38 protein-coding genes, 1 tRNA gene, 1 pseudogene and 1 riboswitch are annotated in these 46,838 nt (G+C 48.8%); of the genes and pseudogenes, 25 read left to right on the top strand and 15 right to left on the bottom strand.

Going from position 1 to position 46,838, the window contains the following annotated elements:
* Nucleotides 1–257: 257 nt before the first annotated feature.
* Nucleotides 258–1,199 carry a GDP-L-fucose synthase gene (locus QZ311_RS09835; RefSeq protein WP_297067180.1) on the top strand — a complete coding sequence of 314 codons (942 nt, stop codon included), beginning with the start codon at nucleotides 258–260 and terminating at the stop codon, nucleotides 1,197–1,199.
* Nucleotides 1,200–1,221: 22 nt separating this feature from the next.
* Nucleotides 1,222–2,538 carry a nucleotide sugar dehydrogenase gene (locus QZ311_RS09830; protein ID WP_297067178.1) on the top strand — a complete coding sequence of 439 codons (1,317 nt, stop codon included), beginning with the start codon at nucleotides 1,222–1,224 and terminating at the stop codon, nucleotides 2,536–2,538.
* 72 nt (nucleotides 2,539–2,610) lie between these two features.
* Here QZ311_RS09830 and QZ311_RS09825 read toward each other — a convergent pair.
* From QZ311_RS09825 to miaB, 4 genes are all read right to left on the bottom strand, one after another.
* Nucleotides 2,611–2,698: transfer RNA gene (locus tag QZ311_RS09825), tRNA-Ser, on the bottom strand.
* A gap of 237 nt (nucleotides 2,699–2,935) precedes the next feature.
* Nucleotides 2,936–3,463: a 30S ribosomal protein S16 gene (locus QZ311_RS09820; RefSeq protein WP_297067176.1), complete on the bottom strand. Its 528-nt coding sequence runs from the start codon at nucleotides 3,461–3,463 to the stop codon at nucleotides 2,936–2,938.
* 363 nt (nucleotides 3,464–3,826) lie between these two features.
* Complete coding sequence (locus QZ311_RS09815; protein ID WP_297067174.1) at nucleotides 3,827–4,432, bottom strand: YqgE/AlgH family protein; 606 nt, start codon at nucleotides 4,430–4,432, stop codon at nucleotides 3,827–3,829.
* A 225-nt stretch (nucleotides 4,433–4,657) separates the two neighbouring features.
* The gene (gene miaB, locus QZ311_RS09810) at nucleotides 4,658–5,998 is read right to left on the bottom strand and encodes a tRNA (N6-isopentenyl adenosine(37)-C2)-methylthiotransferase MiaB (RefSeq protein ID WP_297067173.1); all 1,341 of its coding nucleotides are present in this window, start codon (nucleotides 5,996–5,998) and stop codon (nucleotides 4,658–4,660) included.
* A 75-nt stretch (nucleotides 5,999–6,073) separates the two neighbouring features.
* Between miaB and QZ311_RS09805 the strand changes: the two genes are divergently transcribed.
* On the top strand, nucleotides 6,074–6,568 hold the full coding sequence (locus QZ311_RS09805; RefSeq protein WP_297067171.1) for a hypothetical protein: 495 nt from the start codon (nucleotides 6,074–6,076) through the stop codon (nucleotides 6,566–6,568).
* Between the two features lie 116 nt (nucleotides 6,569–6,684).
* Nucleotides 6,685–8,184 carry a succinate CoA transferase gene (locus QZ311_RS09800; RefSeq protein WP_297067169.1) on the top strand — a complete coding sequence of 500 codons (1,500 nt, stop codon included), beginning with the start codon at nucleotides 6,685–6,687 and terminating at the stop codon, nucleotides 8,182–8,184.
* 154 nt (nucleotides 8,185–8,338) lie between these two features.
* On the opposite strand, the gene QZ311_RS09795 is transcribed toward QZ311_RS09800, so the two are convergent.
* Nucleotides 8,339–9,325, bottom strand: a complete 987-nt coding sequence (locus tag QZ311_RS09795) for a hypothetical protein (RefSeq protein ID WP_297067167.1) — start codon at nucleotides 9,323–9,325, stop codon at nucleotides 8,339–8,341.
* 202 nt (nucleotides 9,326–9,527) lie between these two features.
* On the opposite strand from QZ311_RS09795, the gene QZ311_RS09790 reads away from it, so the two are divergent.
* From QZ311_RS09790 to QZ311_RS09765, 6 genes are all read left to right on the top strand, one after another.
* Nucleotides 9,528–10,679 (top strand): N-acetylmuramoyl-L-alanine amidase, encoded by a 1,152-nt coding sequence (locus tag QZ311_RS09790; protein WP_297067165.1) that lies wholly within the window; start codon nucleotides 9,528–9,530, stop codon nucleotides 10,677–10,679.
* A 92-nt stretch (nucleotides 10,680–10,771) separates the two neighbouring features.
* Nucleotides 10,772–11,695, top strand: coding sequence for an MlaD family protein (locus QZ311_RS09785; protein WP_297067163.1), 924 nt, complete (start codon nucleotides 10,772–10,774; stop codon nucleotides 11,693–11,695).
* Between the two features lie 181 nt (nucleotides 11,696–11,876).
* The gene (locus QZ311_RS09780) at nucleotides 11,877–12,440 is read left to right on the top strand and encodes a hypothetical protein (RefSeq protein ID WP_297067161.1); all 564 of its coding nucleotides are present in this window, start codon (nucleotides 11,877–11,879) and stop codon (nucleotides 12,438–12,440) included.
* Between the two features lie 97 nt (nucleotides 12,441–12,537).
* Complete coding sequence (locus QZ311_RS09775) at nucleotides 12,538–13,416, top strand: GLPGLI family protein (RefSeq protein WP_297067159.1); 879 nt, start codon at nucleotides 12,538–12,540, stop codon at nucleotides 13,414–13,416.
* A 118-nt stretch (nucleotides 13,417–13,534) separates the two neighbouring features.
* On the top strand, nucleotides 13,535–14,842 hold the full coding sequence (locus tag QZ311_RS09770; protein WP_297067157.1) for a DUF262 domain-containing protein: 1,308 nt from the start codon (nucleotides 13,535–13,537) through the stop codon (nucleotides 14,840–14,842).
* A gap of 1 nt (nucleotide 14,843) precedes the next feature.
* On the top strand, nucleotides 14,844–16,730 hold the full coding sequence (locus QZ311_RS09765; RefSeq protein WP_297067184.1) for a DUF262 domain-containing HNH endonuclease family protein: 1,887 nt from the start codon (nucleotides 14,844–14,846) through the stop codon (nucleotides 16,728–16,730).
* A gap of 144 nt (nucleotides 16,731–16,874) precedes the next feature.
* On the opposite strand, the gene QZ311_RS09760 is transcribed toward QZ311_RS09765, so the two are convergent.
* Entirely contained in the window at nucleotides 16,875–18,494 is a 1,620-nt protein-coding gene (locus tag QZ311_RS09760; protein ID WP_297067156.1) for an ATP-binding cassette domain-containing protein, read from the bottom strand.
* Nucleotides 18,495–18,719: 225 nt separating this feature from the next.
* Here QZ311_RS09760 and QZ311_RS09755 point away from each other — a divergent pair, with 225 nt between their 5' ends.
* Genes QZ311_RS09755 through galK form a run of 3 tightly spaced genes read left to right on the top strand, consistent with a single transcriptional unit; the run spans nucleotide 18,720 to nucleotide 21,877 of the window.
* Complete coding sequence (locus QZ311_RS09755) at nucleotides 18,720–19,763, top strand: aldose epimerase family protein (RefSeq protein ID WP_297067154.1); 1,044 nt, start codon at nucleotides 18,720–18,722, stop codon at nucleotides 19,761–19,763.
* A gap of 28 nt (nucleotides 19,764–19,791) precedes the next feature.
* Complete coding sequence (locus tag QZ311_RS09750; protein ID WP_297067152.1) at nucleotides 19,792–20,697, top strand: sugar phosphate nucleotidyltransferase; 906 nt, start codon at nucleotides 19,792–19,794, stop codon at nucleotides 20,695–20,697.
* Nucleotides 20,698–20,734: 37 nt separating this feature from the next.
* A complete protein-coding gene (galK, locus tag QZ311_RS09745) occupies nucleotides 20,735–21,877 on the top strand; it encodes a galactokinase (RefSeq protein ID WP_297067150.1) in 1,143 nt (380 codons plus the stop codon).
* A 161-nt stretch (nucleotides 21,878–22,038) separates the two neighbouring features.
* On the opposite strand, the gene aspT is transcribed toward galK, so the two are convergent.
* Nucleotides 22,039–23,745 (bottom strand): aspartate-alanine antiporter, encoded by a 1,707-nt coding sequence (gene aspT / locus QZ311_RS09740; protein WP_297067149.1) that lies wholly within the window; start codon nucleotides 23,743–23,745, stop codon nucleotides 22,039–22,041.
* Nucleotides 23,746–24,238: 493 nt separating this feature from the next.
* On the opposite strand from aspT, the gene QZ311_RS09735 reads away from it, so the two are divergent.
* Nucleotides 24,239–27,166 (top strand): sugar-binding domain-containing protein, encoded by a 2,928-nt coding sequence (locus QZ311_RS09735; protein WP_297067146.1) that lies wholly within the window; start codon nucleotides 24,239–24,241, stop codon nucleotides 27,164–27,166.
* Nucleotides 27,167–27,547: 381 nt separating this feature from the next.
* Nucleotides 27,548–30,019, top strand: a complete 2,472-nt coding sequence (locus tag QZ311_RS09730) for a transglycosylase domain-containing protein (protein ID WP_297067144.1) — start codon at nucleotides 27,548–27,550, stop codon at nucleotides 30,017–30,019.
* Nucleotides 30,020–30,058: 39 nt separating this feature from the next.
* A riboswitch (cobalamin riboswitch) is annotated at nucleotides 30,059–30,279 on the top strand.
* A gap of 463 nt (nucleotides 30,280–30,742) precedes the next feature.
* On the opposite strand, the gene QZ311_RS09725 is transcribed toward QZ311_RS09730, so the two are convergent.
* Together QZ311_RS09725 and QZ311_RS09720 are read right to left on the bottom strand one after the other, a co-directional pair.
* Nucleotides 30,743–31,285 (bottom strand): GNAT family N-acetyltransferase, encoded by a 543-nt coding sequence (locus tag QZ311_RS09725; RefSeq protein WP_297067143.1) that lies wholly within the window; start codon nucleotides 31,283–31,285, stop codon nucleotides 30,743–30,745.
* An 80-nt stretch (nucleotides 31,286–31,365) separates the two neighbouring features.
* The gene (locus QZ311_RS09720; RefSeq protein ID WP_297067141.1) at nucleotides 31,366–31,992 is read right to left on the bottom strand and encodes a porin family protein; all 627 of its coding nucleotides are present in this window, start codon (nucleotides 31,990–31,992) and stop codon (nucleotides 31,366–31,368) included.
* Between the two features lie 230 nt (nucleotides 31,993–32,222).
* On the opposite strand from QZ311_RS09720, the gene QZ311_RS09715 reads away from it, so the two are divergent.
* On the top strand, nucleotides 32,223–33,422 hold the full coding sequence (locus tag QZ311_RS09715) for a C1 family peptidase (protein ID WP_297067139.1): 1,200 nt from the start codon (nucleotides 32,223–32,225) through the stop codon (nucleotides 33,420–33,422).
* Between the two features lie 103 nt (nucleotides 33,423–33,525).
* Here QZ311_RS09715 and QZ311_RS09710 read toward each other — a convergent pair whose 3' ends face one another.
* Nucleotides 33,526–34,473, bottom strand: coding sequence for a DMT family transporter (locus tag QZ311_RS09710; protein ID WP_297067137.1), 948 nt, complete (start codon nucleotides 34,471–34,473; stop codon nucleotides 33,526–33,528).
* Nucleotides 34,474–34,633: 160 nt separating this feature from the next.
* On the opposite strand from QZ311_RS09710, the gene QZ311_RS09705 reads away from it, so the two are divergent.
* Entirely contained in the window at nucleotides 34,634–35,716 is a 1,083-nt protein-coding gene (locus QZ311_RS09705) for a hypothetical protein (RefSeq protein ID WP_297067136.1), read from the top strand.
* Between the two features lie 641 nt (nucleotides 35,717–36,357).
* On the opposite strand, the gene QZ311_RS09700 is transcribed toward QZ311_RS09705, so the two are convergent.
* Entirely contained in the window at nucleotides 36,358–36,948 is a 591-nt protein-coding gene (locus tag QZ311_RS09700) for a Maf family nucleotide pyrophosphatase (RefSeq protein WP_297067134.1), read from the bottom strand.
* A gap of 274 nt (nucleotides 36,949–37,222) precedes the next feature.
* Here QZ311_RS09700 and QZ311_RS09695 point away from each other — a divergent pair, with 274 nt between their 5' ends.
* The 3 genes from QZ311_RS09695 to QZ311_RS09685 all read left to right on the top strand — a co-directional run bounded on the left by QZ311_RS09695 (nucleotide 37,223) and on the right by QZ311_RS09685 (nucleotide 40,540).
* Nucleotides 37,223–37,789, top strand: a complete 567-nt coding sequence (locus tag QZ311_RS09695) for a flavin reductase (RefSeq protein WP_297067133.1) — start codon at nucleotides 37,223–37,225, stop codon at nucleotides 37,787–37,789.
* A 306-nt stretch (nucleotides 37,790–38,095) separates the two neighbouring features.
* Nucleotides 38,096–39,682, top strand: a complete 1,587-nt coding sequence (locus tag QZ311_RS09690; RefSeq protein WP_297067132.1) for a sigma-70 family RNA polymerase sigma factor — start codon at nucleotides 38,096–38,098, stop codon at nucleotides 39,680–39,682.
* 84 nt (nucleotides 39,683–39,766) lie between these two features.
* The gene (locus QZ311_RS09685) at nucleotides 39,767–40,540 is read left to right on the top strand and encodes a class I SAM-dependent methyltransferase (protein WP_297067130.1); all 774 of its coding nucleotides are present in this window, start codon (nucleotides 39,767–39,769) and stop codon (nucleotides 40,538–40,540) included.
* Nucleotide 40,541: 1 nt separating this feature from the next.
* On the opposite strand, the gene QZ311_RS09680 is transcribed toward QZ311_RS09685, so the two are convergent.
* Both QZ311_RS09680 and QZ311_RS09675 read right to left on the bottom strand, forming a co-directional pair.
* Nucleotides 40,542–41,048 carry a pyridoxamine 5'-phosphate oxidase family protein gene (locus QZ311_RS09680; RefSeq protein ID WP_297067182.1) on the bottom strand — a complete coding sequence of 169 codons (507 nt, stop codon included), beginning with the start codon at nucleotides 41,046–41,048 and terminating at the stop codon, nucleotides 40,542–40,544.
* A 5-nt stretch (nucleotides 41,049–41,053) separates the two neighbouring features.
* Nucleotides 41,054–41,374 (bottom strand): multidrug efflux SMR transporter, encoded by a 321-nt coding sequence (locus tag QZ311_RS09675; protein WP_297067128.1) that lies wholly within the window; start codon nucleotides 41,372–41,374, stop codon nucleotides 41,054–41,056.
* Between the two features lie 318 nt (nucleotides 41,375–41,692).
* On the opposite strand from QZ311_RS09675, the gene QZ311_RS09670 reads away from it, so the two are divergent.
* Nucleotides 41,693–42,586, top strand: a complete 894-nt coding sequence (locus QZ311_RS09670; protein WP_297067127.1) for a hypothetical protein — start codon at nucleotides 41,693–41,695, stop codon at nucleotides 42,584–42,586.
* 44 nt (nucleotides 42,587–42,630) lie between these two features.
* On the opposite strand, the gene QZ311_RS09665 is transcribed toward QZ311_RS09670, so the two are convergent.
* The gene (locus QZ311_RS09665) at nucleotides 42,631–43,137 is read right to left on the bottom strand and encodes a hypothetical protein (RefSeq protein WP_297067125.1); all 507 of its coding nucleotides are present in this window, start codon (nucleotides 43,135–43,137) and stop codon (nucleotides 42,631–42,633) included.
* 226 nt (nucleotides 43,138–43,363) lie between these two features.
* On the opposite strand from QZ311_RS09665, the gene QZ311_RS09660 reads away from it, so the two are divergent.
* The 4 genes from QZ311_RS09660 to QZ311_RS09645 are packed head-to-tail and all read left to right on the top strand — an operon-like array spanning nucleotide 43,364 to nucleotide 46,273.
* Nucleotides 43,364–44,248 carry a TraB/GumN family protein gene (locus tag QZ311_RS09660; protein ID WP_297067123.1) on the top strand — a complete coding sequence of 295 codons (885 nt, stop codon included), beginning with the start codon at nucleotides 43,364–43,366 and terminating at the stop codon, nucleotides 44,246–44,248.
* The gene (locus QZ311_RS09655; RefSeq protein WP_297067120.1) at nucleotides 44,245–45,093 is read left to right on the top strand and encodes an ABC transporter ATP-binding protein; all 849 of its coding nucleotides are present in this window, start codon (nucleotides 44,245–44,247) and stop codon (nucleotides 45,091–45,093) included. Before QZ311_RS09660 ends, QZ311_RS09655 begins: the two co-directional genes overlap by 4 nt.
* Before the next feature lie 4 nt (nucleotides 45,094–45,097).
* A complete protein-coding gene (locus QZ311_RS09650; protein ID WP_297067119.1) occupies nucleotides 45,098–45,880 on the top strand; it encodes a hypothetical protein in 783 nt (260 codons plus the stop codon).
* A gap of 33 nt (nucleotides 45,881–45,913) precedes the next feature.
* Nucleotides 45,914–46,273: a GntR family transcriptional regulator gene (locus tag QZ311_RS09645; RefSeq protein WP_297067118.1), complete on the top strand. Its 360-nt coding sequence runs from the start codon at nucleotides 45,914–45,916 to the stop codon at nucleotides 46,271–46,273.
* Between the two features lie 137 nt (nucleotides 46,274–46,410).
* Here QZ311_RS09645 and QZ311_RS09640 read toward each other — a convergent pair.
* Nucleotides 46,411–46,838 (bottom strand): annotated as a pseudogene (locus QZ311_RS09640) (hypothetical protein); the annotation flags it as partial.

Genomic DNA, 46,838 nt, shown 5'->3' with positions numbered 1-46,838 from the left:
GAACAGGTGAAACTCAACCTCGCAGAATACCTCGAGAAAGGAATCGTGAAGTAAAACCTACGCTGAAATTGAGGGGTACATAAATTCAGAAATAACATAAATAACAGATTGATTATTGGAGGGCTTAATTCCTGAAATTAAGATAATACTGGAAGGATTAGAACCTGCCCGATATGAATTATCATTAAAATAATCTGTTATTTATGTTATTTCTGAATTTCTGTACCTTACCCACATAATATTCAAACCAGACAGTAATGGAAAAAAATTCCAAGATTTATGTCGCGGGTCATCGCGGGATGGTCGGATCGGCCATCGTCCGTGAGCTCCGGCGTCAGGGATACACCAACATCATAACACGCACACACGCCGAGCTCGACCTCATCAGCCAGCAGGCGGTCAACGACTTCTTCGCGGCAGAGAAACCGGAATACGTGTTCCTCGCAGCCGCAAAGGTCGGGGGGATAGAGGCCAACTCCTCGGCGCTCGCCGACTTCATGTACGACAACATGATGCTCGAGATGAACGTTATCCACGCCGCATGGCAGAACGGATGCAAAAAACTCGAATTCCTCGGCTCGTCGTGCATCTACCCTCGCATGGCCCCGCAGCCAATGCCCGAGTCATGCCTGCTCACATCCGAACTCGAGAAGACCAACGAGGCCTACGCGCTCGCAAAAATCTCAGGCCTGAAATACTGCGAGTTCCTCAACCGACAGTACGGTACGGACTACATCTCCGTCATGCCAACAAACCTCTACGGCCCGAACGACAACTACCACCCCACGCACTCCCACGTCCTCCCCGCACTAATCCGACGCTTCCATGAAGCGAAACTCGCGGGCGAACCGGTCGTGACATGCTGGGGCGACGGCTCGCCGCTGCGCGAGTTCCTCTACGTCGACGACCTCGCCCAACTGTGCGTGTTCCTCATGAACAACTACTCAGGCAACGAGACCGTCAACGCCGGCACAGGCAAGGAGCTCACCATCCGTGAACTCGCCGAACTCGTCGCCCGGACCGTCGGCTACGAAGGACGCATCGAATGGGACACCACCAAGCCAAACGGCACACCCCGCAAGCTCCTCGACGTCTCCAAGGCCACACGACTCGGCTGGACAGCCTCAACATCACTCGCCGAAGGCATACGCCTCGCCTACGACGACTTCCTCTCAAACCCAATGCGAGCCGAAAGATAAATAATAATTTCATCTTTTATTCATGAATGGATACAAGATTGCCGTTGCGGGCACAGGCTATGTAGGCCTCAGTCTTGCAACACTTTTAGCTCAGCACAACCATGTGGTGGCAGTCGATGTCATTGCTGAAAAAGTAGATAAAATCAATAATCGCGTGTCTCCTATTCAGGATGATTACATCGAACGTTATCTCGCTGAGAAGGAGCTTGACCTGACCGCAACACTCGATGGAGCAGAAGCCTACCGCAACGCAGACTTCGTTGTCATAGCCGCACCGACCAACTATGATTCTGTCAACAACTATTTCGACACCCATCACATAGAAGACGTCATCGACCTCGTGCTATCGGTCAATCCGGAAGCCGTAATGGTCATCAAGTCGACTATTCCAGTCGGATACTGCCGAAGCCTCTATGTCAGATATGCGGCCAAGGGTGTCAAGAAATTAAATCTGCTGTTCTTCCCTGAGTTCCTGCGCGAGTCAAAAGCCCTCTACGACAACCTCTACCCTTCGCGAATCATCGCAGGAATCCCCAAGCTCATAGACCAGCCGCGGTTTGCCGAAGAGAACGAAGCTATCGAAAAGGTAGCCGATATCGAAAAACTCGACAAAGCCGCACACATATTTGCCAAACTGTTGCAACAGGGTGCGTTAAAGCCTGACATCCCCACCATCTATATGGGATTGAAGGAAGCGGAGGCGGTCAAGCTTTTCGCCAATACCTACCTCGCCCTGCGTGTGAGCTACTTCAACGAGCTTGACACGTATGCCGAGGTTAAAGGTCTGGATTCAAAGGCCATTATCGACGGAATCGGGCTCGATCCGCGCATCGGATCCCACTACAACAACCCGTCGTTCGGCTACGGAGGCTACTGTCTCCCAAAGGACACAAAACAGCTTCTCGCCAACTATGCCAATGTGCCGCAAAACATGATGAGCGCCATAGTCGAAAGCAACCGTACCCGCAAAGACTTCATCGCCGACCAAGTATTGAAACTTGCAGGATGGTATGGCTATTCGGAAACAAATTCATATTCAGGCAAGGAAACAAATCCATGTACCATCGGTGTATATCGCCTGACAATGAAGTCGAACTCCGACAACTTCCGCCAGTCTTCCATCCAAGGTGTGATGAAGCGCATTAAGGCCAAGGGAGCAAAAGTCATCATCTATGAACCAACCCTTGAGGACGGCTCTACATTTTTTGGCTCGATGATTGTCAACGATTTGGCTACATTCAAACAGATGTCACAGTCAATCCTTGCAAACCGCTATGATTCCTGCCTTGACGACGTGATGGACAAAGTTTACACAAGAGACATATTCCGTTGCGACTAACTTACTAAACTGAAATCTTCCAACAAAAAAATCGCTGAAAGTCAGATTTTGACTTTCAGCGATTTTTTTTAGCGGAGTGAGCGAGATTCGAACTCGCGATACGCTTTTGACGTATACACGCTTTCCAGGCGTGCCTCTTCAGCCACTCGAGCATCACTCCATAGCTGTTATTCTCAACCAACGGCAACCGCAATATTCGGAAACTATTTTGCGGAGGTTTGCAGGACTTCCTACAATAATGCCGTAGCTTTTTAACGAGTGCAAAGATAGCTATTAAATTCGGATTATGCAAATTTTATCCGTTTCAAAAGCACGCTTCAAAACAAACAAAACCCACGGAGTAAAACACCGTGGGTTTATGCTGTCACAGACTCTGAGTCTGCAATTTTGCCGATAATTATTCAGCTGCGGGAGCTTCCTCTGCAGGAGCTTCTGCGGCCTCAGCTTCAGCAGCAGCGGCAGCGGCTTCAGCCTTCTTCTTTGCCACTTCCTCAGCCTTGGCTTTGTTCTTAGCCACTTCAGCTTCGAAGCGGTTCTTGGCGTCAAGCTCCATCTTGTCTGCCATAGAGGCACGGAGTTTGTCGACACTCTGCTGCTTCTGAGCCTTCCATGCATCGAAACGACGCTGAGCTTCAGCCTCGTCGAAAGCACCCTTCTTCACGCCACCCTGAAGGTGCTTCATGAGAAGTACGCCCTCGTTTGAGAGGATAGTGCGGACAGTGTCGGTGGGCTGTGCGCCAACATTCACCCAATACAAAGCACGCTCGAAGTTCAAAGTTACTGTAGCAGGATTAGTGTTCGGATTATATGAACCTATCCTTTCAATAAATTTACCATCTCGTGGTGCCCTGCTATCGGCGATTACAATAGGATAGAACGCATAGTTCTTACGACCATGACGTTGCAGTCTGATTTTAGTTGCCATTAATTAATTGTGATTTGTATTGATTTGATTTTGGGTGCAAAGTTAGACATTTTGACTCAATCGGCCAAACAGTCGGCAAGCATCAACACTCCGACCATATCATGTTTAACTATTTTTAATATTTAAGGAATCCAAAGTTCCACGCCGGATAGCGGCAACCCATGACTTAGATGCTCTTAAAAAACGGGATGGTCCGAAGCCTCTTATTGATGACGACTATTTACAATTGGGAGCTGACATTTGCCGGAGACGAGACCTTGTCTGCGACTCCAAGGAGTGGACCATCCCGCAGGTGCATCTGTCACAGATGTCACTATTGTTGTGTCTGAGGCGACCGTGCTTTTGGCTCGGCCGTTTTTCATGTCAGTTCGAATGCGGATTACGCGGGTGATAGAGCCAGCCCCTGTATTTGTCGCCCATCGAACGCACCACACTGTGCCAGTAGGAATCCTCTTCTCCGTCAAGCAGCCGGGCAAGCGAAGGGATTTCTGTCACAGCCCATACATTTTTCATGAGCTCACCGTCAAGCTGATCCATGTCCCATCCGCTATAACCGAGGAAAAAACGGATATGTCCGCCAACGGCATAACCGTCATTGATTATCGAAAGGACCGTATCGAAATCACCACCTATATATAATCCCGGTATGATTTCCCGCGAATCAGGAATCAGGCCTCCGAGAGTGTGCATGAAATAAAGTCTGTCACACGACATCGGGCCGCCACAATAGACCGGGATAGGGTCTGGAGCTGTCACCGATGGCAATATATCCTGAAGAGTGTAGGTCGTGCGGTTATTAAGGACTATCCCCATCGCCGTCCCTCGCGGTTCATAGTCAACGAGACAGATGACAGCGTGATGGAAATATCTTTCACGAAGAAAAGGTTCGGCGACAAGAAGCGAACCGGGACGCGGAATACACCTCGTGTCTATATCTATATTAAATATTAATGATTCAAAATCAATCATGTCTACAATTCGCCTCCTGTATTTATTTGATGGATATTTAATTTGTTGCTGATTGTGCGTGTAAGCCGTCGGATTTTCCACACCATGAACTTATGCCCCTCTAATTTAGTGCATTTTAACAGGAAAATCCAAGAAAAAGTGTTAAAATTAGCGAGTTGTACCCACAATCGGGACATTTACGTCTCAATTGTGGGTACAACTGAATGTCTTAATGGCTAAAACGGTTCACGCAAGTTCCCCGATGAGGGTCGCCGACGATGAATCCACCACCCTGACCCTTACGGTATCGCCGATGCGATAGTCGCCACGTGGGAACACAAGTGTCTTGTTCTGCTGATTACGCCCGACAAACTGTTCCTTCGAACGTTTTGACACACCTTCGACGAGCACATCGAAAGTCTTACCGACATCCCTCGCGTTGCTTTCACGAGACAGCTCGTTCTGCAGCGCTATCATCCGGTTAAGGCGGTCGATTTTCACATCCTCAGCCACATTGTCGGGCATTGTGCGCGCAGCGAGTGTCCCCGGGCGCTCGGAGTATTTGAACATAAACGACGAGTCGAACCCAACCTCGCGCATAAGCGAAAGCGTCTCCTGAAAATCCTCTTCAGTCTCGTCATGGAAACCGGTGAAAAGGTCGGTCGAAATGCCGCAGTCGGGTATCGCGCGACGGATGGCCGCGATGCGTCCGAGATACCATTCGCGCGTATATTTTCTGTTCATAGCCTTGAGCACCTTGTCTGAGCCGGACTGGACGGGCAGATGGATATGATTGCAGAGATTTCCGTAGGCCGCTATCACGGCTATGGTCTCGTCGCTCATATCCTTCGGATGCGATGTCGTGAAGCGGATACGCATATCCGGCGCAGCCTCAGCCACCATTGTAAGGAGAGCCGGGAAATCAATCTCACGTCCGTCAGGCGCAACGTAGCGGTAACTGTTGACGTTCTGTCCCAGCAGAGTAGCCTCCTTGAATCCGCGGGCACGGAGGTCGGCAAGTTCCGCAAGGATGCTTTCGGCACTGCGCGAGCGCTCACGTCCGCGTGTGTAGGGCACGATGCAATAGGAACAGAAATTGTTGCATCCGCGCATGATGCTGATGAAACCTGACACGGGATTGCCTGTGATTCGGGCCGGAATGATGTCGCGATAAGTCTCGGTGGTGCTCAGCTCCACGTTGACGGCCTTCTCGCCGGCCTCGACTGAAGCAAAGAGATTCGGGAGGTCGAGATACGAGTCCGGGCCAGCCACGAGATCGACACCGTGACGGCTCACAAGCTCCTCACGGACGCGCTCGGCCATGCAGCCTATCACACCGATAATCAACCTTGGAGCATCCTTTGGCCGTTTGCGTCGCAGCGAGGCGAGATAAGCGAGGCGCGAAATGATTTTCTGCTCCGCGTTGTCGCGGATCGAACAGGTATTGATAAGAACTGCGTCAGCCTCCTCGACCGTAGGCACAATGTCATAGCCCACCGTCTCCATGACGGAAGCAACGACTTCACTGTCGGCCACATTCATCTGGCAGCCGTAGGTTTCTATGTTTAATTTGCGTGATATGCTCATAATTAATCTGTAGATTCTTTGGCTATAAGCTTAAGATTCCGTAATTTTGTCTGCAAAATTACGAAAAACCGCGTAATGGAGAAAATTATATTATTACTGTTTTTTATCGGCGCCAGCTCTCTCTTCGAATATCTCAAGAAACGGAGACAAGAGAGAGCGGAGTCCTCACGCCCGTCCGGCCGGTCAGGACAGACGGCCGTCAACGCCAATCCGTTTGCGCAGTTTTTCAACGCGGGAGCAATGGCAGCCGCCAACCAACAGCACGGAAGTCTGCCTTATGTCAGTCCGGACCAAGCTCCTGAACCGCCACACGACATTCCGGCTCACAAATCCACGACAAAAAATCGTAAGACCCAACAGCCGTTTCTCCCCGGCGAGCTTCACCAATCGCCGTCCGAAATGCAGCCGATGCCCGAAATCGCCATCACGGACCTTGACGAAATCAATGACACCACAGTCCCGTCCCTTGACAATCCGGACGACGAGACAACACGCCACTATGCCCGCTGGCGGCAAGCCATAATCGACAGTGCGATCATAACACCGAAATTCCGGACACAGGACGACTGAACCTCCCCACCCCTGCTCTCCCCACACCATTGGACAAAGCTATAGAATTACATAGAATCAATACATAAATAAACTCGCTCCTCTACCTTTTACATTCAGAAAAAGAGAAAAAAATTATGAAATTCCCCATCCTGACTCCCGAAGAGGCAGCTGAATTGTTCTTCAACGATGCCAAATGCGGATTTTCCGGTTTTACCGCTCCCGGTTCGCCAAAAGTTGTCACACAGGCCATAGCCGCGAAGGCTGAAAAGCTTCACGCTCAAGGCGAACCCTTCAAAATCAACATCATCACCGGAGCTTCGACAAGCGACAACTGTGATGGTGTCCTCGCCCGCGCAAACGCAATCGGCAAGCGCACTCCCTATCAGAACCATCCTGACCTGCGCAAGCGAATCAACTCACACGATGCCCACTACTTCGACCTCCACCTCTCTGAAGCCGCCCAGAAACTCCGCTACGGATTCTTCGGCGACAAACTCGACCTCGCAATCATCGAAGTAAGCGACATTCAGGACGACGGCACAGTAGTCGTAGGAACAGGCGTCGGCAACGTTCCCACCATCGCCAAGATGGCCGACAAGATTATCATCGAACTCAACGAGAAGCTCCGCCACGCTCTCTACGGTCTCCACGACATCTATCTTCCCCTCGATCCCCCTCACCGCACCGAAATCCCCATCTTCAAGCCGAGCGACCGCATCGGTTCGCCCGTCCTCAAGCTCGACCCCGAAAAGATTGTCGGCGTAGTCATGAGCGACCACTACGAGGGAGTAAAAGCCTTCACACCTCTCGACGATACCACAAAGCAAATCGGTGCGAACGTCTGCAAGTTCCTCATGTCCGAACTCCACGCAGGCCGCATCCCGGCTTCTTTCCTCCCCCTCCAGTCAGGTGTGGGCAACGTGGCAAACGCCGTCCTCTACGGTCTCGCAGACGCCAAGGAAATTCCGCCGTTCGAAATGTACACCGAAGTGATGCAGGACGCCGTAATCGACCTCATGAAAAAGGGTCGCTGCAAATTCGGTTCGTCATGCTCACTCACTGTCAGCAACGAAGTTGAGGACGAGGTCATCGACAACATCGAATTCTTCAAGGAACATCTCGTGCTCCGTCCGTCGGAAATCTCTAACAACCCCGAAGTCATCCGCCGACTCGGTGTCATCGCGATGAACACCGCCCTCGAAGCCGACATCTTCGGCAACATCAACTCCACCCACGTGACCGGAACGCGCATGATGAACGGCATCGGCGGCTCAGGCGACTTCACCCGCAACGCCTACATCTCGATCTTCTCCTGCCCCTCAATCACCAAGGAAGGAAAGATTTCAAACATCGTCCCCATGGTTTCGCACGTCGACCACACCGAACACTCTGTCGACATCATCGTAACCGACCAAGGCATCGCCGACCTCCGCGGACTCGACCCGGTGGAACGCGCCCACGTAATCATCGACAACTGTGCCCACCCCATCTACCGCGAACTGCTCCGCGACTACCTCAAGCTGAGCACCCACGGAGGCCAGACACCCCACACTCTCCACGCGTCGCTTGCCTTCCACACAGAATTCCTCGCGTCGGGCGACATGCGCAACGTCGACTGGTCGAAATTCGCATAACGCAACCATCGTATCCCATACGAACCATATTAAAAATACTATCCTCCGTGCGACAGATGCATGTCGCACGGAGGATAGTCTCTTTTATTTATTGATGATTTTAAACGTTTTTTTATCGGATAGCAATAAATCTTTTATCTTATAAATCGCTCTTTCACTTATATTTCGACTCGGCGAGAGCATCGGGCGACTCATAGAACGATGGCGACAGTAGCACCGAAAGAGCCACCGCACGGTTATCGAGGAGCGAAGCGACGATGCGATGGCCGATAAAACGCCCTGCCCCTCCCGGGACTTCCGACCCGATAGCCGAAGTGAAAGGCGCTGGGGAGGTCAGCGAAGATGCAAGCTGACGGTCACTGCTGAAAAGATATTTACGCCCCACGATTGCCTCCCACAGTTTATGCTCGTTTTTGTTAAGCCAGTCCATCTGCCGGTCGTCATAGCCCAGCGCCGTCTGCTCGCTGATTCCTGCAAGCTGCATCACCGACTCGACCAGCGCACCTTCATAGAGAAGCCTTGACAACACGGTCGGATAGTCAGCCGCCGGGGCATAAAGAAAATCGCGGTGCAACAATGCCTCGACAATGTCAGGGACGACACGCGTCGGAATCTTGCGCACACGCATATAGTCAGGGAAATATCCATATAGCGGATAATCCTCTCCAAGATAGTGGTTCAGACCGACATAAAGGAATGTATCGACCGTGAAAACCGACTGCCTGAAGGGTGAGATGACCGCATAAACCGACGGAAACGACTTGTCAGGGAAAAGTCTGGCATAGCGCGCCTTCACCCCCCCGAGCTGCGATTCAAGCCTGCGGGTATCACCCCACAGTGAATCGACGGCCGATTCATGGACACGCACCGACGGGTTGGCCATATAGGCGGCATAGGACGAGTCGTTCAGACTGCCATAGCCCGACACTTGAAACAGAGCTTCGGCCGGAGCTGCAAGCCCATCGGCCAAAGGCCGGCCATCGCGAAACGCATGGTCAAGGCGCACGACCTTAACTGATGTACCCGAGCCATCGGCCGACGAACATCCCGTCAGCACCGCCATGCCTGCAAGTCCGAGGAACACAAACAGGCAGAACGGGATAAAGAGATATAAAGAGGTGGAAATACGCAGTCTTTTCATAAAAATCCGGTTTTGAATCAAAATATGCCAAATGATGCCTGATATAATAATATTTAACACATTACTTATTGAACAAAATGTATGTCTATGATTGTTCAAAAGTAGCTATTTTTTGGCATTTACTCACAAAATTCAGTCCAATAAGAGGCATTTAGGGATAGTTTTGCTAACTTTGCCCAAAATTTGGCTAAGATTTTCACTTATGTCACTGACACGCATCATACGACTATTTATCATCATTATGCTTATGCCTGTCGTCTCCCGAGCTGAGTCCGACAGGGAATTTGTCGTAATGATTGACCCGGGCCACGGAGGGAAGGACGCCGGGGCACTTGGCCGACGGACCAACGAAAAGACAATCAACCTCGCGGTGGCCAAGAAGCTACGCAAGCTCATCGAAGAAGACATGAAGAATGTCAGAGTCGAAATGACGCGCGACGGCGACTTTTTCGTTCCGCTAAAAAGCCGCTCCGAGATGGCCAACCGTAAACACGCCGACATATTCGTGTCGATCCACGCAAACTCCATCGACAAAAGATCTCCGCTCCACAACACCATCCACGGAGCGGCCGTCTATACACTCGGTCTGCGCAAAAGCGACACAAACCTCAGCCTCGCCATGCGCGAGAACGGGGTTATAAAGCTCGAACCCGACTACACCACCACCTATGAGGGTTTCGATCCGTCATCGGCCGAAAGCTACATAGCCTTCGAAATGATGCAGCTCTCCAACATGGACCAGAGCATCGCTCTGGCCGAGGCGGTGCAGAACGAACTCGTACGCACAGCCGGACGCAAGAACAACGGTGTGCGCCAAGAACCGTTCTGGGTGCTTGTCGGGACAACCATGCCGGCGATTCTCGTCGAGCTTGATTTCATCTGTAACCCCTCGATGGAAAAATACATGGCCTCCGAAAGCGGACAGCAGAAACTCGCCCTCGCAATCTACCGCGGCATCGAACGCTACCGCAAAAACACGGTGAAGACAGTCGACAAGGCAAGCCCGACCACCGGCGATGTCCGCAGAGCCGAGCGCCAGACAGCCCGACGTGAACGCGAAACCGTGCAAACAGTTGCCGATACCGAAAGGAAGACCCGGACAGAAATATCGCCGACAAAAGGACAGATTATATATAAAATCCAGTTCCTCACCTCTCCAACCAAACTCCGGAACAAGGATTCAAGACTCAAAGGTCTGTCGCCTGTCGACTTCTACAAAGACGGAAAATCATTCAAATACACCTATGGGACATATCGGACACAACCCGACGCGGCTTCCGACCTGAAAAGAATCAAGAAACTTTTCCCCGATGCTTTCATCATCAGAACCCGCGACGGCAAACGTATCAAATAGCTGTCAGCATAAACCATAAAACAAACAACAGTCAAGTAACCAAACTCACATCCCGATCAGCCACAAGGCCATAGATCCACACCACACCGATTATGAAAAAACTACTATCTAAGGAAATGATCATCGGAGCAAGCGTATTGCTATCGCTGCTAATCCTCTTCTTCGGCATTGACTATCTGAAGGGAATCAACGTGTTCAAGTCGGCCAACTACTACTACGCATCCTACACCAATGTGGCCGGTCTGACACAATCAGCCCCCGTGACGCTCAACGGCTACAAAATCGGCCTTGTCCGCGAAATAAATTATGAATACGACAACCCCGGCCATGTGCTCGTGGAAATCAGCCTCGACAAGCAACTGAAAGTCCCCGTAGGCTCAAAGGCCGCCATTGTCACCGATATGCTCGGCACTTCAAGCATCGAACTGCGCATGGCCCCCGGCACTCAATACTATGAGGTCGGTGCGAAACTCGAAGGCGAGACCACAGGCGGAATGGTCGACAAACTCAGTTCGGAACTGATGCCGTCGATCATGACAATCGCGCCTCACATCGATTCGCTTGTCGTGGCCCTGACTGCTGTCACCACCGACCCGGCGCTCATCAGCTCAATCAAGCGCCTCGACAATATCATGGCCAACCTTGAGGTGTCGACCAACAATCTCAACGCAGCCATGAAGGGTGTCCCCATGCTCATCAACAATGCCAACGGAACTATGTCGAACGTCAAGGAGATTTCGGCAAATCTCACACAGATTTCATCGGCTCTCGCAGTGCTTTCGGAAGACCTGAAAGATATGCCCCTCGACTCGACCATGCGCAACATCAACCGCATCACTTCCCACCTCGACCTCGCTACCGAACAGCTCAACTCGACCAACTCGACTCTCGGCCTGCTGCTCAACGACCCGTCGCTCTATCACAACCTCAACAACTGCGCGGCCGATATCGACACTCTACTTCTCGACATCAAGAAGCAGCCCAAGCGCTACATCCCGCCGATTAAGATTTTCTAATCTAACAGATATACATCAGACAGCATCGAAAAGCGTCCGGCCTGCACAGGTCAGGACGCTTTTTTTATGCCGTCGGTCGGTCTGAGTTTGCATTATCGCATCTTTCCGTGTGGATTAAGGCTGTAATTTTGCGGTGTCCTACATCCCTACTCCCAATCGTAAAACCTGATAATCCATAACTATGATACACACCCAATCTATGCCGGATTTCGTGGCGACAGGCCTGAGATACAGCCGTAAATCCGACAAAAAAGGCAGACCGGTCTGGGATCTGCCCGTCACTAAAGCCTATTACCGTAAACTCGGCGAAAAAGTCATAACTGTCTACAGAAATGCCGGTTATACTTCCAAGGCACTCATCTATCAGATGATGGAATATCTCACGAATTATATGCGCAGCGGTTATATTCCCACGCTCAAGTGTCACAGCGAACCTATCGTCATCCTCTTCCAGTCGCTGCGTCTCGATGTCGATGCCGCCATCGAGCGTTCAGCCCGTGCACGCCAGCGGGCTGCTGCGCGCAAGGCACAAAAAGAGGCCGAGCGTCAGGCTACTGAAACAGTATCTGACGAAAAAGCAGCCACCGACACCGCCACAACTGACCGTAAGCCGGAATCACATCAAGCCACCACACCCACCATCAATCCTGCCGATGGTAATGGAGTCACGCCCCGCCTGCCACTCACGCCATCGCATCAGACCGTAAATCACACATCGTCCATTGATTACATAGCGTCGGATTAGGATATAACGAACAATTTAGCTATCTTTGCTCTCTCCTATCCCCGCCTGATATTTTTCCACATGGGGAAATACGCAAAACCCATACCTCAATATGACAATGAAAACACCACGGCTCATCGCAATGCTCCTCATCCTCCTTACGGCTCTCGTAGGATATGCGAAAAAGAAAAAAGACTGTCCGCGCGCCCGTATTAAAGTCAGCTATCTCTGTCACGAAGAGCATCTCAAAACCGATGCCAAAGTCTACACGGCCGAGTATCAGATGATACTGCTGGCCAATGGGACGGATTCGAAATTCTACAATGCAAAATGTGAATATATCGACTCGCTCCGCTCTACGCCATCAGGCCAAAGAATGTATCGCGAGATATTTAGCAACATGTCAAGAAAGTATGCTGAAACCGGAGTTCTCGACGACAGCGCTATGCCTGAATGCAAGATGTTTGTCTTCAAATCTTGGAATGATTCGGTCACGTCACTGTTTGACAGAAACGGCAGTTCAAGCGCCCATTTCTACACCGAACCTCTCGGCGAAATGCAATGGCAAATCGGCGACTCCGCGAGGACGATACTCGGCTATGAATGCGTCATGGCCGAGACCGATTTCCACGGACGGCACTGGACGGCATGGTTCGCGCCGGAAATACCCTTGCAGGACGGCCCGTGGAAACTGTGCGGACTGCCGGGCCTGATTTTGGAGGCCGGGGATTCATCGGGGCAGCACTCGTTTACCGCCGACGGCCTTGAGGAATCAGCCGCAGAGATGACTCCGGTCCGCAACAGCAAATCGTATGAAAAGGTGTCGAGAAAAGACATGCTCGCTGCCCAGCGGAAATTTCTTCTGAAAGGCGACACTATGTTGCGAATGCTTATACAAAACGCTCCCGACGGCAGCAAAATCGACATGCCTGAACCTGAATACAACAAAAATCCCGACCTCCACATCGACTTCCTCGAAACAGATTACCACCAATAAGAAGTTTCAACATCCGTAAAGTAAGCGAATTCAGCAGCCACAACACAGTTGACAGATTGGAATAAGAATGAATAGTGTTATTGCACAACCATTATAATAATTAAATTTGTTTTTTATCATGAATAGCAAACCCAAAATATGGTCGGTTCATAAGTTATTAGGGACGAATCTAATCATCCCTGATTATCAACGACCATATAAATGGACAGACAGAAACATAACAGAACTCATTCTTGATACTCAAAAAAGTATCGAGGAAAGCAGAAAGTACGCGAACTTCAAATATCGCATAGGCACAGTCATACTTCATAGAAATGAGAAAAAAGAGTATGAGATTGTTGATGGCCAACAACGCATACTATCATTCCTATTGCTGAAATTATATCTGGACTCTGAATTTTCATGTAATTTACTTCAAACAAACTTTTTAAACAAGATTACGCAAAAGAATCTACACGATAATTACACAACTATTCGAGAGTGGTTTTCTTCTATTGACGATGAAGAGAAAGCTCTTTTTAACGATGCTCTTAAAAACATTCTGGAAGTTGTCGTAATTACAGTAGACAAGATAGACGAAGCATTCCAATTATTCGATTCCCAAAATACTCGTGGTCGTGCGCTATATCCGCATGATTTACTTAAAGCCTATCATCTTAGAGAGATTCATGACAAGTATGAAATGCAAAATGCTGTGGTGAAATGGGAATCGAAAGACCCAAAGGCTATCCGTGAGCTATTCGACCTGTACCTTTTTCCGATATGGAATTGGGCAAAATGTCGAAAATGCGGTAATTTCACATCTGCTGATATAGACATCTATAAAGGTATTGAAGAAAAGTATGGCTACACCTATGCACGCAGAGCCAACAAAGCCATGCCTTACTTCCTACTCACAGAGCCATTCATTTCAGGAGGTGATTTTTTTGAAATGGTTGATCATTATATGCAGATGTTGCATAATATAAAAGAAGAAATTGCAACGAACCCTGCATTTCATGATATCGAACAGATTCTTACAAATGGGAAAGACGCGGATTCAGCAGAGGAATTAGATAAGTCTTTCAAATCATCATCCGTTGGACTTAACCATGCACGAAATCTATTTTTCTGTGCGTTGCTTTGCTATTACGACCGCTTCCATAACTTTGATGTCATGGCCGTGAAAAAACTATTTACATGGGCTATGATGATTAGGATTGACATGCTGCATTTAGGTTTCGATACCATTAACCGATATGCAATTGGTTTAGGGGATAATGACAAATATAGTAATGCAAAACCCGTAATATCCATGATTGCTTATGCACGTAGACATACAGAAATCTCCAGTATGAGACTTGATATGAGAGAAGAAGACAAAGCAGCCAGTGAAAATTGGGACAATTTATATAAACAACTTCGTCAACTTAATGGATACAATTGATATGGTAGAAGAATTAAAAATATTAGATGAGGTAACAATATTCGATACAAATGCTCACTATGTAATTCCGCGCTATCAGCGAGCCTATGCTTGGGAGGACAAAGAGATTGTACAGTTAATTGATGATATTAACGATATTGACTCGTCCGAGAATTATTACATCGGTTCACTTGTTGTTTCCAAAATACAAGGCAAAGCCGAAACTTATGAGGTCGTTGATGGACAGCAACGTCTTACAACACTTTTTCTTTTGTTGCAATATCTTGTCTCGGAAGGAGTATTGGAAGGAGAAGTAGGCCAGACACTCACTTTTGATTGTCGTTCTAAATCTAAATATACCCTTTCTAATATCCAACAAATACTGACAAACAAAAAACTTTCTGCCGACCAAGAGGAAAGTATAGACCAGTCTATCCTTAATGGCATAAAAGCAATTCGTCAAAAGTTTACAAGTGACAAAGGATTAAACAAGGATGAATTTGTTTCTCGGTTGCAACATGTGATACTCTACAGAATAGAAGTACCTGAACATACAGACTTGAACCGTTACTTTGAGATAATGAACACTCGTGGAGAACAATTGGAGCAGCATGATATCCTCAAAGCCCGGCTAATGAGATTCCTCAACAATAGAAAGGAACAAGAACTATTTTCACGAATATGGAATGCTTGTAGCGATATGACAGGCTATGTCCAAATGCACTTCTCAAGAACAGAGAGAGAAAAAATTTTCAATGGCGAGTGGAATGACTGGCCTGCTGATGAATGGGATGAATATAGTGACTGTTTGGATATTACGGAAGATTCGGAAACCAATGCAACCATAAGCGAAATCATTAAACCAAGATTCAAAGTTGACAATGTAGATGGCATACTTGACGATGATACTCATATACGCTTTGAAAGCATCATTGAATTCCCGCACTTCTTGCTTCATGCACTCAGAGTTTTTGTAGAATTATACGATGTGTCATTGAAAAAAGATTTGGGCGACTTGCTTGATGACAAGAAATTGATTGCTGACTTTGAAAACGTGATTAAGCACGGAACAATCGATGATGAACCTATCAAGGATAACAGAGAAAATTTTGCAAAAATGTTCATTATTCATCTGCTACAAACACGTTATCTATTCGACATGTTTATTATCAAGCGTGAATTTACAGGTGAAGACAAAGAAGGAGAATGGAGTCTCAAGGAAGTGCACACGTCGGGACAAGCATCTAAAAAGAAAGCATACTATTCAAATACAAAGTTGAGGTATGAAAATGAATGGGAGAAGACATATGCTCCACGCAATAAAGAATGCTTAATGATTCAGTCTGCACTTCGTGTATCATACACATCCCCCAAGGTTATGCACTGGATCACAGAGCTTATCCTATGGCTGTTTGAGGATAATAAAATAGCCGAATTAACAAACGAAGCAGAAGGCATAGCCGCAAAGGCAACCAAGGAGAATTTCTTAGATGGAGAGGACTACAAGCTTGGCGTAACGACTCCTCATATCGTGTTTAATTTCTTGGATTATTTGTTATGGAAGAACAATAAGAATACATATAGCGATTTCGAATTTGAATTCCGTAACTCAGTTGAACACTGGTATCCACAAAATCCATCTGACGGTTCTTTTGATTCATGGGATGACAAGGATACTTTCGGCAATCTATGTATTATATCCCGAAGCGTCAATTCAAAATTCTCAAATCTTTCACCGGAGTCAAAGATGAAGTCTTATAGCAAAATGGTCAAGAAAGGAAGTTTGAAACTTCGCATTATGGGTGATATTATAGAAAAAGGTTCAAATGATAAATGGATTAAATCTCAATGCCTTGAACACGAAGAAGAGATGATAGAGATTTTGAAAGAAGCATGTAGCAACATATAATTAGACGAGGATACGCACAACCATCAATAACAAACGACTCAGGCTGTCGGTCATTTGACTGACAGCCTGAGCCGTTTTTATTGGTTGATGAAGACAACCCTCAGTCAGAGAGCTAAGTCCTCATACGTATAATTATCAGATTTATCAGGCCTTGGCGTAGAGCTTCTCGCGAATAGCCATCACCTTTTCGTCAGAGATATAGTCGTCGTAGTCCATGAGCTTGTCGATAGTGCCGTTGGGCGTAAGCTCGATGATACGGTTGCAGACAGTCTGGATAAACTCGTGGTCGTGGCTCGACAGCAACAGGTTGCCCTTGAATGCCTGAAGAGTATTGTTGAACGCCTGAATCGACTCAAGGTCAAGATGGTTGGTCGGTGAGTCAAGCACGAGAGTGTTTGCATCGGTCATCATCATTCGGGCAATCATACAGCGCATTTTCTCGCCACCGGAAAGCACGGAAGCCTTCTTCAGCACCTCTTCGCCTGAGAACAGCATCTTGCCGAGGAAACCTTTGAGATAGATTTCAGAGCTGTCGTTGGAGAACTGCGAGAGCCAGTCGACGAGATTGAGGTCGCAGTTGAAGAATGCAGAATTGTCGAGAGGCAGATAGGCGGTGGTGATGGTCTGTCCCCACTCGAAAGTACCCTCGTCAGCCTTGCGGTTGCCGGTGATGATTTCAAAAAGCGCGGTCATGGCGCGGGGATCGTGGCTGAGGAAAGCAATCTTGTCGCCCTTCTCCACCTGAAAGTTCACGTCCTTGAAAAGCACCTCACCGTCGATTGATGCAGTCAGACCCTTGACTTCGAGAATCTTGTTGCCCGGCTCGCGCTGTGGAGTGAAGATGATGCCCGGATAGCGGCGCGACGACGGCTGAATCTCCTCGACGTTGAGTTTTTCAAGCATCTTCTTGCGCGATGTGGTCTGCTTCGACTTAGCCACGTTGGCGCTGAAGCGCTGGATGAATTCAAGAAGCTCCTTGCGCTTCTCCTCGGCCTTCTTGTTGGCCTGCTGCTGCTGACGCAGAGCGAGCTGCGACGACTCATACCAGAAACTGTAGTTGCCGGCAAAGAGAGTGAGCTTGTTGTAGTCGATATCGAGAGTGTGGGTGCAGACAGAGTCGAGGAAGTGACGGTCGTGGCTGACCACAAGCACCGTGTTCTCAAACTTCGACAGATAGTCTTCGAGCCATGCCACAGTCTCAAGGTCGAGGTCGTTGGTAGGCTCGTCGAGAAGCAGGTTGTCGGGGTTGCCGAAGAGAGCCTTTGCAAGAAGCACACGCACCTTCTCGTTACCGCTCATGTCGCGCATCAGCGTGTAGTGCTTGTCCTCCTTGATGCCGAGGCCGCTCAGAAGCGCGGCCGCGTCGCTCTCGGCATTCCAGCCTTCAAGCTCGGCAAACTTCTCCTCGAGTTCCGAAGCGCGGATACCGTCTTCGTCAGAGAAATCCTCCTTGGCATAGAGCGCGTCTTTCTCCTGCATGATATCCCAGAGGACAGTGTGGCCGCGGAGCACAGTCTCCATCACCGTGCAGTCGTCAAACTTGAAGTGGTCCTGTTCGAGCACGCTCATACGCTCGCCCGGTCCCTGCATCACAGTGCCGTGGGTGGGCGAAAGCTGGTCGCTGAGTATACGCATGAGTGTCGACTTTCCGGCTCCGTTGGCGCCGATTATACCATAGCAGTTGCCCGGTGTGAACTTTAGGTTCACGTCCTGAAAAAGCACCCGCTTGCCAAATTGCATTCCTAAATTGTTAACAGCTATCATTCTAACATTTTTGATTTCGGGGTGCAAAGTTACGAAAAAATCTTGATATTCCATCCGGAGATACCATCCTGACTTACATTAATCAGACATTATATTTTCAAAATCATACCCATTTCTATCATTTTTCGTTTTTTTAGCCACCTATCATTGCGAAGAAGTTTTAGAATAACTACATTTGCAAGTAAAGAAATCCAATGCCGTGAGCGGCACTTAAATTCGACAGACATGAAAATCCAGACACAGACATCACCTTCTCCGGCAGGAGAAATCACACTTTATACACTGACCAACGCTTCGGGTGCTTCGGTGACGCTTTCGAGTCTCGGCGCAGGCATCGTGGCTATATGCGTTCCTGACGGCGATGGCAAGCTCGCCAATGTGGCTCTCGGATACAAAGACCCGGCTTCATATCTCGGCGACGGTCCGTGTGCAGGAAAGATTCCCGGACGATTCGCTAACCGCATCGCCCTCGGAAAATTCACTCTCGACGGCAAAGAATACAGCCTCGCCATCAACAACGGTCCGAACGCACTCCACGGAGGCCCGACCGGTTTCATGAACCGCATCTGGGCGAGCGAGGCCGAAGGCGACAAGGTGACTTTCACATATCACGCAGCCGACGGCGAGGAAGGTTATCCCGGAGCTCTTGACGTGAAGGCCGAATACTCGTGGAGCGAAGACAATGAACTTACACTCCGCATCACTGCCGAGACTGACTCGGCAACCGTCGTCAACCTCACCAACCACGCTTATTTCAACCTCGACGGAGAAAATGCCGGTAGCGTGCTCGACCATGAGCTGCGTCTCGACGCATCACACTATCTTCCGACCGACGACACACAGATTCCCACTGGCGAACTCGCGCCTGTGGCATCAACACCGATGGATTTCACCCGCCTAAAGGCTATCGGACGCGACATAGAGGCCGACTTCCATCCGCTCAAAGTCGGCAAAGGCTATGACCACTGCTGGGTCATCGACGGCTATGAGAAAGGCAAGCTGAAAGAAGTTGCCGAACTCCGCTCATCGAAGTCGGGTCGCGCGCTCGTAATCTCCACAACCCAGCCCGGCATGCAGATCTACACAGGCAACTGGCTGGCAGGATGTCCCGAAAGCATTTCAGGCGGAGCTTACAGCGACTATGACGGCGTAGCCATCGAATGTCAGGGATTTCCCGATGCACCCAACAAACCCGGATTCCCTTCGCCGGTGTTGCGCAAAGGCGAGATATATGACGAAACCATAAAATTCAAATTCATTACATTATAATAAAACATAAAGTTTCTAAACCATCACAATGAAACCTACTCTTTTTGTACTTGCTGCCGGCATGGGCAGCCGCTACGGCGGTCTCAAACAGCTCGATCCCTTAGGACCTCAGGGCCAGACCATCATGGACTACTCAATCTATGATGCAATCCAAGCCGGATTCGGCAAAGTCGTTTTCGTCATCCGCAAGGATTTCGAGAAAGATTTCCGCGAAAAAATCCTCTCCAAATATGAAGGCCATATCCCCGTCGAAGTAGTATTCCAGGCCACCGACAAACTTCCCGAAGGCTACACCTGCCCGGCAGACCGCACCAAACCGTGGGGCACAAACCATGCCGTCATGATGGGCAGCGAGGTCATCAACGAACCTTTTGCAGTAATCAACGCCGACGACTTCTACGGACGTGACGCATTCCGCGTGATGGCCGAAGACCTCATGCGTCCGCGCGAGCGCAAGGGCGACTACTCGATGGTCGGTTTCCGCGTGGGCAACACAATGACCGAAAACGGCTCTGTGGCACGTGGCGTATGCTCAAAAGGTGAAGACGGCAACCTCACAGGTGTCGTTGAACGCACAGCCATCTCCTATGCACCTAACGGTGACATCGTATTCACCGACGAAAACGGCGTAGAGCAGACCCTCGACCCGATGACACCCGTGTCGATGAACCTCTGGGGCTTCACTCCCGACTATTTCGACTACTCGGAACGCGAATTCCGCACCTTCCTCGACAAAGACCTCAACACTCCGAAGGCTGAATTCTTCATTCCCCTCGTCATCGACACCCTCATCCACTCAGGCGAGGCTACAGTAAAGGTGCTCGACACCGACTCGCGCTGGTTTGGCGTGACATATGCGGCAGACCGCCCCGGAGTTGTCGAAAAATTCGCCCAGCTCCACGCCGACGGCATCTATCCCGACAAGATGTTCTAAAACACACATCCAAGTACACACTTACATTACCTTACCCATGGAATTAAAAAATAAAATCAGCGAGGCATTCGCATCGCATTTCGGAGGCGAAGGCACATTCTATGCTTCGGCCGGACGCATCAACCTCATCGGCGAGCACACCGACTACAACGGCGGTTTCGTGTTTCCCGGTGCAATCGACAAGGTCATAATGGCTGAAATCCGTCCTAACGGCACAGACAAAGTCAACCTCTGGTCAGTGGACCTCAACGACAGCTCATCGTTCGGCCTCAACGAAGATGACGCTCCCTCACAGCAGTGGGCGCGCTACATCTTCGGTGTATGCCGCGAGACAATCAAGCGCGGTGGAACTGTCAAAGGCTTCGACGCGGTGTTCGCAGGCAATGTGCCTCTCGGCGCAGGCCTTTCATCGTCGGCCGCACTCGAATCTTGTTTCGCATTCGCTGTCAACGACATGTTCAACGACAACACAATCGACAAATTCGAACTCGCAAAGATAGGCCAGTCGACCGAACACAACTACTGTGGTGTCAACTGCGGCATCATGGACCAGTTTGCATCCGTTTTCGGAAAGAAAGACTGCCTCATCCGTCTCGACTGCCGTTCGCTCGAATATGAATACTTCCCCTTCAATATCGAGTGTCACAAGCTCGTGCTTGTCGATTCAGTGGTGAAACACGAACTCGTCGACTCGCCCTACAACAAGCGTCGCGAATCGTGTGAGCGCGTTGCCAAGCGCCTCGGTCTCGAAACCCTCCGCGACGCCGACATGGAAATGCTCGATGCTGTCAAGGCCGACATCTCAGCCGAGGACTACATGCGTGCCCGCTTCGTCATCGGCGAGAAGGAACGTGTGCTCGGCGTGTGCGACGCACTCAACCGCGGAGACCTTGCCACTGTGGGACGTCTCATGTACGAGACCCACGAAGGACTCTCGAAGGACTACGAGGTGTCGTGCGAAGAGCTCGATTTCCTCAACGATGTGGCCAAGGAATGCGGTGTGACCGGCTCACGTATCATGGGAGGCGGTTTCGGCGGATGCACAATCAACCTTGTGCCCGACGACATCCATGACAAGTTTATCGAGACCGTGACCGCCAAGTTCAACGAACGCTACGGTCATGAGCCTAAAATCTATGACGTAATCATCTCAGACGGCGCACGCCGTCTCGAAGACTGATCACCGACTCATCAGTCCATTGCCTGATGACTCCGCTAAAGTCGGAATCATCTGCAAGCGATAAACAATTTGTAATAAAACACGGAGGACATCCGCACCATGACTCAATTTTCTTCATGAGTCTGTGGAGCGGATGTCCGTTTTTTTGCGCTGTCAGGGATTCAGACAAGCAACACTGTCACCATTCCCCAGACTACAAGCAGGATATTGCTGACGGCATAAGTCACCGTGTAGCCTATGGCCGGGACTGTGCTGCCGATGGCATCCTGCACAGCTCCGAGCGAGGCAGTGCATGTGCGCGTGCCGGCACAACAGCCGAGAGTAATCGCCGGATTGAATTTGAAAACCTTCTGCCCCATCCACATGCCCAACAGAAGCGGAATGGTAGTACCCACCGCACCGGCAACAAACAGCATCCACCCGACATCGCGAAGCCCTGAGACAAACGATGGAGCGGCCTCGATGCCGACAACGGCAATGAACACGTTAAGCCCCAAGTTATTCATCAGCCACAGCGCCGATGATGGAATATAGCCGAATGTCGGACGGCGCGAGCGCAGCCAGCCGAACACGATGCCTGCCACAAGCGCCCCTCCGCTCGTCCCTAAACCAACAGGGACGTTTCCGATCCAGACGCTCAGACTGCCCAAAATGCCACCGATGAAAATAGCAAGCCCCACAAACATCAAATCGCTTGAGTTGGTCATGCGGTCGGCATAGCCTATCATCCTTCCGGCGGCTGCGACAGCCTCGCTGTCGCCGACAAGTCGCAATGTATCGCCACGTTCGATGGTCTCCGCCGGGTCAAGCGCGATTTCTTTTCCACGGCGCATCACCCTCCTGACCGAGACACCACGCATCACGGGCGACGACAGCAGCCGGCCGAAGGGACATCCGACAATATCGGGCGACGCCACAAGAACCGACACCCGCTCCACGGGATAGGTCAGAAGCTCGCGGTTGTCGTCCTCAGGCCCGGTATAGTCGCCCACCTTGACCATGAATTTTCGCGGACCGCAGACCACGACACTGTCACCGCGATGAAGGGTGTCGGAAAGTCCCGGTGTAAAAATCCTGTCATCGCGCTGCACACGCCCGACATAGACATGAATGCCACGCACTTCGAAAAACGCCTCAAGTTCAGCGACACTCATCCCGTTATCAAAAATCCTGTTTGTCAACCGGTAGGAACGGAACGAGATGCCTCGGTGGGCATTGAATTTGGCAGGGTCGGAGTCCCACGACATATTGTCGAGGCTCTTCTCCAGCTCATGGGCCTCTCGCGCCACACGCTCGACACCGCCAAGCAATTTCGGCCCGAAATTGCCGAGGATTATGACCGTTCCGAGTGTGCCGAATATATATGTCACGGCATAGCAGACAGGGATAATCGAGATCTGAGCATCTTTTACGTCCTGACCGACAGGGAGTTTGCTTATAGCCTCAGACCCGACACCTATGAGAGACGAACAGGTCTGAGAACCGGCGAAAAGTCCGACTGTCTCGCCTTTTGTATAACCGAACAGAAAGGCAAGCCCGACAGTGACCGCGAAGCAACACATGCTCATCAACACGGCAAAAAGAACCTGACGAAGCCCCATCCCGCGCAATGACTTGAAAAACTCAGGCCCTACACTGTAGCCAATCGAGAAAAGAAACATCAGGAAAAACACAGTCTTAAGCGGCCCGGAAACCGCAATGCCGAACTGTCCGACAACCACTCCGACCAGCAGGACAGCCGTCACACTGCCAAGCGTGAACGAACCGATGCGGAGTTTCCCCAATAGAAATCCCATGCCTACGGTGAGGAAAACCGCCAGAGCCGGATAATTTCGCAGTATGTCGCCGAAAGCGTCTATAATCTCCATAACATGACATTTTTTAGAAGAGACGTGATATAATATCGAGTTGAGACTTAATGCGTAAACCCCACACTCAGCCCCGAACATGTATAATATCTAAACACGACACCACCCCATTTGTTTCACCGCAGTTCAAAGCGGATTTCCAGCAATGCAGTGGCTTCATTTATGATTAAGAGGCAGAAAAAAATTTCTTGTTGATTTTGAGCCGTAAGTTTTCAGATGACTTCAGGAAAAAGACAAGTGTTTCATTGCCTCATTTACACGATTTTGTGTGAGACTCTTGTAGAATAGGAGGATTCTGACGAACTTTGCTATAAAATCGCGCATGAGCAAATCAATATCGGCTAACAGAATAGCAGTTGCTATCTCACTAATATAAAGGATATTGCGCAATCTCCAATCAAATAAGACATCAGAATCAACGAGCAATACCATAATGATTATGAAAACTTTACAGGCAATAAAATGTGTAGTATTTCTTCTGATTGTGACAATTATGTCAACCCCTGTGCCGGCAAGAGAGAAATATAACTTCAATCCGGGATGGCTACTTAAAATCGGAGACTTCAAAGGAGCGGACCAACCCTCATTTGATGATTCGGACTGGAAAGCAATAAGCCTGCCCCATGCCTTCAACGAGGACGAGGCTTTTAAAGTATCGATTTCGCAAATGACCGATACGGTGGCATGGTATCGTAAGCATTTCAGAATACCTGTTGACCGGAAAGGAAATAAAGTTTTTCTTGAATTTGAAGGAGTGCGTCAGGGTGCTGATTTTTATCTCAACGGCCATCATCTCGGGCTGCACGAAAATGGAGTCATGGCAGTAGGATTTGACATTACCCCCTACGTCAGATTCGGCAAGGAGAATATCTTATCTGTCAGAACGGACAACAACTGGAAATATAAGGAACGTGCCACCGGAAGTCAATTTCAATGGAACGACATGAATTTTAATGCCAATTACGGTGGCATACCGAAAAATGTCAGGCTACACATCACCGATCCTATTCATCAGACACTTCCGCTCTACAGCAATCTCGGCACGACCGGAGTATATGTCTACGCAACAGACATCAATGTAAAAAGCAGAACAGCCACAGTAAATATCGAATCCGAAATAAAAAACGATTCTCGCAAGTCGGCGGAAATCGGGATGAAAGTCTCGGTCTACGATAATGAAAATAAAATGATTGCGACATTCGACTGCGAGCCGCAGACCGTTAAATCCGGCGAAACCGCAATGCTGAAAGCATCCTCCAAGATTTCAGACCTGCATTTCTGGAGCTGGGGATACGGCTATCTCTATGATGTGAAAACGACACTCATTGTGAATGGCAAAGAAGCAGACGAGGTTGTGACCAAAACCGGCTTTCGCAAGACAAGATTTGGAAGCGGAAAAATATGGTTGAACGACCGTGTCATCCAAATGAAAGGATATGCCCAGCGCTCAAGCAATGAATGGCCGGGAGTGGGAATGTCGGTCGCGCCTTGGATGAGCGATTTTTCCAACGGATTACTGGTTGAAAGCAACGGAAATCTCGTAAGATGGATGCATGTTTCCCCGTGGAAGCAAGATGTAGAGTCATGCGACCGCGTCGGCCTGATGCAGATGCTTCCTGCCGGAGATTCAGAAAAGGATGTCGAGGGACGGAGATGGGAATTGCGCAAAGACCTGATGAGAGATGCCATAATATATTACCGCAACAATCCAAGCGTGATATTCTGGGAATCGGGAAACGAATCTATCAGCAGAGAGCACATGATTGAAATGAGAGATATCCGTGATAAATATGACCCTCACGGCGGCAGGGCAATCGGTTCACGAGAAATGCTTGATATCAGGGAAGCAGAATATGGAGGAGAGATGCTTTATGTGAACAAGAGCGAGCATCATCCCATGATCCAGACTGAATATTGCAGAGACGAGGGTCTTCGTAAATACTGGGATAACTGGAGCTATCCCTATCATCGACACGGCGACGGCCCTCTCCACAAAGGGAAGGACGCCACGGCCTATAATCAGAATCAGGATATGCTTGCCGTTGAATTTGTGCGCAGATGGTATGATTTCTGGAGAGAAAGACCCGGAACAGGCCGACGCGTCAATTCAGGCGGAGTCAAGATTATATTTTCAGACACTCAGACTCATGGAAGAAGCGCTGAAAATTACAGGCTGAGCGGTGTAGTAGACCCTATGCGTATCCCCAAAGACGGATTTTATGTCCATAAAGTCATGTGGGACTGCTGGGTCGATCCTGAAAAGCAGGATTCTTACATAATCGGTCATTGGAATTATCCCGAGGGAACTGTAAAGCCTGTATATGTCGTATCAACCTGTGATTCCGTCGAACTTAAAGTCAATGGAATTACCCAACGACCCGCACAACAGTCATATCGCTTTTTATTTACATTTGACTCCATCGCATACAAACCCGGCATCGTCGAAGCTATCGGGTATGATAAGCGAGGGAATGCCGTGTCACATGTGAAAAAAGAAACCGCCGGCAGACCGGCAGACATAAAACTAAGTCTGATTCACGGGCCGGAAGGTGTGTTTGCGGACGGCTCGGACATTGCACTTGTCCAAGTGGAAATAGTCGATGATGAAGGAAGAAGATGTCCGCTTGCAAATGACACTATTGAATTTTCAGTCGACGGGCCGGCCGAGTGGCGCGGCGGTGTGGCTCAGGGTAATGATAATTTCGTACTGTCAAAGACAATTCCGGTTGAAGCCGGAATCAACAGAGTGATGCTCCGCTCCTTACCGACAGCAGGGTCAGTCAAAATCACAGCTAAAGCCAATGGTTTCAAACCTCGGGAAATTGCGTTCGACACGAAACCTATAAATGTCAAAGACGGACTGACTGAATTTGATCCCTCAGCACGGTTATGTAGTCAGTCATCCCGTGGAGAGACCCCTGAAGGGCAGTCATATACCGACAGTAAGGTTGATGTGAAAATTGAAAGCGCCACAGCAGGGACAAACAACGAGACTACATCGGCCAGCTACGATGACAACGAACTAAGCGAATGGAAAAATGACGGCCGCCTTTCCACGGCATGGATTACATATAAACTCGAACGACGCGCAGCTATCGATGATATCTGTCTGAAACTTACAGGGTGGCGACAGCGTTCTTACCCGATTGAAGTCTATGCCGATGATGTCTTGGTGTGGAATGGAAATACCGAAAGGAGTCTCGGGTATGTCCATCTTTGTATCGAGAATCCGATTCTTTCAGACACCTACACCATACGCCTACGCGGCTCTGCCAATGAAAGCGATGCTTTCGGACAGATAATCGAGGTTGCCGAGCCTGACGCCGGTGGACTCGGCCTCATGAAATCAAAGAAAAACGACAAAAAAAAGAGTGAACTGAGAATTGTGGAAATTGAATTTTTAGAAACCCTTAACAAGTAATCACAGGCTGTAAAACAAAATGAACTATTTTGCGACATGAACAGATTAATCACAAAGCGCGGTAAGCGGTAAAATGAAAACAATCTGCAACCATCACCATACCGAAGGCATCGTTTTAGACCAGATTTTAATAAAATCAATCAATTGACTGATAACGACTATTCAGGAACTCCTATTAAAAACAATGGATTATGATGCGGTTATCGTGGAGGGAACAGATTGTTTGTTTCATTATTTCGGGGAAAATGCGTAAATTTGCAGCTTGAAGTGCGCGGAGAGCTGATTTATATCCGATAAGCCTCCGGATTTACATCTCCGCCCATCATTCAACCCCAATCAACCGCAATCTCTCCAACAATCAATCTCCACTGTCAATCCAATATGCCACAGCAAGGATATAATCATCAGACAAACGGCGGAAAGTCACAGACCACCACCGGACAAAGAAACTCGAAAGCGGCATCGCGCCGTCCCGGGCAGAAAGGCCAGAAACCACGCCGTCATCGCGGACTCATAGCCACAATGTGGCTTTTATTCATATCCGTCATTGTAGGAATCTTCGTATTCCTGTTTCTGATTTACAATGGTGTGATCGGCTATATGCCACCGGTCGAGGAGCTTAAAAATCCTACCGACCGCTTTGCATCGGTGCTATACTCGGCCGACGGCAAGGAAATCGGACGCTATTTCGTCGGCACAGGCAACCGCGTCTACGCAGATTTCGATGAAGTGTCGCCACATGTGATAGACGCACTCATCTCAACCGAGGACGTGCGCTTTGAAGACCATTCAGGCATCGACATGCGCGGTCTCGGACGTGTGCTGGTCAAAACCGTCATCATGGGCAACAAGAATGCCGGCGGCGGTTCGACCCTCACCCAGCAGCTTGCCAAGCAGCTCTATTCGCCCAACAGCTCAGGACTCCTTTCGCGAGCCATGCAGAAGCCGATCGAATGGATGATCGCCGTGAAGCTCGAACGCTACTATTCGAAGGAGGAAATCATCAAAATGTATCTCAATCAGTTTGACTTCCTCTACAACGCTGTCGGCATAAAGTCGGCCGCCCACGTATATTTCGGCAAAGCGCCCAAGGACCTAAAGATTGAAGAGGCCGCAACGCTCGTCGGGATGGTGAAAAACCCGGCCTACTACAACCCGGTGCGCCAGAACGAGCGCACCCGCCAGCGCCGCAACGTGGTGCTCGCACAGATGGAAAAGAACGGCAAGATAACAAAAGCCGAACTCGACTCGCTCTCAGCCCTGCCTCTGACCCTGAATTTCAACCGTGTCGACGCCAAGGACGGTATCGCCCCCTACTTCCGCGAGGAATTGCGCCGAATGCTCAGAGCCCAGAAACCCGAACGCGAAAACTACCGCGGATGGGAGACCCAGAAATTCATCGACGATTCAATCGCATGGGAAACCAATCCGCTCTACGGCTGGATTGAAAAGAATCCCAAGCCCGACGGCTCGAAATATGACATCTATTCCGACGGTCTGAAAATCTATACCACCATCGACTCGCGCATGCAGAAATATGCCGAAGAAGCGGTGGCCGAACATCTCGGAGGCTATCTGCAGCCGGCTTTCTTCCGCGAGAAACGCGGGACAAAGGGCGCGCCCTACACCACAGACCGCGCAGAACTTTCAGAGATACGCCGAAATCACCTCGTGCGCAACGCGATGAAGAACACTGACCGTTACCGCATGATGGTCAAGGCCGGTGCATCGAAAGACGAAATCAACCGTGCGTTCCACACTCCGAGAGAAATGAAGGTGTTCACCTACAACGGTTCGGTCGACACCGTGATGACCCCTCTCGACTCAGTGCTCTACAACAAACATTTCCTCCGCACCGGATTCATGGCCATGAATCCTCTCAACGGCCACATCAAAGCCTATGTCGGAGGTCCGAATTTCTCATATTTCCAATATGACATGGTTTCGACCGGACGCCGTCAGGTGGGTTCGACAGTGAAACCTTTCCTCTACACATATGCCATGGAGGAAGGCTACACTCCCTGCGACGAATTCTCCAACACCCAGCCGGTGCTCACCGACGAGACAGGCAAGGTGTGGGCCCCGCGCAACGCAGGGTCTGCCCGTGTAGGCGAAATGGTCGACCTGCGGTGGGCTCTCACCAACTCCAACAACTGGATTTCGGCGCGACTCATATCGCAGCTCTCGCCACCTTCGCTCGTCAGAACCATGCACAATTTCGGCATCACGGCCGAGCTGCCCCCCGTGATGTCGCTCTGTCTCGGACCGGCCGATGTGTCGGTCAAAGAAATGGTGACCGCCTACTCAGCCTTCGCCAACAACGGCATGAGAGTCGACCCGATGTTTGTCACAGCCATCGCCGACAACAACGGCAACATCATTTCAGAATTCTCGCCACGCCACACTGAAGTCATAAGCGAAAAAGCCTACTACCGCATACTCTCGATGCTTCTCAACGTGGTCAACGAAGGTACGGCTCACAGAGTGCGCTCGCGCTTCGGCCTCACAGCCGAAATGGGAGGCAAAACCGGTACGACCAACTACAACGCCGACGGCTGGTTCATGGGATTCACTCCTAACCTCGTGGCCGGAACATGGGTCGGAGGCGACGAGCGTTTCATCCACTTCAACACAATGGCCTATGGCCAAGGTGCGTCGATGGCCCTCCCGATCTACGGACGTTTCATGAAGAAGGTCTATGCCGACCCCTCGCTCAACTATTCACAAAGCGCCAGGTTCAACTTCCCCGCCGATGTCAACCTCTGCGAAAAGGAGTTCTACGGTTATTACGACGAGGAGGTCAACGCCGACACCAATGCCGAAGACACCACAATGGAGGGTGTTTTTGACTGATAAACCGCACAAAACGGTTGATTTTACAAATTTTCTCATTATCTTTGCCAACGAAATGGTTGCTCTGAATCCGAAGAGTCGGATTTGACAAGAGCCGAAGAGGGAATCCGGTGTGAATCCGGAACAGTACCCGCTGCTGTAAGTTTCATTCATAAAACAGCTTCCACAATCAAGCCACTGACTGATTCAAATTGAGTCGACCGGGAAGGCGTGGAAGCAGGAAACAAGTCAGAAGACCTGCCATTTTCAAAACACAAGCCTTTTGTCTGCGGGACTTTACGGACAACTGTTGCATGATTCATCATCTCACCGGCGACAATTCTCCGTCGTCATACCCACAGAGCAATTGAATCTGTAACCATTGCGAAACAAAGCTGAAACAGCATAAAAAATCCGTATCTGTCCACAGACCTATCGGCCGATAGGCACTCGGGAAGATACGGATTTTTCGTTGTTACAACTATTTATATTCTTTCTATCTATAGTCAGACTCCGCCTGCACCGACGGTCTGCCAAATAAAAAAGCTGCCAAGACACACTTTTCATTCATGGAGAGCGCAGCGCCGGCATAAACAGAGGGAATCATGCCGGAGGGCAGACCGCCGGACACGGCGGCCAAACCATCAGCAAACAATTTTTCTGCCTATGGCATTGCTTCCGTAGTGGTGACGGGGGCAATGCCTTTTTTTCACAGCCACCGTGTCAGCGACATGGCGACGGACGCTACAAGTCGATTGTGTAAAGGACATGGCGCTTGAGCGGATGACCGTCGGCAATAGCCGGATGGTCAAATTCATCGGTCCGACGCATGCCGATTTTCTGCATCACACGCTCAGACGGAGTGTTGGCCAGAGCTGTAAACGAAAAGAGCTTCCTCAGTCCGAGGCTCTTTGCCACTGAAAGGACTGCCGTCGCGGCTTCAGGGGCATAGCCCTGTCTGTGATACGCAGCAGCAAGCCTCCACCCGATCTCGACTCCCGGCGCGAAGGGAACATCAAAGTTGAAAGCATGAAGCCCGACATAGCCGATGAACCGGCCGGTAGACTTAAGCTCGACGGCATAAAGACCATAGCCAACACGACGGAACTCATCCTGTATGCGGTCATAAAAAGCTTTTGTCTCTTCAAACGACAACGGCGCAGGGAAATGTCTCATCACCTCGCTGTCGGCATTGAGCGACGCAAAGACCTCAAGGTCGTCAGGTTTCCACGAGCGGAGCACAAGCCGAGGTGTCTCCGCATAGACATGTACTGTATCTGTTTCCATCACAAATAGATATGTATTGAGTCAAAAAAACAGTCTGGAAATCATGGATTTCCAGACTGCAAGAAATATTATCAAACAATTCAAAAATAATAGGTCAGACGTATGTCCCAAGTTCTGTTACGCGCGCTGTAGTCGGTCAGCACTTTCGCTTTGAGAGCATATGTCATGCCCCATGTGTATGAGGCCGAAAGCTGCCAGCGTCTGAAAATCTCAGCACCCGCACCGACTGTCAGACCGAGATCACCGCCTGAAAACTTCATAGCGTCACATTTGCTGTGGGCAGCCTGTATGTTGAACACCGGACCACCGAAAACAAATGGTGCGAGATAGTCTTCAAACCCCTGCAGACGGGTATATTTAAATTTCAGGTTGAATGGAATCTGGATATTGTGGATGTAGATGCGTTCATCTGCCGAGTAGCCCTGCGACTCCCAGAGAGGGAAATCGCCAAGATTGAGCTTAGCGCCGAGCTGCTCGTAGCGGAGACCTATGTCGATGCCAAATCCGATGCCGGGAAACATCATTTCGCCGTTGATTCCGGCAGACTCACCAAAGCCTTTGCCTACTGAAAGGATGCCGGCCTGCTTGAACTTGAAATCATTGAAATTGACTCCGACCGTAGCGCCCCAACGGAACTGGGCACTGGCCTGCTGAACACCACAAACGGCTGCAAGAATTATGATGAAAGCAAGAAATTTTCTTTTCATATGAAATACTTAAAGTAACTCTAAAAAATTAAACTATATAAAATGCAAAAGTAATCTCTTGAGATTTTTAAGAGTTACTTATGGTTTTTATACTGTAGAAAACAAGCACACAAAGTTACAACTTTTTCTTTAAAAAACTTGAATTGCCATAAATTTATAATAACTTTGCATCTGCCTTATGACAAATCGATATCATATAAATTGAACCCCATAAACCAATCAACCAAATCATGAATAAGTATTTATTCGGAGCGATGGCTCTCTGTCTGGCCTTAGGCGCTCAGGCTAAAGACAAGAAAACCAATGAGAACGACAGCACCGGAGGCTTCAAGTTCACAGACGTGAAGGTAGTGAAGACCACTCCCGTTAAGGACCAGAACAAATCAGGAACATGCTGGAGCTTCTCAGGCATATCTTTCCTTGAAGACGAAATTCTCCGCAAGACCGGCAAGGAAGTCGACCTCAGCGAAATGTATGTCGTACGCCACTGCTACAATGACAAGGCCGACAAGTTTATCCGCATGAACGGCACAATCAATTTCGCACAGGGCGGAAGCACACTCGACGTACCCTACGTCATGGTAAACTATGGTCTCGTCCCCGAAGAGGCGTATCGCGGACTTGAATACGGCGAGGAAAAGCACGACCACGCAGAACTCAGCTCCGCATTCACTTCATTTGTAAATTCGGTCAACAAAAGCAAGAAAAAATCTCCGGCTTGGAAAAAGGCATTCGGAGGAATACTCGACGCTTACTTCGGCGAGCTTCCCGAATCGTTTGAATATGAAGGAAAGACCTACACTCCACAGTCGTTCGCACAGTCGCTCGGCATCAATGCCGCCGACTATGTGCCCGTGACTTCATTCACACACCATCCTTTCTATGATTCGTTCGCTATCGAGGTGGCCGACAACTGGCTGTGGGAAAAGTATCACAACGTGCCTCTGGAAGAGATGAAGGCAATCGTTGACAACGCTCTTGACAACGGCTATTCGATTGCATGGGCTGCCGACGTGAGCGAACCGGGCTTCAACTGGAAGAAAGGCTACGCACTCATCCCCAAGAAGAAGACTGCCAACGACCTGTCGGGCACAGAGCTTTCGCGCTGGGTGAAACTCAGCGACAAAGACCGCGAGGCTGAATCAAACAAAATCAATGGTCCGACACAGGAAATCACTGTCACTCAGGAACTCCGTCAGGAGATGTTTGACAAGCAGGAAACCACCGATGACCACGGCATGGTAATCGTCGGTAAGGCTGTCGACCAGAAGGGCAACAAATACTACAAGGTCAAGAACTCATGGGACACCAACCAGATTTATGACGGTTTCTTCTACGTCTCAGAGCCTTACTTCCTTGCCAAGACAATCGACATCCTCGTCAACCGCGAAGCTATTCCCGAGGAAATCGCCAAAAAGATGAAACTTTAAGATATTTTATAGTCGACTTAACTGAAGATGTCCGTGACGGCGCTGTGATGGCTGTCACGGACATCTTTTTTTATTTCGTAAAAAAACCGACGCAGCCCGACCGCTACTCTTTGCGGACCTCCTTGCGCTTCGCACGGTTTGTGATGAGCATACCGGCTATGATGACAATCATTGCGAGCACCTGAATCCAATGTATCTCGGCTATACCCATTATGACCGACGCTATGGTTGCCACCACAGGCAGAAAATACTGATAGATGGACACCAACTCACTTCCTATCAGTTTCTCCGCCGGATTGATCAGGAAGTAGGACAAGAAGGTCGGGCAGATAAGCACGAAAGCTATGCAGGCCCACGGCTGCCAGTCGGTGGTATGGAAAATCTCGGCTTTCGGCAATGACGGCAAAAGCAGAAGCATCGGTATACACGACATCAGAAACACCCAGCGCAACATGGAGACAGGGCGATAGCGGTGCATAGGCCCTTCAAGAATCACAAGATAGAAGGCATAGCAGAGAGTCGAGGCGAGAGCGAGACAGTCGCCAAGTATATTGTCAGTGCCCTTCTCGCCTGAATGCTGGGTGACGATAACAAGGAAAGCGCCTATGAATCCGACGACAATGCCACATATCTCAAGCCATGAGGTGTGTTTATGCTGAAAAATTATACCTATCAGGATAACGAATATCGGAGGGAAAGTCATGATAATAGATACGTCAATCGGATTGGCATAGCGTAGCGACAGATTGAAAAGGTACATGAACAGAAAAAGCCCGACAGCCCCGCCAAGAAATATACGCAGATAGTCGTGACGCCCGATTCGGTCGGTCTTGATGAAAATCGAGGCAATCCACATCAGAATGCAACCGCCGCCAAGGCGGAAAACAGTGACATCGATTGAACTCATCCATTCCGGTATCAGCATTTTGACCACCGGGATATTGACTCCGAAAAATATCGTTGCAATCAGCACAAACAGATTGCCTTTGATCATATCGCCGACACTGCGTGACTGAGGGGGAGAGGCTGGAGGTGTTTTTATGTCAGACATATATTCGTTTTTTTACATGTTTCCAAAGATGTACGGAATATTAACATCAAAGCGTCACCTTCGGTTTGGCCTACGCGAAAGAGGCCGATATAATATTTCAAAATCACTGCGAAATCAGTAATTTTGCATCCCGATTACAGAAACTCAATCCCCCGATACAGTGAAACTCCATCTTTTCAATCCTGAAAACGACCTTGCCTTGGCACTCGGCTGCCGCCACTACACTCCCCCGCCCCACGCTGTTGCAATCCATAATGCCGGAGCGCTGCTGCCGATGTGGTGGGCTGAGGAAGGAGACAGTATCATAGCCCCGGAACAGATGCAGACCGAAGCCCTACGTCTCGCCGGGCGTTTCGGGCTGAACGGTGTGGTGGGCGGAGATGTCAGAAATGTCACGCAGGTCGCCCCTTGGGGATGGAGTCTCGATGCGAAACGGCAGTTTCTACGTGCCGGAGTCGACGGCGACATTCTGCCCGACGATAGCTCAATCGAACGGATGAGACAGCTGAGCCACAGACGTATGTCGGTCGAAATCCTCACACGGCTTGACTCGGGCAGTCCAATCGCACTCGAAACCACCAATCCGGATGTCGTGGTTGAAACAGAGCGCAACAATCCCGGATGTTACGTGAAATCACCGTGGTCGAGCAGCGGACGCGGTGTGTTTTGCGCACGGTCGCTCGACGAAAACGCACTGCGCCGGCGTGCGGAAGGAATCATCAACAGGCAGGGAAGCGTGATGGTCGAACGCGGACTCGACAAGGTGGCCGATTTCGCGGCGCTGTTCCACTCCGACGGAGTCCGTGTCAGCTTCCGTGGATTGTCGATGTTCACGACAGAGGCAAGAGGAATGTATAGCGGAAATGTTGTCGCACCTCAGTCATATATCGAATCCCGGCTATCAGGCATGATTGATTTCGACAGTCTCATGGAAATCATCAGCCGTGAGGAAGAAATATTGACCGAACTGACGGCGACAGCCTATAAGGGCTGGATGGGAGTAGACATGATGGTCTACAACGACGGCGGCCGTCGGCGAGTGATGCCGTGCGTTGAACTAAATCTGCGCATGACAATGGGTGTCGTAGCGCTTAAGGTGAGCGAGCGCCTCGGAGTCGGCACACCTCATTTCCTCGCATGGGAACACCGTGCCACCACCACCAACAACAACGATGAGACACCCGACAGCCTCATCATCCTTCCTCCGACCGACGGATTCACTCTAAGACTGACCAAAATATAATATTGCTGTCCGATAAAATGTCTAAAATCAACAATAATGCATTGGTTTATAATCAATTGTGTGTGAATCCTCGTTATTGGGCTTGCCAGAATGGTAAATCGATGTCCTGCCGGACATCATTTTGTTTAAATATATCTTTCCCCGCACATCTTCGCTTCGCTACGATGTACGGGGCTATGAGTAATTGGATGTCCTGAACGGACATCGGCATGTATTTTTCCATCGGAGGAAGTGCATTTATGGAAGCCAATAAGCCTCAGGCAACACGGAGTATCAGGCAAAAAATGTCCGGCAGGACATTTAATTACTCATAGCCCCGTACATCGCAGCGAAGCGAAGATGTGCGGGGACACAGGATAAATATAATGTGAATGTCCGGCAGGACATTGATTTACCATAGTCAAAGAATTGCCGATTGAATTTTATCATTGGTGTCAGATAAAACGTGTTTAACCAGCTATTTCATTGACAAGCACCCTGTTTCAGTGATTAGGGCGGCAGTCCGAGGAAAATAAAAAGTCAAATATGGATTGAAAGTTTTACCGGACACCAATAAAAATATAAGAAGGTCGGACAAATATCCGACCCTCTAAAAAGGAAAGGCCTGTATGCCAGACCCTTCCTTCTATAAATCCGTAGATTTAGACTGTTTTCAAATGTGAATACAGACGCTGGACAGGAAGTCCCATGACGTTATAGAAACTGCCAGTGATACCCTTGATTCCGGCTGCACCGATCCACTCCTGTATGCCATAGGCCCCGGCTTTGTCAAAGGGCCGATACTTACCGACATAGTATGCAATCTCATCGCCCGAAAGTGGAGCGAACTCCACTTCAGATAAGGCGCTGAATGTGGTCATGCCTTTTGCCGTCCTCACCGTCACTCCTGTGATTACTTTCTGAGTCCTACCCTGCAGCGACTCAAGCATCCTGCACGCGTCAGCCTCATCAGCCGGCTTGCCAAGCACCCTGCCGTCTATAATAACGACTGTGTCGGCGGTGATGACAAGCTTCTTTTCTTCATCACCGAGCGGATAGGCCTCGGCTTTAAGGCGCGACAGATAAGGGGCGACTTCCTTGGCGGGCAGTCCGGCAGGGACAGTCTCGTCGACCGGATGGGAAGTGTCGACACGAAAGTCAATGTCGAGCATTCCAAGCAATTCCCGGCGACGTGGCGAACCACTCGCCAGAATCACATCATAGTCCTTGATATTTTCAAGCGGATGAAACATGGTCAAAAATAATAAATCTGTATTTATCAATCTATTGTCATTACAGTGGATAAATCGTCCACACACTGTCCGGCAAATTTACAATAAAACGTGATATATTACCCAATTTTTACCTCTCAAATACAATCTATGCCATTCGGAAGAGGCTTATTGAGATAATAAATGTCAAAAAACGGAACTTTTATGCGTGAGCATAGGTTATAATTTGAAAAAATACTTTTACATTCCCACAAAGGGATGTCGGATTTTTAAATCTTTAAAACCTTGATATATTATGTTGAAAGAAATAAAGACACGTCCGGTCATAGCTCCACTGCCGGTACTTATTGTCGGTACGTATGACAACAATGGGGTAGCCGATGCCATGAATGTCGCTTGGGGAGGACAATGCTGGGACAACCATATCGCTCTGAATATTTCATCAAATCATAAGACTACGGAAAACATGCGTCTTAAAAAAGCGTTTACCGTACATATCGCAACAGCCGAGCGAGTGGAGCTTGCCGATTTTTTAGGAATGGTCTCCGGTCATGACGAACCGAAGCTGGATCATGTGCACGCATCGGTCGTAAAAGGCAAGATGGTTGACGCACCGATTATCGAGGATTTCGTGCTGGCCATGGAATGTAAGGTTGTCTCCCTGACCGGCAATGGCGACGGTGGCACACGTGTCATCGGCGAAGTGATGAGAACCGTCGCAGACGATACAATCATTGATTCGGATGGAAAAGTCGATTTCAGTATGCTCCACCCCATATGTTTCGATCAGGAAAAGAAAGTGTACCGTCCATTGGGAGAACCAATCGCCGAAGCTTTCCTCGTCGGCAAAAAACTTATGTAATAGGCAAATATCTAATATATAAGCCGTTAGACCGGGGTTGAAACAGAGACACTAAATCAACATCCCCTTTTTCGATGACCGCCGTTAAAGTTATGGTAATCCTAACTGTAACGGCGGTCGGATATTTATATGTAAATATATGAAAATCACAGCACTACACAGGCCTTTATATCTCTTTTAGTAATAATCGGAAAGAGTGTATGCAAAAAAATTTCATCAGTCATATGCAGTATTCGGTAAAAAATCCGCGTCTTATTATAGACGCAGTTGAATCCATAACGAACCTCTCTGCGCATTTTCACCGACATGAATATGACTGATCTTATAAGGCGATGCAAAAATGGTGATAAGGATGCGATGGCCAAGCTCTATCGCATCTATTCGCCATGTATGCTACGTCTCATAAAACGCTATGTCACCGACCGGGCAGCCGCCGAAGATGTGCTACACGATGGATTTATCATAGTACTTGCCAATATAGGCAAACTTAAAAATCATGATAAAGTCGAATACTGGATAGGAACAATCATGAAAAATCTGTCACTACAATATCTGAAACATCTCGATGCGACACAGCCAATTGACGATGAAGAAGAAATCCCAGACACTCCATATACCGAAAAAGGACTGAGCTACGAGGAACTTGATGAAATCATCAGAAAACTGCCGGCCGGCTATCAGAAAATATTCAGACTTGCCGTATTCGAAAACAAGTCACACAAAGAGATAGGTGAAATCCTTGGTATAGCTCCGAATTCGTCATCATCACAACTGTCAAGAGCAAAAGCTATGTTGCGACGGCTTATTAACGACCGGGAGGCAAAACTGCATATGCTTGCGGCTGTGTCGATGATGACATTCACAGTCCTTTACCTGAAAAATCGTCACGAACCACCAATTGCCTCCAATTCTGAAGTCACTGACCGACAAGCAGAATCCATCAGAGGCTTTAATTTAAAGCATGGAAATGTAATTGCAACTGAAACCGGACGCAATAACTCAAACGAGAAGACTATAAATCCTGATGCTTCGCAAAAAAGCTCAATACAACAGACAACGACCGATAAAAACACTCTAAACAGCCCGTCAGGCAATAATGTGACGACAATAGGTTGTCATCCGGACAAGGATGTATGTCATCCAGCGGACACGAAGGAAAAACTGCAACATCATGTGCCGGCAGATACCATCATTCGCGATGCGACAGATTTGTCAGCAGACTTGCCATATATATCGACAAACATAGCCTATGCAAAAAACAAGTCTGAATGGCAGAAATGGAGCGTCGGTGCGACAATGCGTTATACATGCCTGAATACAACCGAAACTGATATTTTTCAACAAATTCAACCGGGGCTTCCATCAGATGTAAAACTTATCGAACGAAAAGTCCATCATTCATTCCCTATGATATTCGGCATAACACTTTCCCGCAGCATGTCTCAAAGGCTCGCTCTCGAAACCGGTGTAACATACACATATCTTAGAAGCAGTCTGACATATGAAAGCAACAATGATTATGCTGAAATAAAAACAGCATCCCATTTCATCGGAATACCGCTGAAATTAAATTACATGTTAATTTCCCATGACAATTTATCAGCCTATGCAACTGTCGGGTGTAAAATAGATTTGCCTGTCAACACACAGTGCATAACGGTTTATGACAACACTGACAGCCCATTACCGAAGCTTAAACCAAACCTGCAATTCTCAATCGAAAGCGGAATCGGCATTGAGTACCGCCTGACACGCGGTATTAACATTTATGCCGAACCATCGGTGACATATTATCCTGACAATAATTCTTCATTACCGACCATGTGGCAGGAACGACCTCTGATGTTCAATATCCCAATAGGCATACGCTTCTGTCTGAAAAATGAAATCTGATTATTTTTAAAACCGGCAGACGCAGTATATGCCGGCTTCAAGCATCATTAGGATAAGCGTTAAAAACACCGCTTAACCATAATCATGCAACACAGACACAACGACAGAAACCAATATTTTTCAGAACTCGCTTATACAAGCGAAAAATATTTCATGCCTTATATAGCCGGCCATATGAATCTTGGCCGCCAACTGGATATACTTGAAATCGGTTGCGGTGACGGAGGAAATCTTTTGCCATTTGCAAAATCAGGCCATAGAGTGACAGGCATAGACATCTCAGCCAACCGCATAAAAGATGCTATTTCATTTTTTCAAAAAGAGAGTGCCAGCGGAAGGTTTATATGTTCAGACATATTTGAAATGAAATGTGACAAGCGTTTCGATATAGTCATATGTCATGATGTCATCGAGCATATAGCCGATAAGCAAAAACTCCTCTCAAGAATATCAGAACTGATGAAACCGGAAGGAATGGCATTTATGGGTTTTCCTGCATGGCAAATGCCATTCGGCGGCCATCAGCAGATATGCCACAACAAATATATCTCTAAAATGCCTTTCATCCATTTACTCCCGGCAGCAATCTACAGATTCATACTCAGAATCGGGAATGAAAAAGACAATTGCATTTCAGAATTATTGACCATAAAGAAATATGGAATCAGCATTGAACAATTTGAAAAAACAGTCATTTCTTCAGGCCTTAGAATCATCGAACGCAGTCTTTATTTTATAAACCCGCACTACGAGATAAAATTCAGACTGAAACCACGCTTGCTGCCAAAGAGTCTGTCCGGCTTATATTATCTGCGTAACTATTTTTCTACAAGTTGTTTTTACCTTCTACAACGATAATCTAATCCACAGCTACATGACTGAGGTGGCGTGCATGGGTCAGTTCGATTGATTCTTTTCCTGTCATGGAGGTGATTTCGAGTCGAAGGACGGTGACGTTGTTGATGAAACGTGAAATTTCCATAGCGCTGTCGATGCCCGGCGAATATTTCCCGGCGAGCATAATCAGGCCTTTTTTCAATTCATCACCGTCGCTTACAATCGTAACACGACCGAAGCATATGACACTGCGGAAATAGGTAGTAAACTTTTCAGGTATGATAACATCCTGAGCGACCACGCAGAATGAACAAGATTGATTGGCCGATATGCAGTCAATCTTGTGACCTGTAGTGGCACAATGGAAATATATGACATTTCCGCCGTCATAAACAAAGCTCAGTGGTACACCGTAAGGCACTCCTTCGGCATCGACAAGAGATAGCACACCGTGAGTGGACTCCCGCAGTATTTCTTTTGTTTCTGCTTCGGGCAGAAGCTGCTTGAAGCGCCGCATTTCATGTTGCATTGCAGTCATAACATTTTAAGTCCGACAATAGATATTATTAGGGTCGTGATAAAGAAGATGCGCCAGAACGTCACCGGCTCGTTGAAGAACACAATGCCGACGATAACAGATCCGACCGCACCTATGCCTGTCCAGACGGGATAGACCGTCCCGAGCGGAATCGTGCGGGCCGCCCGGGCCATGAGATACATACTGAGAGTGAGGGCGACAAGAAAACCGGCCCACCAATAATAAAGCGCCGGAGCGGAAGCCGCCTTTGTCTTGCCGAGACAGAAAGTAAACGCAACTTCCATAAGCCCGGCAATAATGAGAGTAATCCAGTTCATAAATAAAACAGAGTCTGAAATCAGACTGCAAAGTTACGACATTAGTCAGCATATTTTCTTATTACCTGATGAATCCGGATACTCAAACTATGCGAAATTCTCAATTAATATATTCACTTTGGGCTTAATACCTGTAAATCTCAGCCGGATAAGAGGAAAATTAGGGAGGAAATAAGACTAAATAAGGTTAAAAACAGACACAATTGACGGATTTAAACTAACTTTGCCAGTAGCGACGGAGGTTTACAGCGACTTTTTATGAAAGGGAGTATTATTGTGGACTCCTCCGGCCTGACAGAACGAATCTCTTCCTTCAATATGAAAAAAATTCTCACTCTAATGCTTGTTGCCGGTATCGGTCTGTCGGAGTCGACAGCCACCGGACAAAATGTGCTGACTGATATGCCGGACAAAGCTATCACCGACTCCATCGGAACAGCAAATGAAGCAGCCGGAAACGGAAGACCGGCCGGCACTCCATCGCTACCGTCGATTACAGGGCATGAACTTCTGCCAAAAGACAGTCTGATAAATTCAGACGTAACAGTAGGCAGCCCATCGTTGCAATCATCATATCCGAAACAACTTCAACCGTTCACCATGAGCGTCCCGACCGACGGCAGAATCGCAGTCTGGAACAGCGGTGGTCTGTTCGCCAATGGAGGATCGGCCTCAATGCCCGGAATGATGGGGATTGAAAGCGGGTCGCTGATATTGATGCAACAGGCAGGACGATTTACATTCACCGCACACGGTGATGCCATGAAGTATGGTTACTTCGGAGGATTGCAGACTGTATTCGGTTTTGGGGGCTCAATATCCTACCGATTCAGCGACCGCGTCAGCATGACGCTGTTTGGCAGCTACTACACATCACTAAACAATGCCACCACTTTACGGCATGCCGGAATGACACCCGGAATGCAGGGCTACACGGCGATACCCAACTTCGGAGGGTATGTCGATTACAGAATCGGCGACCGTTGGGGTGTGAAAGTCGGTGCGCAGGCCTACCGTTCGTCAGTGACCGACCGCTACGAAGCCCAGCCGATGGTCATCCCCTACTACCGACTGTCGAAGCATGCAGAAATCGGTCTTGATGTCGGAGGGATATTATACCAACTGATTAAATCAAATCAAGGTAAATCGATGCACGGCAATATGAATCCGACAATCGCACCTCCGGTTTTCGGGCCTCCACCCGTGAGATGAAGGACCTCAGGAAATGAAACATGTAATAGTCGAGTGAACAGACCTCACTCGACTATTTCTTTTAATGTGGCCGGAGCTACTTCCACCTCCAATGTCTTGCCTGACTGCACTCCGCTGTACTTATACAGCAGACCACGGCCGGTGGTCACAAGCGCCTGCATCTCAGACAGCATTGTCGAGTCGGATTTACTGACACGCAATGCTTCGATTATACCTTGATATAGAGCGTCTTTTGACACATTCGGATTGTCAAGCTCCAGTCCAAGCTTTTTCTCGTCAATCGAAAACGTATGAACCATCTTTTCAGGAAGAACTTCAACTGCGGTCTGGGTCGTGAAATCATCAATCACCAGCGGGAACTGGGCATTGGCTTTGACACATCGCGCCTCAAGAAGAGCATCGGCCTGAGCAGAGATGACGGCTAAAGAATCCTGCCGGGTCATTGCAGCATCGCCACCCGACGAACCTCCGCAGGAAACCGAACTCAGGCCAAGACATAATGCAGCACAGATTGGAAATGTGTATTTATGAAAAACGGTTGAAAATTTCATTGTTACGTGATATTTAGAGACTGTTGTTTAATCAGCCAAAGATAGTGAAAAAATAGTCTCCACAATATTCTTGGAACAGGTTTTCAAAAAAAAATAAAAATTTTCATGCAAAAATTTGGTGAATTGCGACAAGTGGCATACCTTTGCGGTGTGTTAGTCATGTACAACACCTAAACACCGCAGCACTGCAAATAGAAAAATTCATCACAATAATACCTTCACAACAATGAAAAAGTTTCTCCTTTCAATCCTTGTAGCATCAATAGGCACACTTGTCGGCAACGCACAACTCTTATGGGAAGTGACCGGCAACGGTCTCTCGAAACCGTCATATCTTTTCGGCACACACCATATAGCGCCTATCGCTGTCATCGACAGTGTCCCCGGATTTGCATCAGCACTTGCTTCAGCCGACAAAGTGTATGGCGAAATGGTCATGAGCGAAGCACAGAGCCCCCAGTCACAGCAGATAATGCTCACATATGCCATGGCTCCACAGGACAGCACCCTGACCTCAGTTCTTTCCGCCGCACAGATCGACTCCCTCGACAAAGTGCTAAAGCACTACATGGGCCCGATGGTTTCCGCTTCACAGATGGCAACACTCAAACCCGCCATGATAAACACGGTGCTTGCTCTCGCACAAAGCCAAGCTGCATTTCCAAATTTCGACCCGTCAAAACAGCTCGATGGTGAAATCCAGAAGCGCGGAGCTGCGGCAGGCAAGGAAATCGGAGGATTCGAGACCATCGAAGACCAGTGCAAAGCGATGTTCGGGACATCTATCCTCACACAAGCCGACGAGCTGATGGATATGGTGCGCAACGATGAGAAAGCAAGTGGAATCGCTCTCAAACTTGCAAAAGCCTATCTTTCAGGCGACCTGAACGCAATGCTCGAAATCATGGAGAGTCCAGACTCGGGAAACAGCGATGAATGGAGTGAACGAATGCTCAACAAACGCAATGCCGACTGGGTGCGTATCATGGCCGGACTCCTGCCCACAGCATCGGTTTTCATCGCTGTCGGCGCAGGTCATCTCCCGGGCGACAAAGGACTCATCAGTCTGCTGAGAAAAGAAGGTTACACAGTAAAACCGGTCGAAAAATGATTGAACTAAAAAACGTCACATACGCATACCGCCGTGGCTTTGTCGCTCTTGACAAAGTCACGGCAGATGTGCCATCAGGCATACATCTGCTGCTCGGCGAAAACGGAGCAGGAAAGACTACACTGCTACGCCTGATAGCCGGACTTATCATCCCGACAGAAGGATGCTGCCTTGTCGACGGCGCTACGATGACCCGACGCGAACCGTCGACACTGAAACGAGTGTTCATGATGCCCGACACCATGGAAATCCCGACAAAAACAATCCGCGAGTTCGCTAAAATCCACAGCAGATTCTACCCGGGATTCTCGCAGGAATATTTTGAAGAGAACCTTCGTGAGTTTGAATTAAACGGCTCTGAAACATTCAACCATCTCTCGCTCGGTCTGCGCCACAAGACTCTTTTGGCCTATATAATCGCGCTTGGAGTTGACGTGTTGCTACTTGACGAGCCCGCAAACGGTCTTGACATAAATTCGAAAAAAGCTTTGCGCCACATGCTCGCACGCTGCATATCGCCGGAACAGACGGTAATCATTTCGACCCACACCGTGTCCGACCTAAGGGAACTCTACGACGGAGTGCTCGTGCTCTCGCGGAGCAAACTGATACTGGCCAAACCGACTTGGGAGATTTCAGAACGAATTTCATGCGTGGCCACTCCTATCCCACCCTACGGAAGCCTGTTCATGGAACAAGGCGCAGGACTCTTCCACTCAATCGTAGTCAACGAAAGCGGAGAGCCGTCAGATCTCAACTACGGGCTTCTCTATTCAGCTCTCATGTCGGACGCCCGGAGCAAAATTCTTGAAACCATAAACAGACAACCACAAAACATCAGCTGATAAAATGGAAATATCCAGCCTTTCTGACAAATTCTCATGGAGACGCATGTTTGAATTCGGGATGATGTTCAAGAATTCCATGCGCGTTTACATGTTGGTGAGCGCACTCACATCGTTGGTGTGTTACCTGCTGGTTCAGTTAGCCATCTATCTCGGTGGAAATGGATTAGGAGTCTACACATTGCTGAGTTTCATCGTTGGAGTCGCTCTCTATCTCAGTCCGCTCACATTCGCACGACGCGACGACACGCTGCTTGCCCTCATTCCGGCAAAACCGGTTGAAAAATGGCTCGTGTACATATTATATTCCTTGGTCGTCGTGCCATTAATCATCGAAGGTACATGGTATGGACTTGAATTCATTTTCAAAATATTCGATTTAGGACCAACCATACAAGACATGATGTGGGCACGCGTCAAAATCGAATCAGGCATGATTGACTTAAAACACCGCAGTCTCATAATCGCGGTAAGCATCATCCAGTGCTACGCCATTATAATCACCATACTCTACGTGGTGATTAAAGCCGTGCGTAACCGCGTAGTGAAAGGTCTTCTCAGTTTGCTCGGGATATTGTTTGCCAGCAGTCTTCTCGCAGGAATAGTAGGTGGAGTCATCGCTTATTTTAATATTTCAATAAATCCAAATATAATTGACGACCCCACAACACTTATGATAAACATATTCTCTGTATTCAGGTATATATATGGAGTGCTTGCCATCTATCCAATAATAATCACAATTATGATTTACCGTCACATTAAGGTCGGGGAAATCAAAGCATGAAAGCACAGCAGAGTCAATCAATAAATTTCTCAGATGGATTTCACTTCAAACAAACCCATATACAAACAGATTATCGACTATAGTTTCGGGCAGATTCTGACCGGAGTATGGGCTGCCGGCGAACGAGTGCCGTCAGTCAGGGAGCTGTCGGTCCAACTGTCGGTCAACAGCCATACCGTACTCAAAGCTTATGAATTCCTGCAGGCCGAAGGTATAATCGTCCCGAAACGTGGCATGGGCTTCTATCTGACCGCAGACGCTCTCGACCACGTGAATGATGTGCGCCGTAAAGAATTTTTCGAAACTTCACTTAAAGAACTGTTTAAGGAAATGCGCCTGCTCGACATACCGATTGAAGAAGTCGTGAGGCGTTACAGAGAATCAGAAGTCTGAATCTCTATCAAGCTAAAAAATTCCGGCCGGGAGTCCATCAGATGGTCTTCCGGCCGGAGAGTGTTTTATGTTTAGTGCGTCAATCAGTCTGATTGAGGATTGAGATTGTGTGTGTCAGGCAGAAGTGACACCGTTTATCAGTAGTTCCACTGGCAGGCCACCATACGGAGGTTGTTGCAGGCGACAGTGCGGAGGTCGGTGATGGTGTTGAAGCGGCAGTTGATGTAGGTGAGGGCCTGGTCGAAGGACACGTCGAGCATTGTCAGCTGGTTGTTGTTGCAGAGCAGACGCTGGAGGAATGTCTGGTTGGAGAGGTCGAGCGAGGTCAGGTCGTTGTAGGAGCAGTCGACATACTGGATGTTGGGGCAGCCTTCGACCGAGAGGGTGGTAAGGTCGTTGTAGGAGCAGACGAGGTCGAGCAGCGCGTTGCAGTTGCGCACGCCGAGGGTGGTCATGTTGTTGTCGGAGCAGATGAGTGTGGCGAGCGATGGCAGGCCGGAGACGATGAAGTTTGTAATCTCGTTGTCATCGACGTTGAGGTTCTGGAGGTTCTCCACACCGGCGA

The sequence above is a fragment of the uncultured Duncaniella sp. genome (genome assembly GCF_910578445.1).
Classification (GTDB): domain Bacteria; phylum Bacteroidota; class Bacteroidia; order Bacteroidales; family Muribaculaceae; genus Duncaniella.
The sequence above is the reverse complement of the archived record's forward strand: the minus strand, read 5'-3'. Positions and strand labels throughout refer to the sequence as shown.

What these genes read in the sequence shown, in the direction of transcription:
- QZ311_RS09835 (WP_297067180.1), top strand. Translation starts at nt 258, where the DNA reads ATGGAAAAAAATTCCAAGATTTATGTCGCGGGTCATCGCGGGATGGTC.
- QZ311_RS09830 (WP_297067178.1), top strand. Translation starts at nt 1,222, where the DNA reads ATGAATGGATACAAGATTGCCGTTGCGGGCACAGGCTATGTAGGCCTC.
- QZ311_RS09820 (WP_297067176.1), bottom strand. Translation starts at nt 3,463, where the DNA reads ATGGCAACTAAAATCAGACTGCAACGTCATGGTCGTAAGAACTATGCG.
- QZ311_RS09815 (WP_297067174.1), bottom strand. Translation starts at nt 4,432, where the DNA reads ATGATTGATTTTGAATCATTAATATTTAATATAGATATAGACACGAGG.
- miaB (WP_297067173.1), bottom strand. Translation starts at nt 5,998, where the DNA reads ATGAGCATATCACGCAAATTAAACATAGAAACCTACGGCTGCCAGATG.
- QZ311_RS09805 (WP_297067171.1), top strand. Translation starts at nt 6,074, where the DNA reads ATGGAGAAAATTATATTATTACTGTTTTTTATCGGCGCCAGCTCTCTC.
- QZ311_RS09800 (WP_297067169.1), top strand. Translation starts at nt 6,685, where the DNA reads ATGAAATTCCCCATCCTGACTCCCGAAGAGGCAGCTGAATTGTTCTTC.
- QZ311_RS09795 (WP_297067167.1), bottom strand. Translation starts at nt 9,325, where the DNA reads ATGAAAAGACTGCGTATTTCCACCTCTTTATATCTCTTTATCCCGTTC.
- QZ311_RS09790 (WP_297067165.1), top strand. Translation starts at nt 9,528, where the DNA reads ATGTCACTGACACGCATCATACGACTATTTATCATCATTATGCTTATG.
- QZ311_RS09785 (WP_297067163.1), top strand. Translation starts at nt 10,772, where the DNA reads ATGAAAAAACTACTATCTAAGGAAATGATCATCGGAGCAAGCGTATTG.
- QZ311_RS09780 (WP_297067161.1), top strand. Translation starts at nt 11,877, where the DNA reads ATGATACACACCCAATCTATGCCGGATTTCGTGGCGACAGGCCTGAGA.
- QZ311_RS09775 (WP_297067159.1), top strand. Translation starts at nt 12,538, where the DNA reads ATGAAAACACCACGGCTCATCGCAATGCTCCTCATCCTCCTTACGGCT.
- QZ311_RS09770 (WP_297067157.1), top strand. Translation starts at nt 13,535, where the DNA reads ATGAATAGCAAACCCAAAATATGGTCGGTTCATAAGTTATTAGGGACG.
- QZ311_RS09765 (WP_297067184.1), top strand. Translation starts at nt 14,844, where the DNA reads ATGGTAGAAGAATTAAAAATATTAGATGAGGTAACAATATTCGATACA.
- QZ311_RS09760 (WP_297067156.1), bottom strand. Translation starts at nt 18,494, where the DNA reads ATGATAGCTGTTAACAATTTAGGAATGCAATTTGGCAAGCGGGTGCTT.
- QZ311_RS09755 (WP_297067154.1), top strand. Translation starts at nt 18,720, where the DNA reads ATGAAAATCCAGACACAGACATCACCTTCTCCGGCAGGAGAAATCACA.
- QZ311_RS09750 (WP_297067152.1), top strand. Translation starts at nt 19,792, where the DNA reads ATGAAACCTACTCTTTTTGTACTTGCTGCCGGCATGGGCAGCCGCTAC.
- galK (WP_297067150.1), top strand. Translation starts at nt 20,735, where the DNA reads ATGGAATTAAAAAATAAAATCAGCGAGGCATTCGCATCGCATTTCGGA.
- aspT (WP_297067149.1), bottom strand. Translation starts at nt 23,745, where the DNA reads ATGGAGATTATAGACGCTTTCGGCGACATACTGCGAAATTATCCGGCT.
- QZ311_RS09735 (WP_297067146.1), top strand. Translation starts at nt 24,239, where the DNA reads ATGTCAACCCCTGTGCCGGCAAGAGAGAAATATAACTTCAATCCGGGA.
- QZ311_RS09730 (WP_297067144.1), top strand. Translation starts at nt 27,548, where the DNA reads ATGCCACAGCAAGGATATAATCATCAGACAAACGGCGGAAAGTCACAG.
- QZ311_RS09725 (WP_297067143.1), bottom strand. Translation starts at nt 31,285, where the DNA reads ATGGAAACAGATACAGTACATGTCTATGCGGAGACACCTCGGCTTGTG.
- QZ311_RS09720 (WP_297067141.1), bottom strand. Translation starts at nt 31,992, where the DNA reads ATGAAAAGAAAATTTCTTGCTTTCATCATAATTCTTGCAGCCGTTTGT.
- QZ311_RS09715 (WP_297067139.1), top strand. Translation starts at nt 32,223, where the DNA reads ATGAATAAGTATTTATTCGGAGCGATGGCTCTCTGTCTGGCCTTAGGC.
- QZ311_RS09710 (WP_297067137.1), bottom strand. Translation starts at nt 34,473, where the DNA reads ATGTCTGACATAAAAACACCTCCAGCCTCTCCCCCTCAGTCACGCAGT.
- QZ311_RS09700 (WP_297067134.1), bottom strand. Translation starts at nt 36,948, where the DNA reads ATGTTTCATCCGCTTGAAAATATCAAGGACTATGATGTGATTCTGGCG.
- QZ311_RS09695 (WP_297067133.1), top strand. Translation starts at nt 37,223, where the DNA reads ATGTTGAAAGAAATAAAGACACGTCCGGTCATAGCTCCACTGCCGGTA.
- QZ311_RS09690 (WP_297067132.1), top strand. Translation starts at nt 38,096, where the DNA reads ATGAATATGACTGATCTTATAAGGCGATGCAAAAATGGTGATAAGGAT.
- QZ311_RS09685 (WP_297067130.1), top strand. Translation starts at nt 39,767, where the DNA reads ATGCAACACAGACACAACGACAGAAACCAATATTTTTCAGAACTCGCT.
- QZ311_RS09680 (WP_297067182.1), bottom strand. Translation starts at nt 41,048, where the DNA reads ATGCAACATGAAATGCGGCGCTTCAAGCAGCTTCTGCCCGAAGCAGAA.
- QZ311_RS09675 (WP_297067128.1), bottom strand. Translation starts at nt 41,374, where the DNA reads ATGAACTGGATTACTCTCATTATTGCCGGGCTTATGGAAGTTGCGTTT.
- QZ311_RS09670 (WP_297067127.1), top strand. Translation starts at nt 41,693, where the DNA reads ATGAAAAAAATTCTCACTCTAATGCTTGTTGCCGGTATCGGTCTGTCG.
- QZ311_RS09665 (WP_297067125.1), bottom strand. Translation starts at nt 43,137, where the DNA reads ATGAAATTTTCAACCGTTTTTCATAAATACACATTTCCAATCTGTGCT.
- QZ311_RS09660 (WP_297067123.1), top strand. Translation starts at nt 43,364, where the DNA reads ATGAAAAAGTTTCTCCTTTCAATCCTTGTAGCATCAATAGGCACACTT.
- QZ311_RS09655 (WP_297067120.1), top strand. Translation starts at nt 44,245, where the DNA reads ATGATTGAACTAAAAAACGTCACATACGCATACCGCCGTGGCTTTGTC.
- QZ311_RS09650 (WP_297067119.1), top strand. Translation starts at nt 45,098, where the DNA reads ATGGAAATATCCAGCCTTTCTGACAAATTCTCATGGAGACGCATGTTT.
- QZ311_RS09645 (WP_297067118.1), top strand. Translation starts at nt 45,914, where the DNA reads ATGGATTTCACTTCAAACAAACCCATATACAAACAGATTATCGACTAT.